The sequence below is a fragment of the Brevundimonas kwangchunensis genome, from assembly GCF_039523815.1.
In the GTDB taxonomy this organism is placed as follows: domain Bacteria; phylum Pseudomonadota; class Alphaproteobacteria; order Caulobacterales; family Caulobacteraceae; genus Brevundimonas; species Brevundimonas kwangchunensis.
Genome location: NZ_BAAAGA010000002.1, coordinates 373,962 through 428,783, shown reverse-complemented (window position 1 = coordinate 428,783; position 54,822 = coordinate 373,962). Strand labels below are relative to the sequence as shown.

Annotated in this window: 57 protein-coding genes (1 of these 57 cut by a window edge); 30 read left to right on the top strand and 27 right to left on the bottom strand. The window is 68.1% G+C overall.

Annotated features, from left to right (window positions below):
• The 3 genes from ABDZ95_RS07085 to ABDZ95_RS07075 all read left to right on the top strand — a co-directional run.
• Window positions 1–113: the 3' end of a response regulator gene (locus ABDZ95_RS07085; protein ID WP_343792109.1), read on the top strand. It extends 619 nt beyond the left edge of the window; 113 of the gene's 732 nt are visible here — the last part of the coding sequence; its start codon lies off the left edge, out of view; the stop codon is at window positions 111–113.
• 130 nt (window positions 114–243) lie between these two features.
• The gene (locus ABDZ95_RS07080) at window positions 244–1,587 is read left to right on the top strand and encodes an ATP-binding protein (protein ID WP_343792107.1); all 1,344 of its coding nucleotides are present in this window, start codon (window positions 244–246) and stop codon (window positions 1,585–1,587) included.
• Between the two features lie 84 nt (window positions 1,588–1,671).
• Window positions 1,672–2,163, top strand: a complete 492-nt coding sequence (locus ABDZ95_RS07075; RefSeq protein ID WP_343792106.1) for a hypothetical protein — start codon at window positions 1,672–1,674, stop codon at window positions 2,161–2,163.
• Here ABDZ95_RS07075 and ABDZ95_RS07070 read toward each other — a convergent pair.
• The 3 genes from ABDZ95_RS07070 to ABDZ95_RS07060 form a co-directional block, all read right to left on the bottom strand.
• Window positions 2,160–2,960, bottom strand: a complete 801-nt coding sequence (locus tag ABDZ95_RS07070; protein ID WP_343792104.1) for a pyrroline-5-carboxylate reductase family protein — start codon at window positions 2,958–2,960, stop codon at window positions 2,160–2,162. The two genes, ABDZ95_RS07075 and ABDZ95_RS07070, sit on opposite strands and share 4 nt — an antisense overlap.
• 4 nt (window positions 2,961–2,964) lie before the next feature.
• The gene (locus tag ABDZ95_RS07065) at window positions 2,965–3,468 is read right to left on the bottom strand and encodes a type III secretion system chaperone family protein (protein ID WP_343792102.1); all 504 of its coding nucleotides are present in this window, start codon (window positions 3,466–3,468) and stop codon (window positions 2,965–2,967) included.
• Window positions 3,469–3,532: 64 nt separating this feature from the next.
• The gene (locus ABDZ95_RS07060; RefSeq protein ID WP_343792100.1) at window positions 3,533–3,811 is read right to left on the bottom strand and encodes an accessory factor UbiK family protein; all 279 of its coding nucleotides are present in this window, start codon (window positions 3,809–3,811) and stop codon (window positions 3,533–3,535) included.
• Window positions 3,812–3,981: 170 nt separating this feature from the next.
• Here ABDZ95_RS07060 and lgt point away from each other — a divergent pair, with 170 nt between their 5' ends.
• Genes lgt through pgeF form a run of 3 tightly spaced genes read left to right on the top strand, consistent with a single transcriptional unit; the run spans window position 3,982 to window position 6,705 of the window.
• Entirely contained in the window at window positions 3,982–4,854 is an 873-nt protein-coding gene (lgt, locus tag ABDZ95_RS07055) for a prolipoprotein diacylglyceryl transferase (RefSeq protein ID WP_343792098.1), read from the top strand.
• Between the two features lie 4 nt (window positions 4,855–4,858).
• Entirely contained in the window at window positions 4,859–5,938 is a 1,080-nt protein-coding gene (locus ABDZ95_RS07050; RefSeq protein ID WP_343792096.1) for a class I SAM-dependent methyltransferase, read from the top strand.
• Entirely contained in the window at window positions 5,935–6,705 is a 771-nt protein-coding gene (gene pgeF / locus ABDZ95_RS07045; RefSeq protein WP_343792094.1) for a peptidoglycan editing factor PgeF, read from the top strand. Before ABDZ95_RS07050 ends, pgeF begins: the two co-directional genes overlap by 4 nt.
• A 13-nt stretch (window positions 6,706–6,718) precedes the next feature.
• On the opposite strand, the gene lpxC is transcribed toward pgeF, so the two are convergent.
• From lpxC to ABDZ95_RS06980, 13 genes are all read right to left on the bottom strand, one after another.
• Entirely contained in the window at window positions 6,719–7,618 is a 900-nt protein-coding gene (gene lpxC / locus ABDZ95_RS07040) for a UDP-3-O-acyl-N-acetylglucosamine deacetylase (protein WP_343792092.1), read from the bottom strand.
• Between the two features lie 250 nt (window positions 7,619–7,868).
• Entirely contained in the window at window positions 7,869–9,443 is a 1,575-nt protein-coding gene (gene ftsZ, locus ABDZ95_RS07035) for a cell division protein FtsZ (protein ID WP_343792090.1), read from the bottom strand.
• A gap of 248 nt (window positions 9,444–9,691) precedes the next feature.
• Entirely contained in the window at window positions 9,692–12,715 is a 3,024-nt protein-coding gene (locus ABDZ95_RS07030) for a TonB-dependent receptor plug domain-containing protein (RefSeq protein WP_343792088.1), read from the bottom strand.
• A gap of 236 nt (window positions 12,716–12,951) precedes the next feature.
• The gene (gene ftsA, locus ABDZ95_RS07025) at window positions 12,952–14,277 is read right to left on the bottom strand and encodes a cell division protein FtsA (RefSeq protein WP_343792086.1); all 1,326 of its coding nucleotides are present in this window, start codon (window positions 14,275–14,277) and stop codon (window positions 12,952–12,954) included.
• A 19-nt stretch (window positions 14,278–14,296) separates the two neighbouring features.
• A complete protein-coding gene (locus ABDZ95_RS07020) occupies window positions 14,297–15,184 on the bottom strand; it encodes a cell division protein FtsQ/DivIB (protein WP_343792084.1) in 888 nt (295 codons plus the stop codon).
• Entirely contained in the window at window positions 15,172–16,110 is a 939-nt protein-coding gene (locus ABDZ95_RS07015) for a D-alanine--D-alanine ligase (RefSeq protein ID WP_343792082.1), read from the bottom strand. Before ABDZ95_RS07015 ends, ABDZ95_RS07020 begins: the two co-directional genes overlap by 13 nt.
• Window positions 16,111–16,377: 267 nt before the next feature.
• Window positions 16,378–17,283, bottom strand: coding sequence for a UDP-N-acetylmuramate dehydrogenase (gene murB / locus ABDZ95_RS07010; RefSeq protein ID WP_343792080.1), 906 nt, complete (start codon window positions 17,281–17,283; stop codon window positions 16,378–16,380).
• Entirely contained in the window at window positions 17,280–18,710 is a 1,431-nt protein-coding gene (murC, locus tag ABDZ95_RS07005) for a UDP-N-acetylmuramate--L-alanine ligase (RefSeq protein WP_343792078.1), read from the bottom strand. The genes murB and murC overlap by 4 nt, the downstream gene beginning before the upstream one ends.
• 177 nt (window positions 18,711–18,887) lie before the next feature.
• On the bottom strand, window positions 18,888–19,547 hold the full coding sequence (scpB, locus tag ABDZ95_RS07000) for an SMC-Scp complex subunit ScpB (protein ID WP_343792076.1): 660 nt from the start codon (window positions 19,545–19,547) through the stop codon (window positions 18,888–18,890).
• A 168-nt stretch (window positions 19,548–19,715) separates the two neighbouring features.
• Entirely contained in the window at window positions 19,716–20,549 is an 834-nt protein-coding gene (locus tag ABDZ95_RS06995) for a segregation and condensation protein A (RefSeq protein ID WP_343792074.1), read from the bottom strand.
• Between the two features lie 2 nt (window positions 20,550–20,551).
• Window positions 20,552–21,595, bottom strand: a complete 1,044-nt coding sequence (gene nagZ, locus ABDZ95_RS06990) for a beta-N-acetylhexosaminidase (RefSeq protein ID WP_343792072.1) — start codon at window positions 21,593–21,595, stop codon at window positions 20,552–20,554.
• Window positions 21,592–22,353, bottom strand: a complete 762-nt coding sequence (locus ABDZ95_RS06985) for an SPOR domain-containing protein (RefSeq protein WP_343792070.1) — start codon at window positions 22,351–22,353, stop codon at window positions 21,592–21,594. The genes nagZ and ABDZ95_RS06985 overlap by 4 nt, the downstream gene beginning before the upstream one ends.
• A 77-nt stretch (window positions 22,354–22,430) precedes the next feature.
• A complete protein-coding gene (locus ABDZ95_RS06980; RefSeq protein ID WP_343792298.1) occupies window positions 22,431–23,606 on the bottom strand; it encodes a deoxyguanosinetriphosphate triphosphohydrolase in 1,176 nt (391 codons plus the stop codon).
• Between the two features lie 65 nt (window positions 23,607–23,671).
• Here ABDZ95_RS06980 and erpA point away from each other — a divergent pair, with 65 nt between their 5' ends.
• The gene (gene erpA, locus ABDZ95_RS06975; RefSeq protein ID WP_343792068.1) at window positions 23,672–24,049 is read left to right on the top strand and encodes an iron-sulfur cluster insertion protein ErpA; all 378 of its coding nucleotides are present in this window, start codon (window positions 23,672–23,674) and stop codon (window positions 24,047–24,049) included.
• Window positions 24,050–24,054: 5 nt separating this feature from the next.
• On the opposite strand, the gene ABDZ95_RS06970 is transcribed toward erpA, so the two are convergent.
• The 3 genes from ABDZ95_RS06970 to ABDZ95_RS06960 form a co-directional block, all read right to left on the bottom strand.
• Complete coding sequence (locus ABDZ95_RS06970; RefSeq protein ID WP_343792066.1) at window positions 24,055–24,435, bottom strand: response regulator; 381 nt, start codon at window positions 24,433–24,435, stop codon at window positions 24,055–24,057.
• On the bottom strand, window positions 24,432–25,757 hold the full coding sequence (locus ABDZ95_RS06965; protein WP_343792064.1) for a dihydroorotase: 1,326 nt from the start codon (window positions 25,755–25,757) through the stop codon (window positions 24,432–24,434). The genes ABDZ95_RS06970 and ABDZ95_RS06965 overlap by 4 nt, the downstream gene beginning before the upstream one ends.
• A gap of 803 nt (window positions 25,758–26,560) precedes the next feature.
• On the bottom strand, window positions 26,561–27,514 hold the full coding sequence (locus ABDZ95_RS06960) for a glycosyltransferase family 9 protein (RefSeq protein WP_343792062.1): 954 nt from the start codon (window positions 27,512–27,514) through the stop codon (window positions 26,561–26,563).
• A 137-nt stretch (window positions 27,515–27,651) separates the two neighbouring features.
• Between ABDZ95_RS06960 and ABDZ95_RS06955 the strand changes: the two genes are divergently transcribed.
• Window positions 27,652–28,200 carry a hypothetical protein gene (locus tag ABDZ95_RS06955; RefSeq protein WP_343792060.1) on the top strand — a complete coding sequence of 183 codons (549 nt, stop codon included), beginning with the start codon at window positions 27,652–27,654 and terminating at the stop codon, window positions 28,198–28,200.
• On the opposite strand, the gene ABDZ95_RS06950 is transcribed toward ABDZ95_RS06955, so the two are convergent.
• A complete protein-coding gene (locus tag ABDZ95_RS06950; protein ID WP_343792058.1) occupies window positions 28,190–28,312 on the bottom strand; it encodes a hypothetical protein in 123 nt (40 codons plus the stop codon). The two genes, ABDZ95_RS06955 and ABDZ95_RS06950, sit on opposite strands and share 11 nt — an antisense overlap.
• A gap of 127 nt (window positions 28,313–28,439) precedes the next feature.
• On the opposite strand from ABDZ95_RS06950, the gene ABDZ95_RS06945 reads away from it, so the two are divergent.
• The 3 genes from ABDZ95_RS06945 (at window position 28,440) to ABDZ95_RS06935 (ending at window position 30,848) form a co-directional block, all read left to right on the top strand.
• Window positions 28,440–28,739 carry a hypothetical protein gene (locus ABDZ95_RS06945; RefSeq protein WP_343792056.1) on the top strand — a complete coding sequence of 100 codons (300 nt, stop codon included), beginning with the start codon at window positions 28,440–28,442 and terminating at the stop codon, window positions 28,737–28,739.
• Between the two features lie 41 nt (window positions 28,740–28,780).
• Entirely contained in the window at window positions 28,781–29,584 is an 804-nt protein-coding gene (ygfZ, locus tag ABDZ95_RS06940; RefSeq protein WP_343792054.1) for a CAF17-like 4Fe-4S cluster assembly/insertion protein YgfZ, read from the top strand.
• A gap of 82 nt (window positions 29,585–29,666) precedes the next feature.
• Window positions 29,667–30,848, top strand: coding sequence for an acetyl-CoA C-acyltransferase (locus tag ABDZ95_RS06935; RefSeq protein WP_343792052.1), 1,182 nt, complete (start codon window positions 29,667–29,669; stop codon window positions 30,846–30,848).
• A 21-nt stretch (window positions 30,849–30,869) separates the two neighbouring features.
• Here ABDZ95_RS06935 and ABDZ95_RS06930 read toward each other — a convergent pair whose 3' ends face one another.
• Window positions 30,870–31,796 (bottom strand): serine hydrolase domain-containing protein, encoded by a 927-nt coding sequence (locus ABDZ95_RS06930; protein ID WP_343792050.1) that lies wholly within the window; start codon window positions 31,794–31,796, stop codon window positions 30,870–30,872.
• A 496-nt stretch (window positions 31,797–32,292) separates the two neighbouring features.
• Here ABDZ95_RS06930 and ABDZ95_RS06925 point away from each other — a divergent pair, with 496 nt between their 5' ends.
• Together ABDZ95_RS06925 and ABDZ95_RS06920 are read left to right on the top strand one after the other, a co-directional pair.
• Window positions 32,293–32,631, top strand: a complete 339-nt coding sequence (locus tag ABDZ95_RS06925; RefSeq protein WP_343792048.1) for a VOC family protein — start codon at window positions 32,293–32,295, stop codon at window positions 32,629–32,631.
• 5 nt (window positions 32,632–32,636) lie between these two features.
• Complete coding sequence (locus ABDZ95_RS06920) at window positions 32,637–33,041, top strand: CxxCxxCC domain-containing protein (RefSeq protein ID WP_343792046.1); 405 nt, start codon at window positions 32,637–32,639, stop codon at window positions 33,039–33,041.
• Here ABDZ95_RS06920 and ABDZ95_RS06915 read toward each other — a convergent pair.
• The 3 genes from ABDZ95_RS06915 to thiE form a co-directional block, all read right to left on the bottom strand.
• A complete protein-coding gene (locus ABDZ95_RS06915) occupies window positions 33,013–33,399 on the bottom strand; it encodes a hypothetical protein (protein WP_343792044.1) in 387 nt (128 codons plus the stop codon). The genes ABDZ95_RS06920 and ABDZ95_RS06915 overlap by 29 nt on opposite strands.
• Before the next feature lie 515 nt (window positions 33,400–33,914).
• Entirely contained in the window at window positions 33,915–35,597 is a 1,683-nt protein-coding gene (locus tag ABDZ95_RS06910; protein ID WP_343792042.1) for a sensor histidine kinase, read from the bottom strand.
• A gap of 68 nt (window positions 35,598–35,665) precedes the next feature.
• Complete coding sequence (gene thiE / locus ABDZ95_RS06905) at window positions 35,666–36,325, bottom strand: thiamine phosphate synthase (RefSeq protein WP_343792040.1); 660 nt, start codon at window positions 36,323–36,325, stop codon at window positions 35,666–35,668.
• 118 nt (window positions 36,326–36,443) lie between these two features.
• Between thiE and ABDZ95_RS06900 the strand changes: the two genes are divergently transcribed.
• The 6 genes from ABDZ95_RS06900 (at window position 36,444) to ABDZ95_RS06875 (ending at window position 40,525) form a co-directional block, all read left to right on the top strand.
• Window positions 36,444–36,629, top strand: coding sequence for a (2Fe-2S)-binding protein (locus ABDZ95_RS06900; protein WP_343792038.1), 186 nt, complete (start codon window positions 36,444–36,446; stop codon window positions 36,627–36,629).
• Between the two features lie 153 nt (window positions 36,630–36,782).
• Window positions 36,783–37,283, top strand: a complete 501-nt coding sequence (bfr, locus tag ABDZ95_RS06895; RefSeq protein WP_343792036.1) for a bacterioferritin — start codon at window positions 36,783–36,785, stop codon at window positions 37,281–37,283.
• Window positions 37,284–37,327: 44 nt separating this feature from the next.
• Window positions 37,328–37,882, top strand: coding sequence for a tryptophan-rich sensory protein (locus tag ABDZ95_RS06890; RefSeq protein ID WP_343792034.1), 555 nt, complete (start codon window positions 37,328–37,330; stop codon window positions 37,880–37,882).
• Between the two features lie 94 nt (window positions 37,883–37,976).
• Window positions 37,977–38,546, top strand: coding sequence for an elongation factor P (gene efp, locus ABDZ95_RS06885; protein WP_343792032.1), 570 nt, complete (start codon window positions 37,977–37,979; stop codon window positions 38,544–38,546).
• Window positions 38,547–38,644: 98 nt separating this feature from the next.
• Window positions 38,645–39,451 (top strand): inositol monophosphatase family protein, encoded by an 807-nt coding sequence (locus tag ABDZ95_RS06880; protein ID WP_343792030.1) that lies wholly within the window; start codon window positions 38,645–38,647, stop codon window positions 39,449–39,451.
• A 45-nt stretch (window positions 39,452–39,496) separates the two neighbouring features.
• Window positions 39,497–40,525, top strand: a complete 1,029-nt coding sequence (locus ABDZ95_RS06875) for a glycerophosphodiester phosphodiesterase (RefSeq protein ID WP_343792028.1) — start codon at window positions 39,497–39,499, stop codon at window positions 40,523–40,525.
• On the opposite strand, the gene recN is transcribed toward ABDZ95_RS06875, so the two are convergent.
• Both recN and ABDZ95_RS06865 read right to left on the bottom strand, forming a co-directional pair.
• Window positions 40,512–42,215, bottom strand: coding sequence for a DNA repair protein RecN (gene recN / locus ABDZ95_RS06870; RefSeq protein ID WP_343792026.1), 1,704 nt, complete (start codon window positions 42,213–42,215; stop codon window positions 40,512–40,514). The two genes, ABDZ95_RS06875 and recN, sit on opposite strands and share 14 nt — an antisense overlap.
• An 88-nt stretch (window positions 42,216–42,303) precedes the next feature.
• Complete coding sequence (locus tag ABDZ95_RS06865) at window positions 42,304–43,152, bottom strand: outer membrane protein assembly factor BamD (RefSeq protein WP_343792024.1); 849 nt, start codon at window positions 43,150–43,152, stop codon at window positions 42,304–42,306.
• Between the two features lie 257 nt (window positions 43,153–43,409).
• Between ABDZ95_RS06865 and ABDZ95_RS06860 the strand changes: the two genes are divergently transcribed.
• From ABDZ95_RS06860 to ychF, 10 genes are all read left to right on the top strand, one after another.
• Window positions 43,410–44,345, top strand: a complete 936-nt coding sequence (locus tag ABDZ95_RS06860) for a ribose-phosphate pyrophosphokinase (protein ID WP_343792022.1) — start codon at window positions 43,410–43,412, stop codon at window positions 44,343–44,345.
• A gap of 86 nt (window positions 44,346–44,431) precedes the next feature.
• Entirely contained in the window at window positions 44,432–45,622 is a 1,191-nt protein-coding gene (locus tag ABDZ95_RS06855; RefSeq protein WP_343792020.1) for a hypothetical protein, read from the top strand.
• A 130-nt stretch (window positions 45,623–45,752) separates the two neighbouring features.
• Window positions 45,753–46,841, top strand: a complete 1,089-nt coding sequence (locus ABDZ95_RS06850) for a hypothetical protein (RefSeq protein WP_343792018.1) — start codon at window positions 45,753–45,755, stop codon at window positions 46,839–46,841.
• 143 nt (window positions 46,842–46,984) lie between these two features.
• Entirely contained in the window at window positions 46,985–47,689 is a 705-nt protein-coding gene (locus ABDZ95_RS06845) for a 50S ribosomal protein L25/general stress protein Ctc (protein ID WP_343792016.1), read from the top strand.
• A gap of 74 nt (window positions 47,690–47,763) precedes the next feature.
• Window positions 47,764–48,387, top strand: coding sequence for an aminoacyl-tRNA hydrolase (pth, locus tag ABDZ95_RS06840; protein ID WP_343792014.1), 624 nt, complete (start codon window positions 47,764–47,766; stop codon window positions 48,385–48,387).
• Window positions 48,388–48,448: 61 nt separating this feature from the next.
• On the top strand, window positions 48,449–48,838 hold the full coding sequence (locus tag ABDZ95_RS06835) for a DUF2946 family protein (protein WP_343792012.1): 390 nt from the start codon (window positions 48,449–48,451) through the stop codon (window positions 48,836–48,838).
• Window positions 48,839–48,915: 77 nt separating this feature from the next.
• A complete protein-coding gene (locus tag ABDZ95_RS06830; RefSeq protein WP_343792010.1) occupies window positions 48,916–50,955 on the top strand; it encodes a TonB-dependent receptor family protein in 2,040 nt (679 codons plus the stop codon).
• Entirely contained in the window at window positions 50,955–52,250 is a 1,296-nt protein-coding gene (locus ABDZ95_RS06825) for a PepSY-associated TM helix domain-containing protein (RefSeq protein ID WP_343792008.1), read from the top strand. The genes ABDZ95_RS06830 and ABDZ95_RS06825 overlap by 1 nt, the downstream gene beginning before the upstream one ends.
• A gap of 12 nt (window positions 52,251–52,262) precedes the next feature.
• Entirely contained in the window at window positions 52,263–52,718 is a 456-nt protein-coding gene (locus ABDZ95_RS06820) for a copper chaperone PCu(A)C (protein WP_343792006.1), read from the top strand.
• Between the two features lie 79 nt (window positions 52,719–52,797).
• On the top strand, window positions 52,798–53,892 hold the full coding sequence (gene ychF / locus ABDZ95_RS06815) for a redox-regulated ATPase YchF (RefSeq protein WP_343792004.1): 1,095 nt from the start codon (window positions 52,798–52,800) through the stop codon (window positions 53,890–53,892).
• Here the strand turns inward: ychF and ABDZ95_RS06810 are convergent.
• Window positions 53,885–54,397, bottom strand: a complete 513-nt coding sequence (locus ABDZ95_RS06810; RefSeq protein ID WP_343792002.1) for a hypothetical protein — start codon at window positions 54,395–54,397, stop codon at window positions 53,885–53,887. The two genes, ychF and ABDZ95_RS06810, sit on opposite strands and share 8 nt — an antisense overlap.
• A 128-nt stretch (window positions 54,398–54,525) precedes the next feature.
• Between ABDZ95_RS06810 and ABDZ95_RS06805 the strand changes: the two genes are divergently transcribed.
• Complete coding sequence (locus ABDZ95_RS06805; protein WP_343792000.1) at window positions 54,526–54,789, top strand: hypothetical protein; 264 nt, start codon at window positions 54,526–54,528, stop codon at window positions 54,787–54,789.
• The last annotated feature ends 33 nt before the right edge of the window (window positions 54,790–54,822 follow it).

Genomic DNA, 54,822 nt, shown 5'->3' with positions numbered 1-54,822 from the left:
GCGCCGTGGACGTCCAGGTCACCCGCCTGCGCCGCAAACTGGAAGCCGATCCGAAGAACCCGCGCTACCTGCAGACGGTGCGCGGCATCGGCTACATGCTGGCGCCGGATTGATGAGACCCGTTCCTCCCCCCTCGGGGGAGGGGGACCGCGAAGCGGTGGAGGGGCGGATGCTCCGCGCACGTTTCGACACCCCTCCACCATCCTTCGGATGGTCCCCCTCTCCCAAGGGGGAGGAACTGCTGTGAGACTTCTGCCCGCCAGCCTCTGGCCGCGATTTCTGAAGCGACGGCTGCCGTCCTCGCTCTGGGGCCGGTCGCTGCTGATCATCGTCCTGCCGGTGCTGGTGATGCAGGTGGCGGTGACCTGGGCCTTCTTCGACGCCCACTGGCAGACGGTGACCGCGCGCCTGTCCGACGGCCTGGCCGGCGACATCGCCTGGGCGGTCGAGAGCTATGCCGACGATCCCTCACCGCAGAACATGGCGGTGATCACCGAACGCGCCGAGCGGTCGATGTCCCTGTCCGTTCAGTTGCGCGAAGGCGAGACGCTGCCGGACGAGACGCGGCGCGGCGCCCTGGGCGTCGTCGATCGCGCTCTGGAGCGCGCCCTGACAACGCGACTGGACCAGCCCTTCTGGTTCGACACCACCCGCTACCCCGCCTACGTCGACATCCGCGTGCAGCAGCCGCAGGGCGTGCTGCGCATCATCGCGCCGCGCGAGCGGGCGGTGGCGACGCAGGCCCACATCTTCGTGCTGTGGCTGCTGGTGGCGACGGTGCTGCTGATGGGCGTGGCCATCCTGTTCATTCGCAATCAGGTGCGCGCGATCGAGCGACTGGCCGAGGCGGCGGAAGCCTTCGGGCGTGGCGAGGCGCAGGAGCGGTTCAAGCCGCATGGCGCGAAGGAGGTGCGGGCCGCGGCCCAGGCGTTCATGAACATGCGCGACCGGATCCAGCGGCACATCGACCAGCGCACGGCCTTGCTGGCCTCGGTCAGCCATGACCTGCGCACGCCCCTGACCCGGCTGCGGCTCGAGCTCGCTCTCGCCCCGCCGTTCAAGCGCGCCGACGCGATGCGTGGCGACATGGACGAGATGGAGCACATGATCGACGAATACCTCGCCTTCGCGCGGGGCGAGGCCGGCGAGGCGGCCCAGCCGATCTCCATCTCCGATCTGCTGAATACGGCGGCCGAGGACGCGAAGCGCGCCGGGGCCGAGGTCGAGGTCCAGGTCGAGGACGGTCTGATCGCGACGTTGCGCCCCCTCGCCTTCAAGCGGGCGGTGACCAATCTGGCGGGCAATGCGGCGTCGCATGGCGAGCATGTCCGCCTGAGCGCGCGCGCCCTGCCCTCCGGCGGGCTGGAGATGACGGTCGAGGACGACGGGCCGGGAATCCCGGAGGACATGCATGAGGAGGCGTTCCGGCCGTTCTCGCGTCTGGACGAGTCCCGCAACCAGAACCGTAAGGGCGTGGGACTGGGCCTGGCCATCGCCAGGGACGTCGCGCGCGGGCATGGCGGCGACATCACCCTGGGTCGCAGCGCCATGGGCGGGCTGAAGGCGTTGATCCGCCTGCCCGGCTGATCACTTTCGTCGCATCCCACTGGCGAAGCGGAGCCGTAGGGCGCATCTTTCGCTGCATGACCGGGGGGTCATGGAGGAATTCGTATGCGTAAACTCGCCTTCTTCGCTCCTTTCGCCGCCACGATCGCCTTCGCCGGCATCGCCGCCGCCGAGCCGGCCACCGTCAACGTCACGATCGGTCACGAGCTTCAGCGCGATGCGGAGAACCTGGGCGCCCGTGAGGTGCAGGAACAGGTCGACCGTCTGACCTGGGTTCTGCAGTCGCGCCTGGCCGACAGCGCCGAACTGGAAGGCGCCCGTATCGATCTGGTGCTGACCGACCTGAAGCCGAACCGGCCGACCATGGAGCAACTGGTGAAGCGCCCGGGTCTCGATCCGCTTCGCAGCCGTTCCATCGGCGGCGCCGCGGTGGAAGGCACGGTCGTTCTGGCGGACGGAAGCACCCGACCGGTGCGCTACGACTGGTTCTCGCCCAGCCTCGCCGATGTGCAGGGCTCGACCACCTGGACCGACGCCGACCGCGCCTATGAGCGTCTGGCCCGCAACCTGGCCAACGGACGCTATACGGTTCGCTAAAGGCTTCTGGCCCGTTCCACGGCGGCGTTGACCGCGGCCTCGGCCGCGCGCGTCAGCCCGCCGTCTTCGGCCATCGCATCCAGACCGGCCCGCGTCGTCCCGCCCGGCGAGGCGATGCGGGCGATCAGGATGTCGAGCGCCTCGCCCGTTCCCGCGCCTGAACCCGCGGACTTGAGCGCGCCACGGGCCAGCCGCGTCGCGGCCTCCTCCGACAGTCCCTGCCCTGTTCCCGCCTGCGCCAGCGCAGCCACGAAGGCGTAGATGAAGGCGGGCGCGGAGCCGGCGACGGCGGTGGCGGCGTCCATCTGATCCTCGGCTTCCAGATCGACGACGTCGGCCAGAGGCGCGAAGAGCGTTCGCGCCGCGTCCGCTGCGATCGCATCAGAGGACCAGAGCGCGGCGACGCCGCTGGCCTGCGCCACGGCGGTCGTCGGCATGACGCGGGCGACGGTGCGGGCGGACAGGCTGGCGATATCGGCTGATTTCACCCCGGCCATGACCGAAACAATCAGGGCGTCCGGCGCCAGATGCGGGAGCAGAGGCTCCAGCGCAGCGCGCCACATGGCCGGCTTCACAGCCAGAACCACGACGCGCGATCGGGCGAGCTCGGAAAGGTCGGGATTAATGCTCGCACCCTGCCGCTGCGCCTGATCGGCGGCGGGCTTGGACGACGGCGTCAGGATGATCAGGTCGGCCGGCGCAACCGTCGAGGTCGTCAGCCAGCCTTCCAGAATGGCCGAGCCCAGACGGCCGCAGCCCACAAGGACCACGGCGCCGGTTGCGGTGTCAGATGTCATGGCCTCAGGCCGTGCCGACGGTCTCGAACAGGCAGGCGTCGATCGCCTCCTGCGGCTTCTTCGCGCCACGGACCATGAAGTCGAAGGCGGGGTAGTAGCGATCGGCCGCCTCGACGGCCGCGTCGATCATCGAGGCCGCCTGGGCCAGCGTCGGACGCTCGCCCATCGGCAGGGCCAGCGAGTGGCGGAAGACGATCTCGCCGTCCTCGGCCCAGACCTCGAAATGGCCCATCCAGGTGCGCTGGTTGATCAGGCCGACCAGCTCATAGGCAGCGGCGCGGCGCGACTTGCTGGCCTGAAGATCCAGGGCGCAGCACAGCTGCAGGCAATCGCCCTCGGGACGCCAGGCGAACCACAGCTCGTAGTCTTTCCAGTCGCCGGCCAGGGAGAAGGCCAGATCGCCCTCGTCCGTCCGGTCGAACGGAAGATTTTCCGCGACCAGAACATGCTCGACCACGTCCAGCGGATCGTGTGGCGTGTCGATTTCTTCGGGCCGTGCGGCGTCCATCAAGTCATCCCTGGGCGCGACTCACGCCCTGTTAAGGAACCGTAGGCGGGTTCGCAGATTCGGCTCAACCGGCTGCGTCCTTGGGGGGAACCCCTGCTGTGGACGTTCCCTTTCGAGGCGTCTTGGCGGCTGATTTCAGGGCTTCGACCTCGGCGCGCAGGGCGGCGATCTCGGCTTTCAGGACATCGAACTCGTCGCGACGGACCAGATCCATGTCGGCGGCGAAGCGGTCGGCCTGGGCACGGAAGGCGGTCTTGGCCTCTTCTCCTGCGGCCTGGGCCAGGCCCATGGCGCCGGTCGTCAGCTTGGCGAACTCGTCCAGGATGGGATTGCGGGTCTGCATGGAATGACGCTCCGACTCAAAGGGTTCGTCTGGTTAACAAGGGTTGCCCGATATGGTGAACGAAACCTTTCCGGTCACCCTGCCCTGCTTCAATCGGTTGCGGAAATTTCAGGGACGGGCGCCGCGACGCTTGCTAGAAGCGAGGCGAAGTCACCTCGGCAGGAGCGCCCGTGCAATTTCCTGAGTTCGACCCGGTCCTGGTCAGCATCGGCCCGCTGGATATCCGCTGGTATGCGCTGGCCTATGTCGCGGGCATCCTGCTGGGCTGGTGGTATGCCGCCAGGCTGATCAAGACCATGCGCCTGTGGTCGCCCGGCCAGCCGCCGATGAACACCCAGCAGCTGGACGATCTGATCCTGTGGGTGACGCTGGGCATCATCCTGGGCGGCCGCCTCGGCTTCGCCCTGTTCTACGAGCCCGCCCTGTACGGTCAGCTGTTCAGCGGCGCGGACTGGGGCGAGCGTCTGGCCCTGTTCCGCCTGTGGGACGGCGGCATGTCCTTCCACGGCGGCCTGCTGGGCTGCACCATCGCGGTGCTGGCTTTCGCCAACCGTCTGAAGCTGAACGTGCTGAGCGTCGGCGACGTGGCTCTGGCCGCTGCGCCGATGGGCCTGATGTTCGGCCGGATCGCCAACTTCATCAACGGCGAGCTGTGGGGCCGTCCGACCGACGTGCCGTGGGCCGTGCGCTTCTGCAACGAGCGGATCCAGAGCCTGTACGGCTTCTGCCCCGCCGGCGACGTGCCGCGCCACCCCAGCCAGCTTTACGAGGCGGGTCTGGAGGGCGTCTTCCTGTTCGGCGTTCTGGCGCTGGCGATCTGGAAGTTCGGCCTGCTGCGCAAGCCGGGCTACGTCACCGGCCTGTTCCTGGTCGGCTACGGTCTGAACCGCATCCTTCTGGAGAACGTGCGCCAGCCGGACGCCGGTCTGGAGAACCTGCCGCTGGGCCTGACCATGGGCATGTTCCTGTCGATCCCGATGATGCTGATCGGCGCCTGGCTGATCTGGCGCGCATGGAACCGTCCGCCCGCCGCCGCGTCCTGACGTCATGAGCCTGAAGGACCGGCTGGCGCGGGAGATCGCTCTCACCGGGCCGATGACGATCGCCGACTACGTCACCCGCTGCCTGCACGACCCGCAGGACGGCTACTACGCCACGCGTCCGGCGATCGGGGCGACGGGTGACTTCATCACCGCCCCGATGGTCAGCCAGATGTTCGGCGAGCTGATCGGCCTGTGGGTGGTCGAGGTCTGGCAGCGGCTGGGCGCACCGGAGCGGGTGCGGCTGGTCGAGGTCGGCCCGGGCGACGGCACACTGATGGCCGACGCCCTGCGCGCCGCCCGGCTGGCTCCGGACTTTCTGCAAGCCGTCGACCTGATCCTGATCGAGCCCAGCGCGCCCCTGCGCGAGGCGCAGGCCCGCATGCTGGCCGACAGCGACATCCATCCTCGCTGGGTCTCGGCGCTGGACCGGATCGAGACCGACGTCCCGGTCATCCTGATCGCCAACGAGGTGCTGGACTGCCTGCCCGCGCGCCAGTTCGTGAAGACGGAGGACGGCTGGGCCGAGCGCCGAGTCGGTGTGTCGGATGATGGCGACCTGCTGTTCGGACTGACCAAGATCACCGGCGGCTTCAAGCGGCCGGACTACGCGGTCGAGCCCGGCCAGACGATCGAGATTTCGGACCAGCAGGCCGGCTTCGGTCGCGATCTGGCGCAACTGGTCAAGGCGGCTTCGGGCGCGGCCCTGCTGATCGACTACGGTCGCTCGAAGGCCGGCGCCGGCGACACCCTGCAGGGCCTGCGCCGCCATCAGAAAGTCGATCCCCTGACCGATCCCGGCGAGGTGGACCTGACCCAGTGGGCCGATTTCCCCGCCGTGCTGGAAGCCGCCATCCATGCCGGGGCTGAGATCACCGGATGCATGGGTCAGGGCGAGTTCCTGCGCCTGCTGGGCATCGAGCATCGCGCGGAACGGCTGAAGACCGGCCGCCCGGACGCCGCGTCGGTGATCGATCGCCAGCTGGAGCGCCTGACCGGCGACGAGCAGATGGGAACCCTGTTCAAGGCCTGCGCGATCTTCTCTCCGAGGGCATTGGTCGTCCCCGGCTTCGAGGACCCGTCATGACGCTGACGCCGATCACCCATCCGCTGCTGGAGCGCGCAGGCGTCCGCCACGGGTTCTTCACGCGCGAGGGCGGCGTCTCCACCGGCCTCTACGAAGGCCTGAACACCGGCGTCGGCTCGAAGGACGATCCGGCCGCCGTGCTGGAGAACCGCGGCCGCATCGCCGGCTGGTTCGGCGGGACGCATGACGACATCGCCGCCTGCTACCAGATCCATTCCGCCGTCTGCCGCGTCGCCGAGGCCGGCTGGAAGGGCGAGCGGCCCGAGGGCGACGCCGTCGTCACCGCCACGCCCGGCGTGGTCTGCGGCGTGCTGACGGCCGACTGCGCCCCGGTCCTGTTCGCGGATGCGGAGGCCGGCATCGTCGGCGCCGCGCACGCCGGCTGGAAGGGCGCGCTGGGCGGGATCATCCACTCGACCGTCGCCGGCATGCAGGCGCTGGGCGCCGAGCCCTCACGCATCGTCGCCGTCGTCGGCCCCTGCATCGCGCAGGACAGCTACGAGGTCGGCGCCGACTTCGAGGAGCGCTTCGCCCACCACGATCCGGGCAGCGAACGGTTCTTCGTCGCCGGACCAACCGCAGACAAGCGCCTGTTCGACCTGCCGGGCTTCGTCCTGTGGCGTCTGGAACAGGCCGGCGTCGGCGAGGCCGCCTGGACCGGCGACGACACGCGCGTGGATGCGGCCCGTTTCTACTCGAACCGTCGTGCATATCTGAACGGAGAGCCGGACTTCGGCCGGCTGATGAGCGCGATCAGCCTGGGCTGAGCGCCGGGGCCTCTCAGCCCGCCATCGCCATTTCAGGCACGCGGACGACCTCGCGCCAGGCGTGCGGGTTGGCCAGCAGTTCGCGGACCAGCAGGTTGTTGATCGCGTGGCCGGCCTTCACGCCCTCGTAGCGGCCCAGCAGGGGCGCGCCCAGGACATACAGGTCGCCGATGGCGTCCAGCGCCTTGTGCTTCACGAACTCGCGCTCCATGCGCAGCCCGCCGGGGTTCAGGATCTCGTCGCCGTCGATGACCACGGCGTTCTCCAGCGAACCGCCGCGGGCCAGGCCGGCCTTACGCAGGGCCTCGACCTCGTGCGCGAAGCCAAAGGTGCGGGCCGACATGATCTCGCGACGGAAGGTGTCCTCGTCGACGACGAAGTCCACGACCTGATTGCCGATGACCTTGCTGTCGAAGTCGATCTCGAAGCGCATTTCGTAGCGGTCGCACGGCAGCAGGGCCGCGCTCTTGTCGCCGTCCTGAACGCGGATCGGCTCCAGGATCTCGATGTAGCGGACCGGGGCTTCCTGCTTGCGGAAGCCGGCGCGGTCCAGCAGCTGGACGAACGGCAGGGCCGAGCCATCCATGATCGGCACCTCGTGCCCGTCGATCTCGACGATGGCGTTCGACACGCCCAGGGCCGCGAAGGCCGCCATCAGGTGCTCGATGGTCGAGACCTCGACGCCGTCGGCGTTGGCGATGCGGGTGTTCAGGCGGGCGTCGATGACCATGTCGCCGCGCACCGGCACGACATTGTCGCGGTCCTTGATGTCGGTGCGCACGAAGACGATGCCCGTGCCGACCGGCGCAGGACGCACCGCCAGACGCACACGGTCGCCCGTGTGGACGCCCACGCCCGCGATGATCGCGGGGGCGATGGTCGTCTTCTGGAGATGGTCGTTGCGAACCGACAAACTGAACTCACTTTCGATACCGCGCCCCCGCCTCTGCGTGCGGAGTTCGCCTGACCGTCCGTGTACCGGCGCGTTCGCAAGCGCGAAATGAAAGTCGGGTTTCGGATTGTTTCGTTACGAAACAAGGGAGGGACCAGGGGTTAGGGATCAGGGACTAGGCACGCCAACGCCTTGGGCTTCCGACATGAAAAAAGAGGCGGCCCGTTCGAGCCGCCCCTGATTCTAATCCCTGGTCCCTGGTGCCCAGGACCTAGTTCGCCAGCCTGCGGAGAAACGACGGGATTTCCAGATCGTCCTCGGCCTCGCCCAGTTGCGGCTCCTGGACCGGCTGTTGCTGTGTCGTGGCGCGCATCTCGGTCTGACGCGAGCCCGGAGCCGGATAGGTCGGCTGCGGCTGCTGGCGCTTCTTGCCGAACAGGCTCCAGCCGCTCTTGCGGTGGTCGCGGTCGTCGTAGTCTTCATAGGCTGGCTCGGGACGAACCTCGGCTTGCGGCTCCTCCCGGTCGAGGTGCAACTCGCCTTGCGGCGACTGGGCGCGGGCGGCCGGACGCGGAGCGGACTCATACTCCTCGACCCACGGATCGACGATCGGCTCGAGATTGCGGTCTTCGGCGACGTGGATCACCGGCTCGGGCCTGGGCTCCGGAGCGCGGGCTACCGCACCGTACGACGGTTGAGCGGATTGAAAGGTCGGGACGACCGGGGCCTCTTCCACGCGCGCGCGCGGGGCTTCGGCGCGGACCGGCTCGGCGCGGGTCTCGACCGAACGGGTCGGCTCGGCCGGACGCGGGGCGGGAGCGGCCGGGCGACGGTTCTCGAAGATCGAGGTCGAGGCCGACGGCGGCGCCTTGGCGGCGGCCAGGTCTTCCATGCCGGTCGCGACGACCGACACGCGGATCTTGCCTTCCAGCGCCGGATCGAAGGCGGCGCCAAAGATGATGTTGGCGTCGCCGTCCACCTCGGCCGCGATGGCGTTGGCGGCTTCGTCGACTTCCAGCAGGGTCATGTCCATGCCGCCGGTGATGTTCACCAGCACGGCCTTGGCGCCCTTCAGCGAGGTCTCGTCCAGCAGCGGGTTGGCGATGGCGTTCTGGGCCGCCATCAGGGCGCGGTCGTCGCCGGAAGCCTCGCCCGTGCCCATCATCGCCTTGCCCATCTCGGACATGACGGCGCGGACGTCGGCGAAGTCGAGGTTGATCAGGCCCGGCAGGATCATCAGGTCGGTGATCGAGCGAACGCCCGAGTGCAGGACCTGGTCGGCCATGTTGAACGCGTCCGCGAAGGTCGTACGCTCGTTGGCGACGCGGAACAGGTTCTGGTTCGGAATGACGATCAGGGTGTCGACGTAGCGCTGAAGCTCGGCGATGCCCGCATCGGCCAGACGCATGCGGTGACGGCCTTCGAAGGTGAACGGCTTGGTCACGACGCCGACGGTCAGGATGCCGCGGTCGCGGGCGCATTTGGCGATGACCGGCGCGGCGCCTGTGCCGGTGCCGCCGCCCATGCCGGCGGTGATGAACACCATGTGGGCGCCGTCCAGGTGTCCGTAGATTTCTTCGGCCGACTCCTCGGCGGCGTTCATGCCGACCTCGGGATGCGCGCCGGCGCCCAGGCCCTGGGTGATGGTTTCGCCCAGCTGGATGCGGCGGTCGGTCTTGGCGAACGACAGGTGTTGCGCATCGGTGTTGGCGACGACGAACTCGACCCCTTCAAGGCCGGCGTCGATCATGTTGTTGACGGCGTTGCCGCCGGCTCCGCCGACGCCGAAGACGACGATACGGGGCTTCAATTCAGTGTTTTGCGGACGCACCAGCGAGAGAGACATGCGATTTCGACCTTCCGACCCTGCCCGTAGCCCCAGAAGCAAACCCCCGCCGATTCGCCTATGGTTATGAGCGCGTTAAGGATCGCGCTCCGGGCTTAATAGAAGGTTACCGGATACGGTGAGTCGGAGGGCGAACCACGAAAAAGGTTAACCTTTGCGGGAGAAATCCGGGCACGGACCCCGCAAGCGCCCAAAAGAAAAAGGGCGGCTCTTTCGAGCCGCCCCCGTTCTTTCGCTGAACCGTCGACTTAGAAGCGACGGCCGATGCGGAGCGACAGGCGACGACCGCGCATGTCGTAGGCGTTCAAAGCAGCGTTACCGATGCGGAACAGGCCGGCGCCGGCGAGCGGCGGAGCTTCATCCCACAGGTTCTGGATGCCGACCGAGGCGCTCCAGGTGTCGCTGTTGTAACGGACCGAGGCCGAGTGGGTGGCCCACACCGGAGTCTCGAGGTTGTAACGGACGCAGTAGGTGTTCGTGGCCTGACAGCTGGCCGAAGTGATACCGGCGGCATTGTCCTGATACTTCGTCAGAGCAAAGAGTTCGCCGCCGTTCTCGTCGATGTCCGAACCGCGACCGATGACGTCGATCCCGTAGAAGTACGAGAAGGCGCCACGGCTCAGGGTCACATACAGGTTACCCGAGTAGGCCGGGCCACCCAGGTTGTAGGTGTCGCCGAGATAGTTGGTCAGGCTGCCCTGGAAGATCTGGGTGTCTTCCAGCTTGAAGTTGTGAGCCGACTCGATGGTCAGGCGACCGAACGAGTACTCTTCCGACCAACGAACCTGGACGTCCAGGCCGCGGTTGTTCTGCTCGGCGACGTTGACGTACGAGTTGTCAACGGTGCCCAGACGACCGGCGTCCGGCCCCGACGGGATACGGGTGAACAGCGAGCAGAAGGCGGTCTGGCCCTGGTAGCAACGCGTAACGATCGCGTTGGCGCCCAGCTGGCTGACGGCGTCCTTAACGGTGAACTCGTAGTAGTCGACCGCGACGCTGACCGGGATGTCCCGCGGCGTCAGGACGAAACCGACGGTCCAGTTGTCGGCCGTTTCGGCCGTCAGCAGGTCGCGACCGCCGACCGACGAGATGGCGACGCTGGCGCCGCCCGTGGTGATCGGAACGCCGGCAGCGACGCAGGCCGCGCGGACTTGCGGGTCGATGTTCGGGTTGTTGGTGTAGTCATAGCAGGGATCCGACGACTGAGCGCCGTAACCGACCTGCGCACCCAGGAACTGTTCGTACAGCGCCGGAGCGCGGAACGAGGTGCCGTAGCTGGTGCGGAAGCGGACTTCCGGCGTCATGGCCCAGTTCAGACCGGCCTTGTAGGTCTCGCTGGTGCCGTAGGACTCGTAGTCCGACAGACGGCCCGAAACGTTCAGGCGCAGGTCATCGAAGAACGGCATGTCGGTGATCAGCGGGATATCCAGCTCGCCGAACGCTTCCATGATGGTGTCCGAACCCGCGGTGCGGCCGGCCGTGGTGAACAGCGCGGTGTTGCGCAGGATGGCTTGCGGCCCCGGCGTGTCGTCGATCTCTTCCTTGCGGTACTGGAAGCCAAACGCCGCGCCGACGTCGCCAGCCGGCAGGCTGAACAGGCTCGGGGTGCTGGCGCTACCTTCGACGAACATGTGCTCGTACGTCGTGGTGGCGTCTTCGTTGAAGAACAGGAAGCTGCGCTCGGCGTCCGTGTAGTTGCCGCGCAGGACGCGTTCCGTGGTCCACGGAATACCACCCGGCAGGGCCGAACAGTTGAAGTTCGAGACGTTGCCGCCCAGCGGAGTGTTGGTACAGGCGGTGCCCGGGCTGTTCAGGGCCAGGAAGCGGTCCAGATAGATGCGCGGGCCGTTGTTGTAGGTCGCGTCCGACAGCGCGTACTGGCCGTAGACATCCCAGTCCCAGTCGCCCGCTTGACCACGGAGACCGGCGACGATGCGGTAGTAGTCGATCTGCTGGAACGAGCTCGAGGCATACGAACCGACGGTCTGCACCGCCTGGCCGAACGGGTTGTTCGGGTTGTCGGCCGGCAAGTTGTTCGGCGCGCCGTTGACGATGTTGCGCTGGGCGAAGCTCTGGAAGACCTGGGCCGCGCCGACCTGGCTCGACTCACGACGGTTGTAGAGCAGCTCGGTGTAGATCTCGACGTTGTCCGTCAGATCGTAGCCGCCGGTCGCGTAGACCGAGTAGCGCTCGGCCGGGCTGATGACCGACGAGTTCTGCCACAGCTCGTTGTCGCTCGGCGTGTAGAGGTAGGTAGCCGGGAAGCCCGCGCGGTTGAAGCGTGCCCAGCCGTTATATGCGGCTGCACTCCCGGGGAACGCAGCTTGAGCAGCCGCGATGTTGTTGCCCGGGGTCGTATAGTCATAACCAGGCACCTGACGGACGATGTTCATCCCGGAGGTGAGCAGCGAGACATAGTTGGTGTTCTGGTTATAGCACTTCAGCTGGCCGGTCACCGGATCGGTGTAGTCCAGCAGGGCACCGGTGTTGATGTTGCGGACGATGTCGTTCGTGCAGCGCGTGTAGTCGCGATCGCGACGGCGCTGGATGAACGTCTTGCTGTATTCAGCAGCGACGTTGAAGTAGCCGCGGTCGAAGGTGCGGCCGAAGGCGCCGTCGATACGCAGCTGCTCGCCGCCCTCTTCGAAGGGCTGGCTGTAGAAGGCGTTCATCGAACCGCCGTCCCAGTCGCGACGGGTGATGATGTTGATCACGCCGGCGACGGCGTCAGAGCCGTAGATCGACGAAGCGCCGTCCTTCAGGATTTCGGTGCGCTCCAGGATGCTGCCCGGAATAACGCCGAGGTCGAAGGCCTGGACCTGACCGCGGGTACCGGCCGGACCGGCGCGACGGCCGTTCAGCAGGGTCAGGGTGCGCTGCGGGCCGGCGCCGCGCAGGGCGACCGACTGGGTGCCGCCGCCGCCGGCGGTGACGTAGCCGGTCAGCTGGTCGTTCAGCTGGAACGAGCTGACGGCCAGCGTCGAGTTCAGCAGGGCCTGGGCGACATCCGGGATACCGCGCAGGTCGCTGTTCTCGGACGTGATCGTCTGCACCGGCGAAGAGGCCGAGAAGTCGGCGTTGCGGATGCGCGTGCCGGTGACGACAACGGCGCCCAGGTCCGTGGCCTGGTCATCGCGCGGCGCTTCCTGACGGTTCGGGTTGGCCGGTTGCGGCTGAGCCGTCGGCGCGGTCTGGGCGAAGGCCGGAGCCGACACAGCCAGAACGCTCGCGAGGATCGTCGTGCCGAATAGATACTTGCGCTTGGTGAGCATGTGATTGGGGCCCCAACTGAATAGTGATGCAAACCACAGCGCCCGCCTTCCGACGGGACACTGGTTCGAATTTCACGCTAGCAGCAAAGATGTCGCCGACAAGGGATTGTGGCCTCTTGGAGACCAATCCGAACGCCGGTTGTTACAATCTGGACACACTGTCGCCATCCGGGCGAAATGTAAGCGCAAGGCGCAATACGGGCGTCGCTGGCCTCGCGCGGCCTCAATTCAGAGGGTTACAGGTTCTCGCGCAGCCAGCCCGCGGCGCGGGCGACCAGACCGCCGGTGTGCGCGCGGGGCGCATCTGCGGCCGTAATCTGGCGAGACATGAGTTTCCGCGCCGAAACAGCTTCGCGTGGACCATAAGCCGCGCGCAGCAGCACGCCGGCGGCCGAACAGAAGGCCGGGCCGGAGGCGGCGTCTGCAAGGTGAGGCGCGCGTTGCGGCTTGCCGAGTCGCACCGGGCGGTCGAACACGCGGACCGCGAGTTCGCGGACGCCGTTCAGCTGGCTGGCGCCGCCAGTCAGGACCAGCCCCGCCCCCGGCTCCAGGCCCACGCCGGCGTTGCGCAGGCGGTCGCGAAGCAGCTCCAGCGTCTCCTCGACGCGCGGAGCAATTACAGTCTTGAGCATGGCGCGCGGCACCACGACCGGGCCGGCGGACGGGTCCTCGCCGCGCGGCGGGGCCTCCAGCATCTCGCGGTCCTCGTTGGCGCTGGCCATGGCCGAGCCGTGCAGGGTCTTGAGTCGCTCCGCGCCCGCGCGCGAGGTCGACAGGCCGCGGGCGATGTCCGCCGTAACATGGTCCCCGCCGACGTTGATCGATTCGATGTGCAGCAGGGAGCGTCCGCCCCAGACCGCCGCCGAGGTCGCGCCGCCGCCCATGTCGATGCAGACGCAGCCGAGATCCATCTCGTCGTCTTCCAGCGCCGCCAGCGACGAGGCCACCGGCGCCGCCACCACGCCCTGCAGGTCCAGATGGGCCAGCTCGAGACAGTGGCTCAGGGCGTTGAACGCGCCCTCGGCCATGGAGACGACCAGCAGGTCGAGGCCCAGCGAATGGCCGCGCATCGAGCGCGGATCGTGCACGCCACGCGCGCCGTCCACCGACCAGGCGATCGGCAAGACGTGGATCGGGCGACGATTCGGCAGCTTGATCTGGGCCAGCGCCATGGCGATGGCGCGGGCCAGGTCGGCGTCGCCGACCGGATGCTGGCTCAGGGAGACCCGTGCCTGCACGCGGTGGCTGGCCATCTGGCCGATGGCCGTGGTGACGACGACACCCGAGACGGCTGTGCCGGCCGCGCGCTCCGCGCGCTCGACCGCGTGGCCGATGGCCTGGGCCGCCTCGTCCATATTGACGATGCCGCCGCCGCGGATGCCGCGCGACTGCACATGCCCGGCCCCGGCGACCCGGATGGTCCGGTCGGCATGGCGCACGCCCTCGGGCTTCATGATGAAGCAGCCGACCTTCGACGCGCCGAGGTCCAGCGCAGCCACGATCGGGGCGCGTCCCGATGCGCCCTTCGCCTCAACCGCGCCCTTGCCAGCCCGTCCAGCCATTCCGTGGTTCCTCAGTCTCTCAAGCGTCGCGGGCGGAGGGCCGGACGGCGACCTCCTCGGGGGTTCTCAGATCGATCCGGGCGAAGCCCAGCTCCAGCAGGCGTTCGCGCTGGTCCAGCGCATCCAGCTGGATCAGGGCGGCTTCCTGATTGGTCGCCGGCAGCTGGATCAGGCTGCCGTCCTTCAGGCGCAGGTCCCAGCGGCGCTCGTCCACACGCACCAGCGCATCCAGACGGCTGGCCAGACGCGGACGCTGGGCGACCAGCGGCAGCACCTCGGCGGCGGCCTGCTCGGCGCCCTTGCCCACGACCAGCGGCAGGTTCGGATAGCGGCCGGGATCGGCGCCCTGGATCACCTGACCGTGGCCATCGATGACCCAGGCCTTGCCCGCGGTCTGCCAGACGGCGAGACGATCATGCTCGGTGACGTGGACGATCAGGGTGTTGGGCAGCAGGCGCACGACGCGGGCCGACTTGACCCAGCCCACCTGCTCGACCCGCTGCCGGACCTCGTCGAGATTGACCGACAGCAGCGGCTGGTCGGCGTTCAGCTGCACGGCGCGCTGGATCGAGGCGGTCGCCTCGGCGCTCTCGCCCTCGATGTAGACGCGCTCGAGCTTCAGCCCCATGCCGGCGGTCATCCCGCCGAAACCGTCGCTGATCGAGGCGCCGATGCGCTCGGCGCGCGCGCCGGTCGCCAGAACGGCGCCCAGAAGCACGACGCCCGCCGCGATCGACAGCACGACCGCACGGGGCGAGAGGTCGAGACGGCCGATAGCCGCCATCTTTCCGGGAGTGGCCGGAGCGTTACGGGGCGCGCGGCCGCGTCCCTTGGGTCCGGGCGCGCCGCCGCGTTTTGCGGGCGGGTTCGTATTCTGTCGCCGACCGCCGCGAACTACCGCGGGCATGAGGCGTCCTCCACCATCCACCGGACCAGGTCTTTGTACGCCATCCCGCAGTACGCGGCCTGCTCTGGGACGAGCGAGGTTGGCGTCATGCCGGGCTGGGTGTTGACCTCCAAGAGGACCAGAACGTCCTTAACATCGTCATAACGGAAGTCGGATCGGCTAACGCCCCGGCAACCAAGCGCCCGGTGCGCCAGCTCCGACTCGCGCATCGCCCGCTCGAAGACGGCCGGCGGCAGGTCGGCCGGCAGCTTGTGGACCGACCCGCCCGGCGCGTATTTGGCCTCGTAGTCGTAGAAGCCCTTCACCGGGGTGATGTCGGTTACAGTCAGCGCCCGCGGGCCGGTCGCCTCACCCAGTACGGTGACGCACAGCTCCTTGCCCGGGACATAGGGCTCGACCATCACCTCCTCGCCGTAGGTCCAGTCGGGCGCCCCGACCTCGGCCTGCGGACCGTTGGCGCCCTCGGGCACCAGATAGACCCCGACGGACGAACCCTCGGCGTTCGGCTTGATCACATAGGGCGGCGGGATGACATGGCGGCTCGCCACCTCGTGCCGGTCGAACAGGCCGCCGCCGGGCACCTCGACGCCCGCGGCCCGCAGCACCGCCTTGGTCTTGTCCTTGTCCATCGTCAGGGCCGAGGCCAGCAGACCGGAATGGCTGTACGGGATCTGCAGGGTCTCGAGGATGCCCTGTACGCAGCCGTCCTCGCCCCATTCGCCATGCAGGGCGTTCAGCACCACGTCAGGCTTCAGCTCGGCCAGCACCTGGGCCAGATCGCGGCCGGCGTCGACGCGGCTGACCTTCGCGACCTGTCCTTCAAGGGCGTCGGCGCAGCCCTTGCCCGAGCTCAGCGACACCTCGCGCTCGGACGACAGCCCGCCCATCAGGACGGCGACGTGAAGCTCTGCAAGAGGACGGGTCATGATCGGCTCCGGGCATCCTTCAGCGCCCCTCAACCGATTGCCGTGGGGACGGTTAAGAAGCCTTAACCAGAACCCCGCCCGCGCGAGATAAATTGGGGGTGAAGCCCAGCGCCCGAAATCGCTCATCCCCGCGAAGGCGGGGATCCAGTGCGGAAAGCAGACCACGCACGGGCTATCCGGCGCGCGCTGCAATGCGCCCGTGCTGACCCGCTGCATGTACTGGGTCCCCGCCTTCGCGGGGATGAGCGGAAAGTCCGGGATCGGAAATCAGCCCTTGCGGCCGATCCGCTTGATCTCCCAGTCCAGCTGGACCCCGGTCTTGGCCTTCACGTCGGCGCGGACGGCCTCGCCCAGCCCCTCGATGTCGGCGGCGGTCGCCTCGCCGGGGTTGATCATGAAGTTGGAGTGCAGCTCGCTGAACTTTGCCCCGCCGCCGTTCACGACATGCAGCTTGCCGCGCCAGCCGGCCTCGTCGACCAGCTTCCAGGAGGAGTGACCTTCGGGGTTCTTGAAGGTCGAGCCGCCGGTCTTGTCGCGGATCGGCTGGGTCTGCTCGCGGCGGCTGGTGATCTCGTCGATGCGGGCCTGCACGGCCTCCGGCGCGTCCGGGGCGCCGCGATAGGTCGCCTCGACCCAGATGATCTCGTTCTCGGGCACGACGCTGTGGCGATAGGTGTAGCCGAAGTCGGCCAGGACGTACTCGACCCGCTCCCCTGCCCGCGTCACGCCGCGCGCCGAGACCAGCACGTCCTTCGTCTCCGAGCCGTAGCAGCCGGCATTCATGGTCAGGGCGCCGCCGATGGTGCCCGGAATGCCGGCGTAGAACTCCAGCCCGGCCAGCCCGGCTTTCGCCGAGGCCTTCGCCACCATCGAGTCCAGAGCGCCTGCGCCGGCGGTGATGGTTTCGCCGTCGGCCGTGATCTGGGCCCACGGCCGTCCGGCCAGACGGATCACCACGCCCTCGACCCCGCCGTCGCGCACGATGACGTTCGAACCGACGCCCAGCACGGTCACGGGTACTGCCGGGTCCAGCACCTTGAGGAAGTCGGCCAGATCATCCGCGTCGGCTGGAATGAACAGGGCGTCTGCCGCACCGCCCACCCGGAACCAGGTGTAGGGCCCCAGCGGCTCGTTCAGCAGCAGCTTGCCGCGGACTTCGGGATACGAGCTCAAGACAGCGCCTCCAGCTGCGCCGGCAGGGCGTAGGCCCAGCTGGTGATGTCGCCGGCGCCCAGCAGGACGACCAGATCCCCGGGCTGGGCCACGTCGCGGATCGCGCGCGGCAGGACGGCGGCGTTCTCCAGCGGCTGGACCTGACGGTGGCCGAAGCGGCGGATGCCGTCGACCAGGGCATGCTTGTCGACGCCCTCGAGCGGGGCCTCGCCGGCCGGATAGACGTCGGCGACGAAGACCGCGTCGGCGTCCGAGAAGCAGGTCGAGAACTCCTCCATCAGGTCGCGCAGGCGGGTGTAGCGGTGCGGCTGGACCACGGCGATGACGCGGCCCTCGGCCACCTGACGGGCGGCCTTCAGCACGGCGGCGATCTCGACCGGATGGTGACCGTAGTCGTCGACCACGCGCACGCCATTGACCACGCCCGTGGTCGTGAAGCGACGCTTGACCCCGCCGAACCCGGCCAGACCGGTCTTGATCGCCTCGTCCGAGACGTCCAGCTCGCGCGCCACGGCGATGGCGGCCAGGGCGTTGGAGACATTGTGCCAGCCGGCCATCGGCAGGTGCAGACCGGCGATGCGGATCGGCTCATCCAGCGCGGCGAGACCCTGCTGCTGGATCACCACGTCGAAGCGGCAGCCGTCGGGGCCCATGTCGCAGTTCTCGGCGCGGACCATGGCCTGCGGGTTCAGGCCATAGGTGACCAGACGGCGGTTATCGATCGAGGCGACCAGGCGCTGGACTTCGGGGTGATCCAGACAGACCGCCGCGAAGCCGTAGAAGGGGATGTTCTCGACGAAATCCACGAACGCCTTCCGGACGCCGTCGAAGTCGCCGTAGTGGTCCAGATGCTCGGGGTCGATGTTGGTGACGATGGCGACCGTCGACTTCAGGCGCAGGAAGCTGCCGTCGCTCTCGTCGGCCTCGACCACGATCCAGTCGCCGTCGCCGACCTTGGCGTTGGTGCCGTAGGCGTTGATGATCCCGCCGTTGACCACCGTCGGGTCGAGGCCCGCGGCGTCCAGCAAGGCCGCGACCATCGAGGTCGTCGTCGTCTTGCCGTGGGTGCCGCCGACAGCGATCGAGAACTGCAGCCGCATCAGCTCGGCCAGCATCTCGGCGCGGCGAACCAGCGGAATGCGGCGCTCGCGGGCGGCCATCATCTCTGGGTTCGAGGCCTTGACCGCGGTCGAATAGACGACGGCCGAGACGCCTTCGCTGACGTTGGCGCTGTCGTGGCCAATGAAAATCTTCGCGCCCAGCTTCTCCAGCCGTTCGGTGTTGGCCGAGGCCTTGGCGTCCGAGCCCTGCACCGAATAGCCGATCTTCAGCATGATCTCGGCGATGCCGCTCATGCCGATGCCGCCGATGCCGACGAAGTGGACGGGACCGAGGTCGAACGGAACGGGGCGAAGGCGAGCGATCATCGAAGCGGGTTAGCAGGGGTGATGGGGCAAGGGTAGAGGCTGGACGCGATCTGACCCCTCCACCACCGGCTTCGCCGGCGGTCCCCCTCCCCACTGCGTGGAGAGGTGAGCGGACACTTTCACCTCTCCACGCAGTAGGGAGGTGGCTCGACGCGCTCGCGCGGCGAGACGGAGGGGTCAGTCCTCGCTGACAAAATCCTGTGCGAACTCCGGCGAGTCCTCCTCGCCCGGCAGCAACGGCGTCTCGTCTTCGTCGGACGCGCGCGTGGGGTCTGGCACCTCGAAGCCGACCGGGATGGACAGGTCCAGCAGGCCGGCGGCCTTCATCTCCTGCACGCCGGGCAGGTCGTAGAGGCTGGCCAGGCTGAAGTGTTCGAGGAACTTGTCCGTCGTGCCGTAGGTGACGGGCCGACCGGGCGTGCGACGACGACCCTTCAGCTTCACGAAGCCCATCTCCAGCAGCAGGTCCAGTGTCCCCTTGGACAGGGACACGCCACGCACGCTCTCGATCTCGGCGCGGGTGCAGGGCTGGTGATAGGCGATGATCGACAGGGTCTCGAGAGCGGCCTTCGACAGCCGGCGCGGCTCCTCCCGTTCCTCGGTCATCATGAAGCTGAGATCCGGCGCCGTGCGGAAACGCCAGCGATCGGCCACGCACTCCAGCTCGACGCCGCGGCCCTGATAGCGCTCGCGCAGGGCCGAGATGGCCCCGCCAACATCGGCTCCCTCGGGCAGGCGCCGCGCGATCTCGGCGGCCGACAGCGGCCCGGCTGCGGCGAACAACAGCGCCTCGACCCGGCGCTCGATCTCCATGTGGTCGGGAGCGAATTGAACCATGTCAGCCCTCCCCCACCGCCGTCATCCTCGGGCTTGCCCCGAGGATCGGATGTGGCCGCACACTGTGCGCCCGACGGGATGAGGGCCGGCGCCCGACGTTCCATGCAGAGCGCGCCGGAACGTCCGATCCTCGGGTCAAGCCCGAGGATGACGAGGAGAACGGAGCAGTCACGGCGTCAACTCCAGCGGCTGGGCCTGCCCCGGACCCTGGCCGCGACGCTTCAGGAAGATATCGGCGAACGCCTCGGCCTGTTTCACGTCCATCGCCCCCTCCTTCACCAGCTCCAGACTGGCCGACAGGGTCGAGGCGGTAAAGCTGGCCTGTGAAGGGCCCTCTTCCCCGTGCTTCTCGGGCGCGATGCGATCCAGCGGCGTCCATTGCTCAAGACGCGGCAGCACCTCGCGAAGCCAGTCGCGGGCGGCCTCAAGCTGGAAGGCCTCGACCCGCTGGCCGGGATTGTAGCGCCGCTGTTCCTCGCGACGACGCTGGGTGACATAGGCGGCCATCAGTTCGTACAGGCTGGCGTCGATCCGGTCGGACGGCACGATGACCAGCGCCTCCGGGTCGCCGCGCGTGAAGACGTCGCGCTTCAGTTGCGGCCGGGACTGGATCGCCTCCACCGCCTTGCGCATGGCCTCCAGCTTCTGCAGCCGGAAGGCCAGCGCCATGGCCATTTCCTCGGCCGGCAGTTCATCGCCCTTGGCCTTCTCGTTGCGCGGCAACAGCAGGCGGGACTTCAGATAGGCCAGCCAAGAGGCCATCACGAGATAGTCGGCCGCCAGCGCGAAATTGCGCCGCCGGGCCTCGTGCACGAAAGCCAGATACTGTTCCGCCAGCCGCGTGATGGACAGCTTCAGCAGGTCCACCTTCTGCGTCCGCGCCAGCGCCAGCAGCACGTGCAACGGGCCTTCATAGCCTTCCAGATCCACGACGAAGGCGTCGCGCTCGTCCGCCTGATCGACGGCCTGGAAATCCAGATTGGGCTGGAAGGCTTCGGTCACCCTCAGGCCTCCGCCACGTCAGGCCCCTTGGCCGCGTCGATCCGACCGGCCATCGCCGCGTCGAAGCGCAGGCGAGCCTCGCGGACGTCCAGCGGTTCGGGCGTGTGGACGATGCGGGCCAGGGCGGCCTCGGCGCGACGCGCGGCCCCGCCCTTCAGCTTGCCGACGCCGGCAGCCACCTGCTTCATCTCGTCCATGATCCCGTTCCAGTGGATCACCAGATCGCAGCCGGCCTTCAGCGACTTCTCCGCGCGCTCGGTCAGGGTGCCGGAGAGGGCGTTCATCACCAGATCGTCCGACAGCAGCAGGCCGCCGAAGCCCAGCCGTTCGCGGATCAGTCTGATCGCCTTCCTCGACTGGGTCGCGGGCCGCTTCTTGTCGATGGCGGTGAATACGATGTGCGCCGTCATGCCGATGGGCATGTCCGACAGCGCCCTGAACGGCGCGAAGTCCCAGGCGTCCAGCGTCTCCAGGTCCGCGTGGACCGTCGGCAGCTCCTTGTGGGTGTCGGCGAAGGCGCGGCCGTGGCCGGGCATGTGCTTGATCACCGGCAGGACGCCGCCGGCCAGCAGCCCCTCGGCCGCCGCCCGGCCCAGTTGCGCCACCGTCGCCGGATCGCGGGCATAGGCGCGGTCGCCGATGATGTCGTGGGCTCCGGCCACCGGGACATCCAGAACAGGCACGCAGTCGACGTTGATGCCGACCTCTTTCAGGTCATGCGCCATCAGCCGTGCCCCAAGGCGGGCCAGCTCGCGCGCGGCCAGCGGGTCGTTCGTCGCCTTCAGATAGGCGTCGCCCGGCGGATATTTGGGCCAGTGCGGCGGGCCCATGCGCTGCACCCGGCCGCCTTCCTGATCGATCAGGATGGGCGCGTCGGGGTTGTCGATGCAGGCGCGCAGTTCTGCGGTCAGGGCGCGCAGCTGCTCCGGGCTTTCGACATTGCGCCGGAACAGGATGAAACCCCACGGCCGGACCTCGGCGAAGAAGGCCTTCTCCGCCTCGGTCAGCCGATGGCCCTCGCAGCCGTAGATCGCGGCCGTCGTCACCGAACGATGCAGTCGCCGCCGGACGCCTTGATGGCGCTGCACAGGCCGGTCGCCTGCTCGCGGCTCAGGCCGGTCACCGTGGTGCGGTAGACGGTGTTGCCGTTCGAGGCCGTGACCTCCTGCACCCGGCGGCTGGCGCCCGCGGTGAACTGCGAATAGCGACCCACGACCGAGGCGTACTCGCGCTCGGCGATGGCCGGGGTCGAGAAGGCGCCGATCTGAACGCCCGAGGTTCCGCCGGCGGCGGGCGCGGCCGGGCGCGGGTCGGCCTTCTCGGCCGGCGGCGTGGCGGGACGGGTCGCCGGCGCGGTCGCCGACGGCAGCGGGGCGGCGACGATGGGATCCGGCTGCGGCGCGGGGCGCGGCTGCGGCGTCTCCGGCGGCGGGGTGAAGGTCGGGGCGTCGGTCGGCGTCTGGGCGTTCGAATAGACGTCGATGCCCGCTTCCGGATCGATCGGCTGGGCGTCGACCGGCGCATCGGCCTTCATGGCGCCGACCTCGCGGCCCACGGCCGGCGGGGCGTCGCCCGAGGCGCGCGGGCCGGCGCGGTAGTAGACCACCACGGCGACGATCAGCAGCAGGAGCACGACGGCCGAGATGATCAGCGTCATCGGCGGGGCCTTGCCGCCGCCTCCGCCGCCACCGCCCCGGCGCGGGTCGTAGCCCTGCCGGTTGAAGGGCAGATCGTCCTCGGTCGGCGGCGTATAGGCGCCGCGGTCGCGACCCGGGTTCGGACGATAGGGATCTTCGTGGGACATGACCGCGCCTTTCAGGAGCGGCCGCGCGAATCGGCGCGGCCGGACAGCATCCTAACCCGCCCCGGCGACCTTACGAATCACAGATCCAGGGCGAGGTCGAGGCTGAACAGCTTGCGATGCTCTTCAATGGCGTAGCGGTCGGTCATGCCGGCGATGTAGTCGCACACGGCGCGGGCCTGCTTGGTCTCGTCCCCGCTGAGCGCCTTGCCCGACCATTCCGGCGGCATGGTCTCGGGCTCGGCCATGAACAGCTGGAACATCTCGGCCAGGATCCGCCGGGCCTGGCTTCGCGTCCGGTTGACCCGGTAGTGGCGGTACATCCTCTCGAACAGGAATTTCCGCAGCACGCCCAGGTCCGCAAGCATGGCCGGCGAGAACGACACCAGCGTCCGCTTCGCCATCCGCACGTCCTCGGTCGAGCGAATTTCGTCGGCCTCGATCCGGGCCTCCGTCTCGGCCAGCACGTCCTCGACCATCACGCCGATCATCCGGCGCACGGCCTCGATCCGCGTCATCCGCTCGCCGACATCCGGCCAGTCCTTGCGCACGCCGTGCAGCACCGGGCCGATCAGCGGCACATCGGCCAGGTCCTCGAGGGTGAACAGACCCGCCTGCACCCCGTCGTCCACATCGTGATTGTTGTAGGCGATGTCGTCGGCGATGGCCGCCGCCTGCGCCTCCAGCGAGGCGAAGGTCCCCAGCCGCAGGTCCCAGTCCTTCGCATAGTCGGCGATGGCCTGCCACGCGGGCTCGTCCAGCCGGTGGCTGACCGGACCGTTGTGCTTGACCACGCCCTCGACCGTCTCCCAGCTGAGGTTCAGTCCCTCGAACTGCGGATAGCGCTCCTCCAGCTTCGTCACGACCCGGAAGGTCTGGACGTTGTGGTCGAAGCCGCCCCACCGCTGCATCTGCGCCTGCAGCTCGTCCTCGCCGGCGTGGCCGAACGGCGGATGCCCCAGGTCGTGGGCCAGGGCGACCGTCTCGGCGAGGTCGGTATCGAGCCGCAGCGCATGCGCCAGCGACCGCGCGATCTGCGCCACCTCCAGCGAATGGGTCAGGCGCGTGCGGTAGTGGTCGCCCTCGTGCGCCACGAAGACCTGGGTCTTCTCCTTCAGCCGGCGGAAGGCGGTCGCATGGATGATGCGGTCGCGGTCGCGGGCGAAGGCGTTGCGGGTGCGACTGATCGGCTCGGGGGACAGCCGACCGCGGCTGTGTTCGGGGTATTCGGCCCAGGGTGCGCGTTCGGGGAACAACGTCGGCGGCTCGTCTGTGATCACGGGTCTTTGCGAACGCCCGTCCGCGCCTCATATAGAGCCGCGTGAGCACCGTCCAATCCGCACCCGCCTTCGAACTGTCGCCGTCCACCGGCGGCCACGGCCTGACCCTGGCCGACAGCGCCGCGCGCCGGCTGGCGAAGCTGGGCGAGGCCGAAGGCCATACCGTCATGCTGCGGGTCGCCGTCGATGGCGGCGGCTGCTCGGGCTTCCAGTACCGGCTCGAACTGGTCGAGGCCGCGGACGCGGAGGACATCGTCATCCGCGCCGACGGTCAGGCCGCGGTGGTCGATCCGGTCTCCCTGCCCTTTCTGAAGGGCTCCGAGATCGCCTTCGTCGACGATCTGTCGGGCGCCCAGTTCGTGGTCCGCAACCCGAACGCCGCCTCCAGCTGCGGCTGCGGCGTCAGCTTCTCGATCTAGCAGGCCTAGCGCGGAGCGATCTTCGCGGCGTCCAGCGCCCTGCGGACGCGGGCGATGACGTCCTCCGGCTCGAAGGGCTTCATCAGATAGCCGTTGCCGCCGGTGGCCAGCACGTCGCGCACGACCTCGGGCCGGCCGTCGGCGGTCATCATCACCACCGGCACATCGTTCCCCGACTTGCGGATGCGGCGCAGGGTCTCGACCCCGTCCATCCCCTGCATGCGGATGTCCATCAGCACCAGATCGACCGGCGCGTCAGCCAGGTGGACCAGCGCCGCCGCGCCATTGCCGACCGACCGGGCCTCATAACCCGCCTGCGTCAGGAACAGGACGGCCGCGGCCGCCAGCTGGGCATCATCGTCGACGACGAGGACGCTCTCGCTCACGCCAGCGTCTCCTGGAAGCGGACCGCCTGTCCGTGGGCCCGGCCCTGCAGTTCGCCGTCCCGCATCACGACCCGGCCGCGCACGATGGTGGCCATCGCCTTGCCGGTGCACTCCATGCCGTCGAACGGCGTCCAGGCCGAGCGGGTGGCCATGTCCTCGTGCTTCAGGACGTGCTTCGCCTTCAGATCGACGATGGTCAGATCGGCGTCATAGCCCTCGGCCATCCGCCCCTTGCCGGCGATGCCGAACACCCGGTTCGCGCCGTGGCTGGTCAGGTCGATGAAGCGGTCCAGCGACAGGCGGCCATTGGCGACATGGGTCAGCATGACCGGCACCAGCGTCTGCACGCCCGGCATGCCCGAGGGCGAAGCCGGATACGGACGGGCCTTCTCTTCCAGCGTATGCGGCGCGTGGTCCGAGCCCAGCACGTCGGCGACGCCATGCTCGATGCCGCGCCACAGGCCGGCGATGTGATAGGCATCGCGGATCGGCGGGTTCATCTGGGCCAGACCCTTCAGCCGCTCATAGGCCTCGTCGCCATCCAGCGTCAGGTGCTGGGGCGTGACCTCGACGGTCGCGACGTCCTTGTTGTGGGCCAGAAAGTCGATCTCTTCGGCCGTCGTGACGTGCAGGACGTGGATCCGGGCGCCGGTCTCGCGGGCCAGCCGCACGAGGCGACGGGTCGACATGATGGCGCTCTCGGGGTCGCGGACCTCCGGATGGCTGGTCCAGTCGCCGGTGCGCGCCAACGGGCGGCGCTCGACCAGACGGTATTCGTCTTCGGAGTGGAAGGTGGCGCGGCGCTTCACATGGCTCAGCACCTCACGCACGCCGTCGTCGTCGGCCACCAGCAGGGTGCCGGTCGAGGCGCCCATGAAGACCTTCACGCCGCAGCACCCCGGCAGGCGCTCCAGCTCACCGAGGTACTTCGCGTTCTCGTGCGTGCCGCCGATGTAGAAGGCGTGGTCGGTCCACATGCGGTCGCGGGCGCGATCCAGCTTGTCTTCCAGCGTCGCCGGATCGGTGGTGTTCGGCTCGGTGTTCGGCATTTCGAACACGGCGGTGACCCCGCCCAAGGCGGCGGCGCGCGAGCCGGTCTCAAGGTCTTCCTTCCACTCGAGCCCCGGCTCGCGAAAGTGGACCTGGGTGTCGATCACGCCCGGCAGAACCGTCAGGCCGGCAGCGTCGAACACCTCCCCGGCCGAGGCCTGCGACAGGTCGCCGACGAAGACGATGCGGCCGTCACGGACGCCGACATCCGCCAGCCCCCGTCCCGCATGATTTGCGACTTCGCCGCCACGAACGATCAGGTCATAGGTCATGGCCTGCCTGAATAGTCGGAAACGCCGCCGATGGCAGGGGGCGCGCGGAAAAAATGAGGGCTGTCTGTCACATCTCCCCACCCCCACGCCGTCACCCTCGGGCTTGACCCGAGGGTCGGAGGTGGACGCGGGCAGTGCGTTGGACGGTCGAACGCGAACCATCGGACAGACAGAGCTCGCCACAGCGTCCGATCCTCGGGTCAAGCCCGAGGATGACGGGTACTTCTTGCTTTATCGCAGGGAAAAACCCGGAGCGTTCAAAGACCCCACCAGTCCCACATCGTCACCCTCGGGCTTGACCCGAGGGCCGGAGGTGGACGCGGGCTGTGCGTTGGACGGTCGAACGCGAACCATCGGACAGACAGAGCTCGCCACAGCGTCCGATCCTCGGGTCAAGCCCGAGGATGACGGGTACTTCTTGCTTTATCGCAGGGAAAAACCCGGAGCGTTCAAAGACCCCACCAGTCCCACGCCGTCACCCTCGGGCTTGACCCGAGGGCCGGAGGTTGGAGCAGGCTGTGCGTGGACTCTCAAAACGCAAGCCTCTGGACAGGCACAGGTCGCACAGCGTCCGATCCTCGGGTCAAGCCCGAGGATGACGGGTACTTCTTGCTGTCGGAGATCGCAGGGAAAAATCCAGAACAATCCCCCCCACATCGTCACCCTCGGGCTTGACCCGAGGGCCGGAGGTGGACGCGGGCTGTGCGTGGACGCTCGAAACGCAAACCGTCGAACAGGCAGAGATCGCCACAACGTCTGGCCCTCGGGTCAAGCCCGAGGGTGACGGAGCATGTGATCGGGTCTCACCCCGCCCGCTCCGCCAGCAGCTTCTTCGCCGCCCTCAGCATCCGGTCGGCCGGGACCTCGTTCATGTGCTGGATAGCCTGGTTGAGGCCGGGATCGATCTTGCGGAACTCGTCCACCGAGCGCGGACCGCGAACGGCGATGCCGCCCCAAGGGCCGCGCACCGTGTCGTCGGACGGGCCGAAAGCGGCCACCACGGGCGCGCCGGCGGCCGTGGCCAGATGGGTCCAGATCGAGTCCCCGCCCAGATACAGGTTGGCGCGCTCCAGCACGGCCAGAGCCTCCTGCTTCGTCAGCTTGCCCTGCAACTCGACTGTGCGGTTTCGCGGCATCGCCAGGCGGATGGTGTGGGCCGCGTCACGATCCTTGTCGTCGCCCAGCACCACGACGCGACCACCGGCCAGAGGGCCGTCGTTGGTCAGGTTCGCGGCCAGCGTCGCAAAGCGTTCGGCCGGCCACTGCCTGCCCATCCAGTCCGCGCCCGGCGCGATGACCAGCAGGGGCGCGCCATCGGCAGGCAGGCGGTTCTCGACCCTGGTGCGGGTGATGTCGGAGGCGAACAGTCTCGGCGGCGGGACCTCGTCCAGCTGCAGCACGCGGGCGGCCAGTTCGACCTTGTGCACGCCCGGCTCGTCCTTCGTGCGCACAGCGCGCTTCTGACGGCTCAGCTTGCCCGAGAAGGTGGTGCCGCGCATGTCGACGACCAGCCCCCATTTGACCGGCCGCACCTGGTTCCAGAGGCCGAGCCATTCGAGGCGCCCCTCCTTCTCCAGCACGATCAGGCGATCGAGGCGCGGGGTGTCGGCGAACAGCGGGGCGCTGACGGGCGAGCCGACGATCGTGAAGGTCGCCTGCGGCATGGCCTCGACGAGATAGGCCAGAACACCGGACGACAGGACTGCGTCTTCGGCGTCGGCCTCTGCGAGGTAGAGGATGGGGAAACGGCCCGCCATGCGTCGGTTGTACAGAGATTCTCGTCGCGGAAGCGGGACATGACGCATCCCTGTAATCAAGCTGTGGACGGCCTGATGTTGACCCGGACGCGGGTTTCCGGTCTGGCATCGTCGATGATCGCGCGCGCCCTCCTCTCATGAGCCTGCCCCTGCTTCCGGATCGGCAGTGTGGCGGCTGCGTCGAGTGCTGCCGGGTGATCCCGTTGAGCCTTCCGGAGCTGTCCAAGCCGACCGGCCAGCTGTGCGCCTATTGCGTCGACGGCGCGGGCTGTTCGGTCCATGCCATCCGCCCGCAGACCTGCCGGACCTGGTTCTGTCTGTGGCGCGTGATCGAGCTGTCGGACGACTGGCGGCCGGACCGCAGCGGCGTCGTGGTGCGCCCGGACGGCATCGAGGACGGGGTCATCACCCTGTTCGTCGTGCGCCGCTCGGAGTTTCTGGCCTCGGAAGAGCTGTTCGCGGTCGTCGCCGGCTGGCTGGCCGAGGGCGTCGAGGTGGCGCTGAGCGTGCCCGGCCCGGTCGGGACCTACCCGGCGCGGGCAGTGGTCAGCGACTGGCTGCGCCCGGCAGTCGAGGCCGGCGATCCGGACGACTTCACCCGCCGGGTCCTGCTGTCGCTGGACAAGCTTGAGCAACACGACTGGCAGCCGGATGGGATCGAGCCGCGCTACGCCGTCACGGGTTGAAGACGCTCGGAAGCAGGAAGATCAGCAACGGCGCAAGGATCGTCGCAATGGCCGAGGCGATCGCCATCGCCGCGCCGATGCCGAGGATGACCCAGAGCGCCTTGTCCTTCATCCGTCCGAACTGCCCTCTTCACTCCGTGCGCAGGCCTGCATGGCTTCTGCACGACGGAACCTCAGGAACTCCACGTGACCCATGGAGGGGCCGGGTGCAATGTCCCGGTGTCCGGAGGAGGCACGAGATGACCCTGACCAACGAACCGACCGCACCGAAATCCGGGCTGGGCCGCTGGCACATCGCCGGCTGGGGCGCCGTCGCCGCCATCCTGCTGGCTCCGGCCGTCGCCATGCAGTTCAGCAGCGAAGTGGCGTGGACGGCCAGCGACTTCCTGTTCGCCGGCGTGCTGCTGATCGGCGCCGGCGCCCTGATCGAATTGGCCGTCTGGAAGGCGAAGTCGAAGGCGCTGCGGATCGCGCTGATCCTGGGCGTTCTGGCCGCCGTGATCCTGATCTGGGCTGACGGAGCGGTCGGCATCTTCTGACCGACCTTGGCCGATGCGGGGGCAGCGCCTATCTGCCCCCCATGACCGCTCGCATCGCCCGCCTTGAAAGCCGCGCCCTGATCCGGGTGTCCGGCCCCGATGCGCGCTCGTTCCTGCACAATCTGCTGACGCAGGACGTCGAAACCATGGGCGACGGCGAGCTGCGCTTCGGCGCCCTGCTGTCCCCGCCCGGCCGTCTGCTGTTCGACCTTTTCATCCAATGCATCAATTGCATCGATGGCATCGTGCTGCTTGACGTCGCCGCCGACCGCCACGACGCCCTGATCCAGCGCCTGTCGATGTACAAACTGCGGGCCCAGGTCGCAGTTGAGGCCGACGACCAGCCGGTCTTCGTCTGCTGGGACGGCGAGGTCGAAGGTTTCGCGCCCGATCCCCGCACACCGGCCCTTGGCGGTCGCCGCTATGGCGGGGACGTCGAAACCAATGCCACCGAGGACGACTGGCAGGCGCACCGGCTGGCGGTCGGCGCACCGGACCCGACCGGCGATGCGCCGGACGACAAGACCTATCCGATCGAGGCCAATTTCGACCTCCTGAACGGCATCGACTTCAGGAAGGGCTGTTTCATTGGTCAGGAAACCACCTCGCGCATGAAGCGCCGTGGTTCGATCCGCAACCGGATGCTGCCTATCACCTTCGACGGCCCCGCCCCCGCAGTCGGCGCCGAGATCCTGAATGGTGAACTGCGCGCCGGAGAGGTCCTGACGGGCCGCGATGGAAACGCGATGGCGCTGGTGCGTCTGGACCGGCTGGAAGGCGATCTGACCGTGGACGGACGACCCGTTCAGGTGCGCCGTCCGGAGTGGTTGCTCATAGAGGCCTGATTGTGCACTGCGGCAAAGCCTCTTGCACCACAATGTGAAACGGACGATCTAGCCGCGTGAGTTCAATTCAGGATGTGGTGAAATGTCTGATCCCGTCGTCATCTGTTCCTTCGCCCGCACGCCGATGGGCGGCTTCCAGGGCGCCCTGACCGGGGTGAAAGCCACCGATCTGGGCGCCGCCGCGGTCAAGGCCGCCGTCGAGCGCGCCGGCGTCGCCCCCGAGAAGGTCGACCAGATCTACATGGGCTGCGTCCTGCCCGCCGGCCTCGGCCAAGCCCCGGCCCGTCAGGCCGCCATCGCCGCCGGTCTCGGCCAGCACGTCGAGGCCACCACCGTGAACAAGATGTGCGGCTCGGGTCTCCAGTCGGTCATGATGGCCTCGGACGCCCTGCTGGCCGGCTCGGCCCAGGTCATCGTCGCTGGCGGCATGGAGTCCATGACCGGCGCCCCCTACGTCATGAACAAGCACCGCGGCGGCGCCCGCATCGGCCATGACGTCATCGTCGACTCGATGATGATGGACGGCCTCGAGGACGCCTATCAGCCCGGCAAGCCGATGGGCTCCTTCGCCCAGGACACCGCCAACGACTACCAGTTCACTCGCGAGGCACAGGACGCCTACGCCATCGAAAGCCTGACCCGCGCGGTCGAGGCCGTGAATTCCGGCGCCTTCGCCGCGGAGGTCGTTCCGGTCGAGGTCCAGACCCGCAAGGGCCCGGTCACCGTCTCGAACGACGAGCAGCCCGGCAACGCCATGCCGGACAAGATCCCGAACCTGAAGCCCGCCTTCGCGAAGGACGGCACCATCACCGCCGCCTCCTCGGCCTCGATCTCGGACGGCGCCGCCGCCGTGGTTGTGGCCCGCGAGAGCACCGCAAAGGCTCTGGGCCTGAAGATCGAGGCGCGCATTGTCGCCCACTCGGCCCACGCCCACGAGCCGGCGAAGTTCACCACCGCCCCGGTCCCGGCCATGCAGAAGACGCTGCAGAAGGCTGGCTGGTCGGTCGATGACGTCGATCTGTGGGAGATCAACGAGGCCTTCGCCATCGTCCCCATGATCGCCATGCACGAGCTGGGCATCGACCGCGCGAAGCTGAACGTCAACGGCGGCGCGACCGCCCTGGGCCACCCGATCGGCGCCTCGGGCGCGCGCGTTCTGGCCACCCTGCTGGCGGCGCTGAAGGCGCGCGGCGGCACGAAGGGCGTCGCCTCGCTGTGCATCGGAGGCGGCGAGGCCGTGGCCATGGCCGTCGAACTGGCCTGACGACCGTTCCGGGCCCTGCCGTCAGGCGGCGGGGCCCGAACCCGTTTCGGCCGCCGGGATGAAGCCGTCGGCCAGCAGGGCGTGCAGCGCCTGCACATGCCCGTCCCGCTGATCCACCGGCGAAGGGTCCGAGGTCATCACGACCGTAAGCTTCAGTTTCGGAACAACAAAAACCATCTGCCCGCCATAGCCCCAAGCATAGCGGACGTCATGTCCGCCGGCCCGGCGCATCCACCAGCCGTAGCCATAGGCGTCCCCGGTCCAGCGCGAACGCCCCCGCTCGTTCCACGACTGCTCCACCCAGCCTTCCGGCAGCACGCGGACGCCGGCGTGGACACCGTCATTCCGGTACAGCTCCCCGAACTTCAATAGCCCGCGCGGCGACATCCGCATGTCGTTCCCTCCGAAGAAGACACCCTGCGGATCAGCAGGCCAGGACGGGATCTCGACCTCCAGCGGCTCGCCCAGCCACTCGCGAGCACAGGCCAGAGTTGACTGACCGCTGGCGCGGGTCAGGGCGGCGGACAGCAGGTGCGAGGTTCCGGTGGAGTAGATCATCCCCTGCCCCGGATCGGTCTCGAACGGCTGGGCGAGGGCATAGCGGACCCAGTCGCGGCTGGAGACCCAGGCGCCGTAGTTGGCGCCGGACGTTGAGCCCAGCCCGGCCTGCATCGCCAGCAGATCGCCGATGGTGACCTGCTGAAGCCTCGGATCCGGATTCGAGGGGAAGCGGTCCGAAAGAAAGGCCGAGATCGGCTGGTCCACGCCCGCGAAGACGCCCCGCCCAATCGCGATCCCACCCAGCGCCGCCAGCACCGACTTCGAAGCCGACTTGACGTTCACCGGCGTATCCAGCCCCGGCCCGTGGAACACCCGCTCGGCCAGCGTCTGCCCATCCCGGGCGACGATCACGCTGTGCAGTCGGGGCAGGCTCTCCGCCCTCTCCATGGCCTGAGCGAGCCTCCCGGCGTCCAGCCCGACAGTGTCCCTCCGCGGCAGAACGGCGGCTGCCTGTCCGCAACCTGCGACGGCGGTAAGGGCGAGGGAGGAGGTCAGGAGCGCGCGACGGTGCATGCTTCTGATATGGGCGGCGCGCGCCATTGGTTGCCGCGACCGGGCGTCGCGGACCCTAGAGTGATCTCAGGGGGCGGCTTGCTGCGAGCACACGATCACTCGTCGGCGCATGGTCCCTCGCCTTCCCCGGCGCGCGGTGCTGTGAGGGTTCGTCCCGCCTCATGAGGCGGGCCAGCGACGCCGGGCCTGCGGTCAGCACGATCATGGCCGACTCCCGCGATTGCGAACGATTTGCAGCGTTACGCAGGAATCTCCCGCTGGCAAGCGGGGCTGTCGAAAAGTCGCGGTCTCGTGAGATCGCCCCTTCCCGTCCCTCTCCCGCTCAGGCCAGATGGGCGGGGTCGGTTGGCGTTCGAGACGGGAGCATCCCATGCCTGAAGATGGAAAACTGAACTACATCGAACTGCCCGGAGGCCGCCTGGACGAGGTGAAGACCTTCTACGGCGCCGCTTTCGGCTGGACGTTCCAGGACTACGGCCCGGAGTACGCCGCCTTCAACGAGGGGATGGACGGCGGGTTCGACGCCCAGTCGGATGCAATCCGGACACCGCTGCCGGTCCTCTATGCCCACGATCTGAAAGCCATGCTGGCGAAGGTCGAGGCAGCCGGCGGTACGATCGTGAAGCCGATCTTCGAGTTTCCCGGCGGGCGCCGTTTCCACTTCAGGGATCCGGCCGGAAACGAACTGGCGGTCTGGTCAGAGACCTGAGGCGGATGAAGAACTGCGGCGATTGCGGGCTGTGCTGCAAGCTGATGGGCGTGTCCGCGCTGGACAAGCCCGCCGGCAAGTGGTGCCGCCAGTTCAGCAAGACGTCGGGCTGCGCCATCTATGAAACGCGGCCCGGCGACTGCCGCATCTTCAACTGCCTGTGGCTGCTGACAGAGGCGCTGGACGACAGCTGGAAGCCCAGCGTCGCCGGCTTCGTCCTGCACAGCGAACAGGGCGGCGCGCGGCTGGTGGTCGAATGCGACGCCGCGCGTCCGCATGACTGGCGACGCGAGCCCTATGAGGCGACCCTGCGCCGCTGGGCCGCCGCGCCCGGACAGGAGGTGCTGGTCTTCGCCGGCCAGCGCGGCGTGCGGCTGGGCCCTAAGGACGCGCCGGTGCGGCGGGTGTAGCCGGACGAACGTCCACCGACTGGGCGATCCGCTCGGCGATCACGCGATCCTCGCCGTCCAGGGTCATCGTCCAGACATGGACGTCCGGCGAGCCATCGCGACGGAACAGATGCTCCTTGGCGTGGCGTTCGCCGTCCTCGGTCGAGACCAGGGACAGACGGCCTGCGGCCTCTATCGTCTCGCCGCTGTATATCGGGAAACGCGCGCCGGAGCCCACGTAGACCATGGCGAACGACTGCTCGCCCCGGCGGATCGTGTAGACCCGGAAAGTCGGTCCGGGGCGACCGGTCTCGATCTGGAAGCCGCGCGGCAGATCGACTGTGAACGGCAGGGCGGCGCGGGCCGCGGCGTCGAGCACAGTGGCTGTTGAGACATTCGGCGCGGGCGGCGGGGCGGCGGCTGGAGCTGGCGCGGGGACCGGAGCAGGTGTCGCAGCGGGCGCAGGAGCCGGAGCCGGCGTCGCCGTTGGCCGCGGGGTCGGAGCCGGCGCTGCCGAAGCTGGAGCGGGCGTCGGGGTCGGCGCAACCGTCGGGCGGGGCGCAGGAGCGGCGTCGGCAGTGGGACGCGGCGCGGGTGTCGGGCTCGCAGGAGGTGCGGGCGAGTTGGTGGCCGTTGGCGATGCCGGAGCGGCTGCCGCGGGCGCGGGGGTCGGGACAGGCGCCGGCTCCGGCGCAAGATAGACCGCGGGGCGTGGCGGGCCGCTGTTCAGATCGCGCGTAAGGCTGGAGCCCGGATCGGGTTGCACAGGCGCCGGCGTCGGTGCGGTCTGTGCGGCTGCAGAGCCGGCGGCGAGGAGGAAGGCGGTACCGAGGATCGCGACTTTCATGGCCGGGACCTTCGCCTCTCGGCCCGGAGACGGCAAGACCTGACTGGTCAGGCGGCCGGCAGTTCGACCCAGAAGGTCGCGCCCTCGCCCGGAGCCGAGCTGACGCCGATCGCGCCATGCTGAAGTTCGACCAAACGACGGGCGATGGCGAGGCCGATGCCATGCCCCTCGACCGCCGAGCGCTCCAGGCCCAGCCGGTTGAACGGTTCGAACAGTTGTGCCTGCTTCTCCGGCGTCAGGCCGGGGCCGCGGTCGATGACCTCGATGCGGACACCATCGTGGATGCGGAAGGCGCGCAGGGTCACTGACCCGCCCTCGGCGCCGTACTTCACGGCGTTGGAGGCGAGGTTGGCCACGACCTGCGACAGACGCTGGGAGTCGGCAATCGCGATCAGGCCGTCGCCTTCGCTCACGACGTCGAGACGGATGCCGGCGGCCTCGGGGCGCAGGGCGGTCGAGCGGCGAACATCCTCCAGAACGCCCGGCACATCGGTGGGGCGCAATTCTACCTTCACGGCGCCGGATTCCGCACGGGCGACGTCCAGCAGGTCGTGCGACAGGGCCTCGATCTGGCGGGCGGTCTTGACCAGCATGTCCGCCATCTCAGTCTGGGTCGTTGTGGTCGCGCCCAGCTGACCCGACTTCCACAGTTCCCCAATACCGATGATGCCGCCGACCGGGCTCTTGATCTCGTGGGCGACGTTGGCCAACAGGCGAGACTTGGTCTCCGAGGCGCGCTCGGCGCGGACCTGGCCCAGACGGGCGCGGTCGGACAGGCGATCACGTTCCTCCAGAAGGGCTGCGACCAGCATGATCGGCAGGTAGCCGAACAGCACCAGAAGCTGGGCCATCATGGCCCTGTCCGCCCCCTCGAACGAGTGGGCGTAGGGACCGTGACCTGCCATGGCGCCGCCGACGGACAGGACGGTCATGATCACCAGCGCCGCGGTCACACCCAGCATGCGCAGGCGCACCGCGACCAGCAGCAGCAGCGGCAGGGTGGCGAAGCTGATCGGCAGGGACTGGTTGACGAAGATCGCGGCCGAGGAGGCGGTCAGCAGACCCAGCAGGACGACAGCCTCGGCAGCGCGCGCGGGAGCGCGGAACTTGACCAGTTCCCGCTTCGTCAGCGCCAGTCCGAAGCTGCCGATGACCGCGATGCTCAGCGCGTGACCGAACCACCAAGTCTGGGCCGTCTCGAGGAAGTCCGCGCCGTTCATGTACCAGAGCGAAGCGCCGACGAGGGCCGCGGCAGGCAACGGCGCGATAACGGCCGCGCTGATCAGGAAGCGGCACGCGCCTTCGACCGTGGCGAGATTCAGGGTCGGCGCGAAGCGGCGCGCCAGCAGCACTGCCAGATAGATGTCCAGCAGATTGGCGACGGTGAACATCGCCGTCATTGGGGTGGAGTTGCCGGCGAGGAGATTGCCCGCGGCGATGCCCAAGGCGACCAGGGCCCCGAAGCTCAGATCATAGAGCGGCCCACGCGAGGTGCGCAGCCAAACGGCGACGGCCACGCCGCCAGCGCCCCAAAGCGCCGCCACGGCGTCCGCCGAGCGCGCGAAGGTCAGCGACAGGACGACCATGATCATCACCGCCATGGCGGTGAACACCGGTGCGAACGGCTGGCCGAAAACGGATTGGGGGGACGCAGCCGCACGCGCCGTCGCCGCACGGGCGTCGGGAGTCTGGGCGGTCGTCCTGGGGTCGAGCGCGCGGCTCATCGTCATGATCGGGTCCGGAAACGCGGAAAGTCTCACGGTTTCCTACGGCCCGGCTTCCTAACATCCCCTGAAGGTCAGAAAGCTGCTGCAAGCACCTGATCGAACTCGCGAACCGCGGCGGCAGGACCGTCCGGGTGATTCCAGACCGCGCCGGACACCGCGACGAAGTCGGCGCCGGCGCGAGCCAGCTCGGCCGCATTCTGCACGGTGATCCCACCGATGGCGACACAGGGCGTCTCCACCGTCTCCTGCCAGATGGTCAGGATGTCGATCTCCGGGCGGTGCGTCGTCTCCTTCGTCGAGGTCGGGAAGAAGGCGCCGAAGGCGACGTAGTCGGCCCCCGCCTCGGCGGCATCCATCGCCAGCTCGCGGCTGTCGTGGCAGGTCACGCCGATCATGGCATTCGGACCCATGGTGCGGCGCGCCTCGGCATAGGAGGCGTCAGACTGGCCGACGTGCACGCCGTCACAACCGAAACGGCTGGCGAGGTCCGGGCGATCGTTCAGTATGACCGCGACGCCTCGCGCCTGGGCCACGGGCTTCAGCGCTTCGACCGCGGCGAGGACCGCCTCGTCGGAGACATCCTTCAGCCGGATCTGCAACGCCGCCACCGATCCGGCGTCCAGCGCCTCGCCCAATGTCTTCGCGAAGGCGGACAGATCGGGGATCGCCGGCGGCGTGATCAGATATAGCGCACAGGGCGGACGCGGCGGGACGAGGGGTTCTCTGGCCATGTGCCGGAGGTGCGACGAACCGGCGGCCACGTCAACATGTCACAGGGCTGCGAACGACTTGCATTTGCCACGATCCGACTGCTATAGCGAACCATTCTCAGTCGGTGGGTTCGCGTCATTGTACGTCTGCAACTGCAACGGTCTTCGCAAGCGTGACGTCGCCTCGGCCATCGAGGAGGGCGCGACGCGTCCGCGCGAGGTCTTCGCGCGCCATCAGTGCCAGGCCCAGTGCGCCAAATGCGTCTGCGAGATGCGTGAGATGATCCAGCAATCGCAGCAAGCCTTCGCCTTGGCGGCTGAGTAGCATTCGCAGCCTGCGCTGCAGGCGATTTTTACTCGCAAAATCAATGTCGTGATAAGTGTTCGCAAGTGAACATAAGGCGTTTTCGCGTGTTATGAACGGCGTCGAACAGGGCGGCTCCGGTCGGGGGTCGTCGGCGCTGCAAGGAATACGGCCATGAAGGGCGACCCCGCGATCATTCGGACGCTGAACGCGATCCTGACCAACGAACTGACGGCGGTGAACCAGTACTTCCTACACGCTCGCATGTTCGAAAGCTGGGGCCTGAAGCACCTCGGCCAGATCATCTATGACGAATCGATCGGCGAGATGCGTCACGCCGACATGCTGATCAAACGCATCCTGTTCCTGGATGGCCTGCCGAATCTGCAGGACCTGCACAAGCTCAAGATCGGCGAGAACGTCTTCGAGTGCCTCGGCGCCGACCTGCAGCTGGAACTCGGCTCGCGCGATACCGTGGTCGCCGCCGTCGCCCAGTTCGAGGCCGCCAAGGACTTCGTCAGCCGCGATCTGGTGATGCGCATCCTGTCGGACACCGAGGAGCACATCGACTTCCTCGAGGCGCAGCACAAGCTGGTCGAACAACTCGGCGAGCAGAACTACCTGCAGTCCGCCATGACCGAGATCGCTCCGGACAAGAGCGCCACGGGGAACTGACCCCTCCCCGGCTCATTCCCCTCCGGCAAGCTGGAGGAGCCGGAATGACTGACATCGATGACGTTTTCGACGACGCGCGGGATGCCGCGCTGGATTTCGTCAATGGCGAGGATCGGAGTCTCGGTCACGTCCTGCTCGGTGTGGCGGTGACCGCCGGATTTGCTCTGGCTGCGACATTCCTCGCGCAGACAGCCATGCGTCCCAGACTATCGGCCGCCGACATCGAGAGCGGCGCGCGGCCGGTGACGGAGCGCCCGCGCGGCGCGATGAGCATGATCGTGCCGGCTGTCTTTTCCGCGACCAGTCTGTCGGCGGTGCGGGTCTGGAACGCGCCGTCCCAGCCGAGGCGGAATGCGGCGCTCGGACTTTGGGCGGCGACCCAAGCGGTCAACGCGCTCTGGCTCGCGGCGCGTCCGGCCGGTCGGGCGCTGCAGATCGGCGCTGCGATGGCCTCCGCCGGGCTTGCCGCCGCCTTCGCTCACGAGGCGCGAAGGCTGGATCCGGAAGCCGGCAAGATGGCGGCGCCGATCGGCGGCGGCACGCGGGTCATGAACGCCATTAATCGCAAGGTGGACGAGGTCCGGCCGACGGTGCACTGACGCGCCGCAGCTTGCCGTAAGCCCCGGCTTCCTTTAGGGACTGCGGCCGCTCGCGCGCGCCGCAAGGGCTGCGCCTCAACACTTCCGAGACATCATGGCCAAGATCAACGGCAACACCATCAAGCCCGGTATGGTTCTGCAGCACAACGGCGGCCTGTGGGTCGTCACCAAGGCCAGCCACGTCAAGCCGGGCAAGGGCGGCGCCTTCGCCAACGTCGAGGCCAAGAACCTCGAGACGGGCAACAAGCTGAACGAGCGATTCCGGTCGGAAGACAAGGTCGAGCGCGTCACGCTGGAGCAGAAGGACTATTCGTACCTGTACGACGGCGGCGAGACCCTCGTCTTCATGAACGACGAGAACTACGAGCAGATCGAACTGCAGAAGGAATGGGTCGGCGAAGAGCGCATCCCGTACCTGCAGGAAGGCATGAAGGTTGTGATCGAGTCCCATGAGGACCGCCCGATCGGCCTGTCGCTGCCGGATCACGTCACGCTAGAGGTCGCCGAGACCGAGCCGACCGTGAAGGGCCAGACCGCGTCATCGTCGTACAAGCCCGCCATCGCCAACAATGGCGTCCGCATCATGATCCCGCCGTACATGTCGGCCGGCGAGAAGATCGTCGTCGATACCGCCACCGGCGAATACGTCCGCCGCGCGGACTGAGTTTTCATCGGCTCCATCCGGGGCCGAGCAGCGTTTGAACTTCTCCGCATGTCCGGGCCCCCGCGCCTTTTCAGGACATGCGGACCAGGAGATTCCCCATGGCCCTCGCCTCCGCCCTTCTCACCGTCATGATGGACGCGGTTCGCAAGACCGCCCGCCCGATGCTGCGCGACTTCGGCGAAGTCAGCCAGTTGCAGACCTCGCGCAAGGGGCCCGGCGACTTCGTTACGGCCGCCGACATCAAGGCCGAGGAGACGCTGTTCGAGCTGTTGATGAAGGCCCGTCCCGGCTACGGCTTCCTCGGCGAGGAACGCGGCATGATCGAGGGCACCGACAAGTCGCACCGCTGGATCGTCGATCCGATCGACGGCACGACCAACTTCATCCACGCGATGCCGCACTTCGCCATCACTATTGCCCTGGAGCGTTTCGCGCCGGATGGTTCGTCCGAGATCGTCGCCGGCGTGACCTACAACCCGGTCATGAACGAGATGTTCTGGGCCGAGAAGGGCAAGGGCTGCTACCTGAACGATGGTCGCATCCGCGTGGCCGCCCGTCGTGATCTGGCCGACAGCCTGATCGCCACCGGCCTGCCCTTCATCGGCAAGACCGGCCATGCCCAAGCCATCAAGGACATCCACGCCGTCGGCCAGCGCGTGGCGGGCATCCGTCGCCTCGGTTCGGCCGCCCTGGACTTCGCCTGGGTCGCCGCCGGTCGGTATGACGCCTACTACGAGCGTAACCTGCAAGCCTGGGACGTGGCGGCGGGCATCCTGTTCGTCACCGAGGCGGGCGGTCTGGTCACCAGCATCGACGTCGACGGCGACCCGAAGAACGGCAAGCAGATCATCGCTGCGAACCCGGAAATCCACACCGCTCTGCGCAAGGTGTTGCAGGCGGCGTAAGGCCTTCTTGATAAGCCTGTCATGCGCCGCGGCTAGCTTCGGCGCATGCTCGGGAAACTGCTGACCGCCCTCGCCCTGATGACCGCCTCGCCCGTCGTCGCCGAACCCCTGATCATCGCCCACCGCGGCGCTTCCGGCGAGCGCCCGGAACACACCCGCATGGCCTACGACCTGGCCATCGACCAAGGCGCCGATGTGATCGAGCCCGATCTGGTGATGAGCCGGGACGGCGTGCTGGTCGTCCGCCATGAGAACGAGATCGGCGAGACCACCGACGTGGGCGATCGGCCCGAGTTCGCCGACCGTCACACCACGCGGACGATCGACGGGCGCGAGGTGACAGGCTGGTTCACCGAGGACTTCACCCTCGCCGAACTAAAGACCCTGCGAGCCCGGGAGCGGCTGCCGCAGTTGCGTCCGGCCAACACAGCTTACGACGGACAGGAGCCAATCCTGACCTTCGAAGAGGTCATCGCCATCGCCCGCGCGGGGTCGGAGCGCGCCGGCCGGACCATCGGCATCGCGCCCGAACTGAAGCACCCGACCTATTTCGCCAGCCGTGGCCTGCCGATGGAGACGGCTCTGGTCGTGGTCCTGCAAGCCCACGGCCTGACGGGAGCGGATGCGGGTGTCTTCGTCCAGTGCTTCGAGGTCGGGACGCTACAGGTTCTGAACGGCATGATCGAAACGCCGCTGATGCAACTGATCGACGCCTCGGGCGGCCCCGCGGACCTGCCGGACCAGACCTATGCGGCGATGATCACGCCCGATGGCCTGCTGGCGATCCGCGAATATGCCGACTGGGTTGGCGTGAACACCCGGCTGATCGAGCCGCGCCCCGGCGCACCGACGATGCTGATCAACGACGCCCACGCCGCGAGGCTGAAGGTGGCCGCCTGGACCTTCAGAGCCGAAAACGCCTTCCTCGAGGAAACCGAGCGGGTCGGTGAGGACCCCGCCAGCCATGGCAGGATGGACGAGATGGTCGAACGCTTCCTGTGGCTGGGCGTCGATGGGGTCTTCGCCGATCAGCCGGCGACCGCGGTCGAGGCCGCGAGGGTCATGCGCCAATAAGCGCCCGGGCGGCCGCGCGCGCCTCGTCCGTGACAGTGGCGCCCGACAGCATGCGAGCGATCTCCTCGCGGCGCTGATCGTCGTCCAGCGCATCGACCGTCGTAGTGGTCATGCCGCCGACGTCGGCCTTCCGGACCTTCCAGTGGGCATGGCCGCGCGCGGCGACCTGCGGGCTGTGGGTCACGACCAGAACCTGGGCGCCGCGCGACAGGCGCTCCAGTCGCGTGCCGACGGCCTCCGCCACGGCTCCGCCGACGCCCTGATCCACCTCGTCGAAGATCATCACGGGCTGACGCTGGTCCTCGCGCCCCGCCAGCGCGGCCTTCATGGCCAGGGCGAAGCGCGCCAGTTCGCCGCCGGAGGCGATGGCGTCCAGCGGGCCGAAGGGCGTGCCGGCGTTTGTGGCGATCTCGAAGCGCACCGTCTCGACGCCCAGCGGACCGCGGCGGCCGTCGGCGACGGGCTCGAAGGCCACGCGGAAACGCGCGCGCTCCAGCTTCAGCGGGCCGAGTTCCTCCATGACCGAAGTCGTCAGGCGCTCGGCGGCGGCCTCACGGGCCGAGGTCAGCAGGGTCGCGGCCAGATCGTAGCCCTCGCGCGCCTCGGCGGCCCGTTGCTGAGCCTCGGCGATAGCGTCGGCGCCGCTCTCGATCATACGCAACTGCTCTCGGAAGCGCTCGCGCAGGATGGGGAGCAGTTCGACGGAGGTGTTCAGCTTGCGGGCGGCGGCGCGCAGGGCGAACAACCGCTCCTCGGTCTTGTCCAGCCGGCCCGGCTCAAAGTCGAAGGCCCCGGCGGCGGCGTCGACACACGCGAGTGCCTCTTCGGCCTCGACGAGGGTCCGGTCGATGGCCTCAGCGGCAGCGCCGAGTTTCTGCATCAGCGGGTGATCGGCCTCGACGCCCGACTGGCCGGCGCGGGTGCGGGCATGCTCGACGGCGCGCAGGGCGGCGGCGAGATTGCGGGACAGCTTGTCTCCACCCAGCGAAGCGCGAGCGTCGGTCAGATCACCCATGGCCTTCTCGGCCGCGCCCAGCACCGCGCGCTCTCCGGCCAGTTCGGTTTCCTCGTCGGGACGGGGGTCCAGTTCGTCGAGGTCGGCGAGATTGTTAGTCAGTTCCTCGGCATGGGCAGCGGCGTCCGCGGCAGCGGCGATCAGGTCCGCGACCTCGCGCTCGGCGGTCTTCAGCCGCTCCGCCGCCTGGGCCACACCCACCAGCTGAGGCTGCAGGCCGCCGTAGTTGTCCAGCAGGGCGCGGTGGGTTTTCCAGTCCAGCAGGCCGACGGTCTCGTGCTGGCCATGCACCTCGACGAGGGCCTGACCAATCTCGCGCAGGGCGGTGACGCCAGCGGGCTGGTCGTTGACGAACGCCCGGCTGCGGCCGTCGCTGGCGACCACACGGCGCAGGATCAGATCCTCGCCAGGCGCGACATCGAAACCCTTCTCGGAGATCAGCTCCAGCAGGGCGGAATCTTCAGGTGCAGTAAAGACGGCGGTGGCGCTGGCCTGTTTCGCGCCGGCTCGCACAAGGCCGGCGTCGCCGCGCGCGCCGAGCGCCAGACCGAGGGCGTCGAGAATGATCGACTTCCCTGCCCCGGTCTCGCCGGTCAGCACGGTCAGGCCGTCGCGGACATCGAGATCCAGCACATCGACCAGAACGATGTCGCGGATGGAAAGCGCGGTCAGCAAGACGAATCGATCTCCGGGAACGAGACCCGAGATTGCGGTGCGCCGCCGCCTCGGGGAAGCCCGAAGCTAGCGGAACATATCGAAAACGTCAGCCCGGGATGATGCGGCGCAGCCAGCTCTCGCGCTGGCCGGTCGGCTGGACCGTCGGCGTCTCGCCCTCGCGGGTCAGCAGCGCGTAGGCTTCCGCATACCAGGGGCTGCCCGGATAGTTGTAGCCGAGGACCGAGCCGTTGCGGTTCGCTTCGTCCTTCAGACCCAGCAGGGTGTAGACCTCAACCAGACGGAACAGGGCCTCGGGGGTGTGCGAGGTGCGCTGGAACGACTGGTTGTCGATGACGGCCTTGTAGCGGTTGATGGCCGCCAACGGCTGGTTGGCGCGCTGGTAGTAGCGGCCGATGGCCATTTCCTTGCCGGCGAGCTGGTCGTTGACCATGTCGATCTTGACCGTGGCGTCGATGGCGTAGGCGGTGCCCGGGTAACGACGGGCCACATCGCGCAGGCCTTCCAGCGACGCCTGGGCATAGCCCTGATCGCGGCCCACGTCGGTGATCTGCTCGAAGTTGCAGATGGCCTTCATGTAGAAGGCGTAGGGCGCGCTCGGATTGCCCGGGAACAGGGCGATGAAGCGGTCGGCCGCCTGGATGGCCTCAAGATAGTTGTTGTTCTGATAGTAGGCGTAGATCTGCATCAGGATCGCGCGACGCGACCACTCCGAATACGGATGCTGACGCTCCACTTCCTGGAAATAATCGATCGCATCGGCCCACCGACGCGATTCGAGGCGCGCATAGCCCGTGTTGTAGAGTTGCTCGACCGGACGCTCCTCATAGGCCAGACGCGGGCGGTTGCCGCGGTTGCCCGAGCAGGCAGCGAGAGACAGGGCCGAAACGGCGACGAGCGCCAGGGCCAGGCCGGAGCGATACTTCGAAGCGGACAAGAACGACCTCTGTGCTTGGCCCTGCGGCCTTCAGGCCTTCTTTCAGGCCCCTGAACATGACTTGCCGTGGGCATCGACCCGCGGCGCCCCCGAACGTGACGCGATCTCTACACCAGCGAACAACCCTGCGCCAATGCATGAAGAGACGCCGAAAAAGACGTCCTCATGCCTTGTGGCCCGGCGATCCGCTGATATGAAGCCCGCCAACGCGCGGCGGCATTGTCAGCCGGGCGATTGCGCCGAAAGGATGACCGGACATGAAGCTGCTGGCTGGCAACTCGAACCGGACGCTGTCCCAGGCCATCGCCACCCACCTGGATATGCCCCTGACCAAGGCCCAGGTGAAGCGTTTCGCAGACAACGAAGTCTTCGCCGTCATTGAGGAAAACGTTCGTGGCGAGGACGTCTTTATCCTGCAGTCGACCAGCTATCCGGCGAACGACAACCTGATGGAGCTGCTGATCATGACCGACGCGCTGGTGCGCGCCTCGGCCAAGCGGATCACGGCCGTTATGCCCTACTTCGGCTACGCCCGGCAGGACCGGAAGACCGGCGGCCGCACGCCAATCTCGGCCAAGCTGGTCGCCAATCTGATTACTCGCGCGGGCGCCGACCGCGTCCTGACGATGGATCTGCACGCGGGTCAGATCCAGGGCTTCTTCGATATCCCGACCGACAACCTGGTGGCCACGCCCGTGCTGGCGCAGGACATCAAGGAGAACTACCCGCGCGGCGACGACCTGATGATCGTCTCGCCCGACGTCGGCGGCGTGGTGCGCGCCCGTTCGCTGGCCAGCCGTCTGGATGCGGATCTGGCTATCGTCGACAAGCGCCGTCCGAAGGCCGGCGAGAGCGAAGTCATGAACATCATCGGCGACGTCGAGGGACGCCGCTGCATTCTGTTCGACGACATCGTCGATTCGGGCGGCACGCTGGTGAACGCCGCCAAGGCCCTGATCGATCAGGGCGCCACCGAAGTGTCGGCCTATATCAGTCACGGCGTCCTGTCGGGCCCGGCTGTCCAGCGTGTTCAGGACGGTCCGTTGAAGGAGCTGGTGATCACCGACTCGATCGACCAGCCTCACGAAGTCCTCAACTGCGACAAGATCCGCACCGTGTCGGTCGCACCGCTGATCGGCGAGGCCATCCGTCGGATCGCCAACGAGGAATCGGTCTCGAAGCTTTTCGACTGATCGAGGGAACCGCATCGGCCTCGCCTCATTCACGCCAGAACCGTCGACATAGCATCGGCGGCCACGGGGCGGATCGAGGAGTATTCATGCCGAAGTTTCCGGTACGCGGCGTTTGCGCCGCAGCCGCCGCCCTGCTGCTGGCCAGTTGCGGCACCACCGCTGCGGAAAAAGCCGCCGAGGCCGAAGCCGCGCGAATCGCCGCCGAACTGGCCGCCCGCACACCGCCTCCGATCGCGCTGGCGGACAGCGTGGCCGAGTCCGCGGCCATCTATCTGAGCTTCACCCGCGACATGGCGACCATCCAGGGCGGTTTCGCCAGCGCCGCGGAGGTCCAGGCGGCACTTCGCCGTGGCGCCGCCTACGATCCGACGCAACTGTCGCGCGGAATGGTCGCCTATGGAGCCATCGTCGCCCTGCAATCGCCCGAGTTCGTCGCCGGCGTGCGTCAGTACGCCTCTCACGCCTCCGTCCGTCAGGAGCTCGCAAACAATATCGCCGCAGACCCGCGCTGGGTTCTCAACCTGCCGGGAGCGGATGCCGGAGCGGGCCTCGTCATGGCGGTGTTGCGCGATGACATTGATGCCTTGAGCCGCGCTGCGGACTCCATCGAGACCGACGCCTACACCATCCAGAACCGCGGCGACCCGCGCCGCGCATGGGCGGTCGCGCATGTCGCCGATCGTTCCCAGAGGCTGGACGCCGTGAAGGCCGGCGCGACGCGAACCATGCTCGCGCCTGAAGCGGAGGTCGCCCGGCTGCGTTCGGCTGCGCTCGCTGGTTCCGGCCTCGGCATCGCGACGGATCGACGCCGCGAAGCCCCCTACCCTCCGATCGTTGAACAAGCTCTGGCGCTGGCCGCGCTGGCGGCCCTTGGCGAAGGCGGAAACCCCGCCCAGAGCCGAACCGACGCGCTGCAGACCGAAACGGTCAGCCAGGGCTGCCTGACTGAGTCCAAACTGAACCTCTATCAGTGCCTTGCAGCCTCGCGTCCGAGCTACGAGGACATGTTCTGCTTGGGCCGCCACATCGTGCGTGATCTCGCGACGTGCGCTCGCGGCGCCTCACAGCCGGCTGCGATCGTGAGCGTGTCCGATGTGTCGGTCGCGCCCGAACCGCCACAGCCCCGGATCACGCCTTCCGCCCTTCAGCCATCGCCTGTGCCGGCCCCGGCTATTCAGACTCCAGCCGGCCAGCCCGTAACAATTTCACCGACGCCTTCGCCTCCCGGGCGGGTTCTCTCGCCGACGGAGCGACTAAATCGCGCGCCGGGCGGCTAGGTCGATCACGTGATTGCGAGGTGACCGCAACGCTTTGATTAACGCTCGGAGAACCTCTTTGCCCACGATATAAGCGCCTCATCAGTTGGGACGCTGCGCATGTGGGCGCGCGGTCGACGGGGGTTCTGTAATGTTTCACGCTCATATGCGCCGCGGCCTTGCATTGGCCGCCGTCGCCGCTGCCGCCATTCTCGCCAGCTGCGCTACCGACGAGCCCCCGCCGCCCCCGCCTCCGCCGCCCCCTCCGCCCCCGGCCGTGACCCTGAACGAGGGTGTGGCCCAGGCCGCCTCGATCTATGTCGCCTTCATGCGCGATGTCGGCACCATCCCGGCGGGCGGCTTCCAGGACGCGGAATCGATCCAGGCGGCGATCCGCAAGGGCGCCGCATATGAACCGGCGCAGTTGTCGCGCGGCATGATCGCCTACGGCTCTATCGTCGCCCTGCAGTCGCCGGAGTTCGTGGCCGGCGTTCGCACCTTCGCCGTCGATCCCGCCGTTCGTCAGGAACTGGTCGCTCGACTGATCGCCGATCCGGCCACCGCCGTGACCCTGCCGGGCGCAGAGGCGGCCGCGGGCCTGATCGTCGACATCCTCGGCCGCGACGTCGCCGCCATGCATCTTATTGCAGAGGGCGTCGAGGGCGACGCCTACACCATCCAGGAACGCCGTGATCCGCGCCGTCGATGGGCGACGACGCCGATCCCGAATCGTGAAGTCCGCCTGCAAGGCGCCAAGACGCTGTCGGCCGCCGCCATGCTGCCGTCGGCCGAAGAATCGGCCCGGCTGTTCACCGCCGCCCACGCTGGCACAGGGCTGGAACTGACGGGCGGTCGCTCGGGTCCGCCCTATACGCCTGCGGTGACCCGTTCGCTGGCCTTGGCCGCTCTCGCCGCGCTCGGCGCCGGCGGGGAGGAATCACGCGCCAGCACCGAAGCCATGACGGTCGATCAGAACAGCGAGTTCTGCCTGAACATGTCCAAGTTGATGCTGTTCCAGTGCCTCGCGGCCTCGCGGCCGAGCTATGAGGACATGTTCTGCATCGGCCGCCACATCGCCCGCGACCTGTCGACCTGCACGGCGCAGAACATCACGCCGGCCCCGGCCGAGGCCCCCGCGACCTCGATCGCGGACGCCCCGGCGCAGTCCTCGGTGGCCGCCAATGCTGCCGCCGCGGCAGCGTCGGTCTCGAGCACGACGGCCCCGACCGCCGGTAGCTGAATCCGTTAATGCGCGATTGGCGCCGGTGGGCGGTTGCGTCCACCGGCGCTTGCGTGTAATAGCCCGCGCTCTTGAATTCGAGGGTGCATACCCCGCCGCTCCGGCCCTGGTTGGCGCGGCGTTTCTGTTTCTGTTGAGGCGAGATGGCCGAGATCATTCTGAACGTGGACGTCCGCGATGGCGTCGGCACCGGTGGCGCCCGCGCCGCCCGTCGCGCTGGCATGGTGCCCGGCATCCTGTATGGCGGCGACAAGGCTCCCGTCGCCATCTCGGTCGACGAGAAGTCGTTCCGCAAGTCGCTGTACACCGGCAAGCTCCTGGGCCACCTGGTGACCCTGAAGTACGGTGACGAGACCCAGCCGGTCATCGCCCGCGACGTGCAGTTCGACCCGGTGTCGGACCGTCCGCTGCACTTCGACCTGATGCGCGTCGATGAAAAGCAGACCATCAAGATCGAAGTGCCGGTTCACTTCATCAACGAAGACCAGTGCAAGGCCTTCCGTCAGGGCGGTTCGCTGGAAATCGTCCGTCACTCGGTCGAGATCGCCGTCCGCGCCGATCACATCCCGGAAGACCTGATCGTCGATCTGGCCGGCCACAAGCTGGGCGACACCATCCGCTGGTCGGACATCAAGGTCCCGAAGGGCGTCGAGCCGACCATCACCGACCGCGACTTCGTGATCGCCTCGATCAAGACCTCTTCGGCCGCCAAGGCTGCTGACGAGATCGAAGAAGCAATCGCCGAGGAAACCGCTGCCGCCGAGGCCGCTGCCGCCGACGAAGTCCCGGCGACCGAGCAATCGGCCGAAGGCGACGAAGCCGCCGAGGGCGAAAAGACCGAAGGCTAAACCCTTCGATCGACTGTTTCTGGAGCGGCCCCTTCCGGTTACGGATGGGGCCGCTTCCTTGTCCGGAGCATGCCATGATCATCGTCGCCGGCCTCGGCAATCCGGGCCCGAAATACGAGAAGAACCGCCACAACATCGGCTTCATGGCGGCCGACGAGATCGCGCGTCGCTGGAACTTCGGACCCGAACGAGCCAAATTCCAGTCGGTCATCCGCGAAGGCGAGGTCCAGACGGCCAGCGGGCCGGTGAAGGTCCTGATGATGAAGCCGCAGACCTATATGAACGAGAGCGGCCGGGCCGTCGGCGAGGCGGCGCGCTTCTACAAGGTGAAGCCGGAAGAGGTCATCGTCTTCCATGACGAGATCGATCTGGCGCCCGGCCGCTTCCGCATGAAAAAGGGCGGTGGGGCCGCTGGCCAGAACGGCGTCCGTTCCATGATCAGCCATCTGGGCGCCGAGTTCCGGCGCGCCCGCATGGGCGTGGGGCATCCGGGCGATCCGCAGCTGGTGCATCATCATGTGCTGGGAGACTTCGCCAAGGCCGACCAGACCTGGCTTCAGGCCATGCTGGACGCCTGCGCCGACGCCCTGCCCTTCGCCCTCGCCGGTGACGACGAGCGGTACCAGGGCGAGGTCATGCGCCTGGCCCCCGCGCCGAAGTTCAGCCCGCGACAGGCCGCGCAGGGCAATCAGGGCTGAGGGCGACGGGCGCGACACGATCGCGCCTTGCATCGCTCGACGGCGCAGCTAGACGAGACGGGTGAACCGCAGCACCGCTGATCACTGGTCGCTATCGCGCTCGCTGGCCTTCCTGGCCGCGACGTTCGCGATCGTGCTCGGGACCCTGCTGCCGTTCGGCGCCATGGCCGCCGCCCGTCCGGGCGAGACCATTGTCTTCTGTTCGTCTCAGGGCCCGCAGACCGTGCAGGTCGGCGGCGACGTCGATGGTCCCGGAGGCAAGGCCGAGCCGGCGAAATGCGCCGCCTGCGTGATGCCGCTGCTGGCGGCTCTGCCTGTTCCGCCGTCGCCCGAGCCCATAGCCGCGCCGGTCGTCGCACCCGCTGCTGTCTGGGTTGCCGAAAGCGTTAGCCCTCCGCCGCCGGCCCGTGCGCCGCCACGTCCGCCGTCCACCGCCCCGCCCCTCGCCTGAAGCAGACCTGACGCCTCGCGCGTCGCCCCACGTCGCCGTCCGGCCGCGTGGCGATCTTCTCTGTTTCAGGATTTCCCATGTCTCTCATGACCCGTGCGGCGCCGTGCGCGCTGCTGCTCGCGGCTATGGCCGCTCCCGCCTTCGCCTCCGACATTCCCGAACTCCAGTCCCAGGCGAGGCTGGACACAGTCATCGTCGAAGGGCGACGCTCGGAGGCCGATCGGGCCATGCAGGCCTCTGCCGCCCGACTGGCTGAACGCGCCGGAGCCACCACCGTGATCGCCGCCGCTGATTTCGAGAACGGCCGCGCCACCACCCTTTCGGACCTGATGACCTATGCGCCCGGCGTCTACGCCCAGACGCGCCACGGCGAGGAGGTGCGTTTCTCGATCCGGGGTTCCGGCATCCAGCGCGGCTTCCTGATGCGCGGCGTCCAGCTCTATCAGGACGGCGTGCCGTTGAACCTCGCCGACGGCGGCGGCGACTACCAGTCGATCGACCCGCTGGCCTTGCAGCACATCGAGGTGTGGCGCGGAGCCAATGCGCTGGAATATGGCGCCAGCACGCTCGGCGGCGCGGTGAATTTCGTCACGCCGACCGGGCACACCGCCGATCGCTCCAGGCTCAGGGTCGATGCGGGTTCACATGGTCAGCAGCGTATCCACGCCATGCTGGCGGGCGCTGACGCCTCTCTCGACGGCGTTCTGAGCGCCACACGCAGCGAACAGGACGGCTGGCGCGAGAACTCGGCGACCGAGGCGACCCGCATCACGGGCAACCTCGGCTACCGGTTCAGCGACGCGCTGGAGGGGCGCCTGTACCTGACGCACATCGACAGCGAGTTGCAGCTTCCGGGTAGCCTCTCCAGGGCGGCCCTGGACGCCAACCCCCGACAGGCCGCGCCAAACAGCTCGCGCCTGAAGGCCGGCAACAACTACACGCTCAACCGTGCCGCGGGCCGGCTGACGTGGACGCCGGAAGCCGGGCGCGAGATCACCGCCTCGGCCTGGGTCTCGGAGCGTGACCGCTTCCACCCGATGACCATGGGCATTCTGGACCAGACCTCGGATGACATCGGAGTCGATCTGCGGGCTGCCTTCGATCTGGGCGGTTCGGATCTGGCCCGGCGACTGATCGTCGGCGTCTCGGTGGGCCGGTACGAGGGCACGGAGGATCGGTACACCAATCCCAACGGAAGCCCCGGCGTCCGGACGGGCCTGAACGAGGTGCAGGCGGACCTGCAGACGCTGTACGCAGAGTACTCCCATGGCCTCACGCCGGACCTGACGCTTCAGGTTGGGGCCCAGGCCACGCGGGCGACTCGGACGCTGGAGAACGTCACGAACCCCGCCGGCAGCTACGACAAGACCTTTGAGGCGTTCAGCCCGAAGCTGGGGCTGATCTGGGCTTCGTCTCCGACCGATCAGGTCTTCGCCAACGCCAGTCGCTCCTTCGAGCCCGCGCCCTTCGGCGAGGCGGCCGTTCGTCCTTTGCTGCCGATTCCGAACCCGCAGGAAGCCACCACGCTGGAACTCGGCTGGCGACGGCATGCGGGGCCGGCGAGGCTGGAGGCGGTCGCCTATCGGGCATGGATCGACAATGAGTTGCTCGCGCTGACCGATGCGACCGGAAACTCGATCGGCACGGCCAACGCCGACCGGACTATCCATCAGGGGCTTGAGCTCGGCGCCAGCCTGCCGCTGGGCGACGCCGTCAGTGTGCGGGCGACCTACCTGCTGAACGACTTCCACTTCGATGGCGATGCGAACTACGGCGACTATCGCATCGCCGGGATCGCCCAACACCTGCTTCATGCCGAACTGGAATGGCAGGCGGCGTCGTGGCTGTCAGTCGCGCCCTCGATCGAATGGCAGCCCTCCGGCGTCTGGATCGATCACGCCAATACGGTGAAGGCGGAGAACTACACGCTGGCCCACCTTCGTCTGTACGGCGAGGTGACGCAGAGCGTCCGCTGGTTCGCCGATGTCCGGAACCTGTTCGACCGGGAGTACATCGCCGGCACCGCCGTGCAGGCGAATGCGCGAGGGCTGGATGGCGCCTGGTACTTCCCCGGCGATCCACGCTCGGCCTACGTCGGCCTGCAGGTGCAGTACTGATGGACGGGGCCTATCGTGCGGTCTGGCGCTGGCATTTCTATGCCGGCCTGCTGGTCCTGCCCTTCCTGATGCTGCTGGCCCTGACCGGAGGCATCTATCTGTTCCAGGCCGAGATCGAGGATGCTCTCCAGCGCCCCGTGGCCGAGGTGACGCCGGCGGCGACGCAGGCGTCTCCGGACGCCTGGCTGGCTTCGGCGAGGGCAGCCCAGCCGGGCGTCGTGGTCAATCTTTTGAGGCCGGCCCGCGAGGATCGGGCGGTTCGGTTCACCGTCCGCGAGCCGGACGGCGACCAGCGGTTCGTCTTCGTCGATCCCTACACCGCTCGGGTGACCGGCACGACGCCGGCCGGCGGTGTGACCGAAACGGTCAAGCAGATCCACAGCCTCGCCATCGCCGGGCCGTGGGCGAACCTGCTGATCGAGATCGTGGCCGGTTGGGCGATCATCCTCGTCGCGACCGGGGCCTATCTGTGGTGGCCCCGCAAGCGGGAGGTGGGCGTCCTGACGATAAGGGCCAAGGCCGGACGACCCTTCTGGCGGGACCTGCACGCCGTTACGGGCCTGTATGCGGGCGGGATCATCGTCTTCCTCGCCGTGACTGGCATGCCCTGGTCCGCGGTCTGGGGCGAGCAGGTGATGGGGGCGGTGAAGAACACGCCCTGGGGCCGCCCGCCCGCGCCTGTCGCCGGGGCGTGGCAGACGGCTCATCACGACGATGCCCCCGTCGGCGCGGGCTGGACGATGGAGGGCATGATCCTGCATACGCCCGGCCATGCCCACGGCGATCTGGCGACCGTGCTGGAGGCCGTCGACAGGCAACAGCTGGCACGACCCTACATCCTGTCGATCCCGTCCGATCCGGCGGCGACCTGGACGGCGACTGCGCAGGTCGTGAAGGTCGAGGACAGCCGCGCCCTTTACGTCCGCCCGGACGGCGCGGTCGCAGCCGACATCGGCTACGCGCAGTTCGGCCCGGCGGCAAAGGCGATCGAGTGGGGCATCTACACCCACCAAGGCACCCAGTTCGGTCAGGCTAACCGCATCCTCATGCTTCTGGGCTGCATCGCGATCTGGGTCCTGTCGATCAGCGGCGCGATCATGTGGTGGCGCCGCCGGCCCAAGGGTCGATTTGGTGCGCCAGTCGCCCCGCCCGGCCGTCGTCTGCGTGCTGCGGTGCTTGGCATCGTCATTCCCTTCTGCATCCTCTATCCCCTGACGGGACTGAGCCTTCTCGTCGCCCTGCTGCTGGATCAGGCAGTCAGGGCGGTGCGGCGGCTCCGCCCCGTTGCGTCCTGAAAGGAGCTTCTCATGAAGCGTCTGCTTCTCGTGGGCCTGCTGGCCCCTGTCGCCCTCTCCGCCTGTAGCCAAGGGCCGTCCGGCGGCTCCGAACGGGTCTCCGTCGCCACCGCCTCGGAAGCCTTCTGCCGTCCAACCCCGAATGGCCGCCAGATGACCGGCTGCTACCTGACCCTGCGCACGACCGGACCGGACCGGCTCGTTTCGGTCAGCTCCCCGATCGCCGGGCGCGTGGAGATCCACGAGAGCAAGATCGAGAGCGGCATGATGATGATGACCGAGCTCAAGGCAGGGCTGCCGCTTCCGGCCGATCAGCCCGTCGAGCTGAAGCCCGGCGGCAACCACATCATGCTGCTGGGCGTCTCCGAGCCGCTGACCGCCGGCCAGACCGTACCTCTGACCCTGCGCTTCGAGGTCGCCAATCCGATCGAGGTCGTGGCCGAGGTGCGTCAGCCCACGGCCGAGTAGGCCTGCCGATCAAGCGCGAGCCTGACAAACGGGCCGCGACCCGCTAAAGGCTCGCGCTCACTTAGGAATACCCAGCCTCATGGCCCTGAAAGTCGCGATCGTCGGCCTGCCCAACGTCGGCAAGTCCACCCTGTTCAACGCCCTGACCAAGACAGCGGCGGCCCAGGCGGCCAACTACCCGTTCTGCACCATCGAGCCGAACACCGGCGACGTGGCCGTGCCGGAGCCGCGCCTGAACGTGCTGGCCGAGATCGCGGGCTCGAAGGAGATCATCCCGTCGCGCATCACCTTCGTCGACATTGCGGGCCTCGTCCGTGGCGCGTCGAAGGGCGAAGGTCTGGGCAACCAGTTCCTGGCCAACATCCGCGACTGCGACGCCGTGGCCTTCGTGGCCCGCTGCTTCGTCGATGACGACATCACCCACGTCGAGAACCGCATCGACCCGATCTCGGATCTGGAGATCATCGAAACCGAACTGATGCTGGCCGACCTCGAAAGCCTCGAAAAGCGCTACGCCAACGTCGAGAAGCGCGCCAAGACCGGCGACAAGGAGATGCAGGGCACCCTGCGTCTGATCAATCTCGCGCTGGAGCAATTGCGCGCCGGCAAGCCGGCCCGCGTCGCCGAGATCTCGAAGGAAGACCAGAAGGCGTGGCATATGCTGCAGCTTCTGACCTCCCTGCCCGCTCTCTACGTCGCCAACGTCGATGAAGGTTCGGCCGACAAGGGCAATGAGCTGTCGGAGCTGGTCGCCAAGCGCGCCGCCGCCGACAACGCCAAGTCGGTCGTCATCTCGGCCAAGATCGATTCCGAGCTGGCCGTTCTGGACGCCGAGGAGCAGGCGGAGTTCCTTGAGACCCTCGGCCTGGCCGAGCCGGGCCTGAACCGCCTGATCCGCGAAGCCTATGCCCTGCTGGGCCTGCAGTCCTACTTCACCGTGGGACCGAAGGAGGCGCGCGCCTGGACCATCCATATCGGCGACACGGCTCCGCAGGCCGCGGGCGTGATCCACACCGATTTCGAGAAAGGCTTCATCCGCGCCGAGACCATCGCCTACGATGACTACGTCGCGTTCAAGGGCGAGGCGAAGGCCCGGGAAGCCGGCAAGCTGCGGGCCGAAGGCAAGGCCTACGTCGTCAAGGACGGCGACGTGATGAACTTCCTGTTCAACTAGGCCTCTTTTCGTCCGCCCCGGCCGGCGCAGGCGTCGCGCTGGGGCAGCGGATCAGTTGTACCACCGCGTTGTCGCGGTTGAGCCACGTCAGGCTCAACGCCTCGCCGACGGCTGAAAGGCGCACCCGCTCGCGATTGGCAGCGCCTTCCGCCTCGCAGGCGAGGGTGGCCTCGTAGCCGTTGTTGACCTGGTCCAGCGAGGTGATGGCGCAACTGTTCTCGTAGCCTTCGAACCGCGTCGTGGAGATGCTGATCGGCTGTTCCGCGCCACTGGTGTTGGCGCACCACGAGGCTTGGGCCGCCCAGCGGCCGACGAAGGAGGCGGGGCCGGCGCCCGGCATCAGGCTGTCGAGGCCCGGCGGCGGAGCGGGCGGTGGCGCGTCGGAGCCCGCGGCGGTGATAGGGTCGGCCGGCTCGGTCGGCGGATTGACGTTGGAACGCTCGCAGGCCGCGAGAACCGTCAGCGGTGCGAGGGCGAGCACGGCGATGTGTAGAGCGCGAGTCATGCCCAAGTAACGCCGGTTTGGCCCACAGGCTCCCTGTTCTCCCTGATCACGAAATCGCGGTGACGCTTGCATCCCCTGCGAGATTTTGCGACCGGTTCTTCAGTGTCGAGAACAAGGGGGCGTCCCGCATGGCTCAGAACACCAATCCGTGGGGCAAGAAGCTCGATCCTCTGGCCGAGGATGTGGCCGCCGTGCTGATGCGCATGGGCGGGTCCGCTCACCAGAAGGATGTCGTCGAACGCGTCGCGGCGATGAAACGCCAGCGCGGCGAAACGGTCGCACAGGACCTCGCGGCGAAGATCGTCGAGGTCTTCGAGCACTATCGCGACCTGTTCTTCCGTCCGTTCGGCGAAGGCTCGCAGCGGTGGGCGCTGCAGCCCGGTCTGGCCTGATCCAATCCTCCTGACGAAAGAAAGGCCCGCAGC

What these genes read in the sequence shown, in the direction of transcription:
- ABDZ95_RS07075 (WP_343792106.1), top strand. Translation starts at nt 1,672, where the DNA reads ATGCGTAAACTCGCCTTCTTCGCTCCTTTCGCCGCCACGATCGCCTTC.
- ABDZ95_RS07070 (WP_343792104.1), bottom strand. Translation starts at nt 2,960, where the DNA reads ATGACATCTGACACCGCAACCGGCGCCGTGGTCCTTGTGGGCTGCGGC.
- ABDZ95_RS07065 (WP_343792102.1), bottom strand. Translation starts at nt 3,468, where the DNA reads ATGGACGCCGCACGGCCCGAAGAAATCGACACGCCACACGATCCGCTG.
- ABDZ95_RS07060 (WP_343792100.1), bottom strand. Translation starts at nt 3,811, where the DNA reads ATGCAGACCCGCAATCCCATCCTGGACGAGTTCGCCAAGCTGACGACC.
- ABDZ95_RS07050 (WP_343792096.1), top strand. Translation starts at nt 4,859, where the DNA reads ATGAGCCTGAAGGACCGGCTGGCGCGGGAGATCGCTCTCACCGGGCCG.
- pgeF (WP_343792094.1), top strand. Translation starts at nt 5,935, where the DNA reads ATGACGCTGACGCCGATCACCCATCCGCTGCTGGAGCGCGCAGGCGTC.
- ftsZ (WP_343792090.1), bottom strand. Translation starts at nt 9,443, where the DNA reads ATGTCTCTCTCGCTGGTGCGTCCGCAAAACACTGAATTGAAGCCCCGT.
- ABDZ95_RS07030 (WP_343792088.1), bottom strand. Translation starts at nt 12,715, where the DNA reads ATGCTCACCAAGCGCAAGTATCTATTCGGCACGACGATCCTCGCGAGC.
- ftsA (WP_343792086.1), bottom strand. Translation starts at nt 14,277, where the DNA reads ATGGCTGGACGGGCTGGCAAGGGCGCGGTTGAGGCGAAGGGCGCATCG.
- ABDZ95_RS07020 (WP_343792084.1), bottom strand. Translation starts at nt 15,184, where the DNA reads ATGCCCGCGGTAGTTCGCGGCGGTCGGCGACAGAATACGAACCCGCCC.
- ABDZ95_RS07015 (WP_343792082.1), bottom strand. Translation starts at nt 16,110, where the DNA reads ATGACCCGTCCTCTTGCAGAGCTTCACGTCGCCGTCCTGATGGGCGGG.
- murC (WP_343792078.1), bottom strand. Translation starts at nt 18,710, where the DNA reads ATGATCGCTCGCCTTCGCCCCGTTCCGTTCGACCTCGGTCCCGTCCAC.
- scpB (WP_343792076.1), bottom strand. Translation starts at nt 19,547, where the DNA reads ATGGTTCAATTCGCTCCCGACCACATGGAGATCGAGCGCCGGGTCGAG.
- ABDZ95_RS06985 (WP_343792070.1), bottom strand. Translation starts at nt 22,353, where the DNA reads ATGTCCCACGAAGATCCCTATCGTCCGAACCCGGGTCGCGACCGCGGC.
- ABDZ95_RS06965 (WP_343792064.1), bottom strand. Translation starts at nt 25,757, where the DNA reads ATGACCTATGACCTGATCGTTCGTGGCGGCGAAGTCGCAAATCATGCG.
- ABDZ95_RS06960 (WP_343792062.1), bottom strand. Translation starts at nt 27,514, where the DNA reads ATGGCGGGCCGTTTCCCCATCCTCTACCTCGCAGAGGCCGACGCCGAA.
- ABDZ95_RS06955 (WP_343792060.1), top strand. Translation starts at nt 27,652, where the DNA reads ATGAGCCTGCCCCTGCTTCCGGATCGGCAGTGTGGCGGCTGCGTCGAG.
- ABDZ95_RS06950 (WP_343792058.1), bottom strand. Translation starts at nt 28,312, where the DNA reads ATGAAGGACAAGGCGCTCTGGGTCATCCTCGGCATCGGCGCGGCGATG.
- ABDZ95_RS06945 (WP_343792056.1), top strand. Translation starts at nt 28,440, where the DNA reads ATGACCCTGACCAACGAACCGACCGCACCGAAATCCGGGCTGGGCCGC.
- ygfZ (WP_343792054.1), top strand. Translation starts at nt 28,781, where the DNA reads ATGACCGCTCGCATCGCCCGCCTTGAAAGCCGCGCCCTGATCCGGGTG.
- ABDZ95_RS06935 (WP_343792052.1), top strand. Translation starts at nt 29,667, where the DNA reads ATGTCTGATCCCGTCGTCATCTGTTCCTTCGCCCGCACGCCGATGGGC.
- ABDZ95_RS06930 (WP_343792050.1), bottom strand. Translation starts at nt 31,796, where the DNA reads ATGGAGAGGGCGGAGAGCCTGCCCCGACTGCACAGCGTGATCGTCGCC.
- ABDZ95_RS06925 (WP_343792048.1), top strand. Translation starts at nt 32,293, where the DNA reads ATGCCTGAAGATGGAAAACTGAACTACATCGAACTGCCCGGAGGCCGC.
- ABDZ95_RS06920 (WP_343792046.1), top strand. Translation starts at nt 32,637, where the DNA reads ATGAAGAACTGCGGCGATTGCGGGCTGTGCTGCAAGCTGATGGGCGTG.
- ABDZ95_RS06910 (WP_343792042.1), bottom strand. Translation starts at nt 35,597, where the DNA reads ATGACGATGAGCCGCGCGCTCGACCCCAGGACGACCGCCCAGACTCCC.
- thiE (WP_343792040.1), bottom strand. Translation starts at nt 36,325, where the DNA reads ATGGCCAGAGAACCCCTCGTCCCGCCGCGTCCGCCCTGTGCGCTATAT.
- bfr (WP_343792036.1), top strand. Translation starts at nt 36,783, where the DNA reads ATGAAGGGCGACCCCGCGATCATTCGGACGCTGAACGCGATCCTGACC.
- ABDZ95_RS06890 (WP_343792034.1), top strand. Translation starts at nt 37,328, where the DNA reads ATGACTGACATCGATGACGTTTTCGACGACGCGCGGGATGCCGCGCTG.
- efp (WP_343792032.1), top strand. Translation starts at nt 37,977, where the DNA reads ATGGCCAAGATCAACGGCAACACCATCAAGCCCGGTATGGTTCTGCAG.
- ABDZ95_RS06880 (WP_343792030.1), top strand. Translation starts at nt 38,645, where the DNA reads ATGGCCCTCGCCTCCGCCCTTCTCACCGTCATGATGGACGCGGTTCGC.
- ABDZ95_RS06875 (WP_343792028.1), top strand. Translation starts at nt 39,497, where the DNA reads ATGCTCGGGAAACTGCTGACCGCCCTCGCCCTGATGACCGCCTCGCCC.
- ABDZ95_RS06860 (WP_343792022.1), top strand. Translation starts at nt 43,410, where the DNA reads ATGAAGCTGCTGGCTGGCAACTCGAACCGGACGCTGTCCCAGGCCATC.
- ABDZ95_RS06855 (WP_343792020.1), top strand. Translation starts at nt 44,432, where the DNA reads ATGCCGAAGTTTCCGGTACGCGGCGTTTGCGCCGCAGCCGCCGCCCTG.
- ABDZ95_RS06850 (WP_343792018.1), top strand. Translation starts at nt 45,753, where the DNA reads ATGTTTCACGCTCATATGCGCCGCGGCCTTGCATTGGCCGCCGTCGCC.
- ABDZ95_RS06845 (WP_343792016.1), top strand. Translation starts at nt 46,985, where the DNA reads ATGGCCGAGATCATTCTGAACGTGGACGTCCGCGATGGCGTCGGCACC.
- pth (WP_343792014.1), top strand. Translation starts at nt 47,764, where the DNA reads ATGATCATCGTCGCCGGCCTCGGCAATCCGGGCCCGAAATACGAGAAG.
- ABDZ95_RS06830 (WP_343792010.1), top strand. Translation starts at nt 48,916, where the DNA reads ATGTCTCTCATGACCCGTGCGGCGCCGTGCGCGCTGCTGCTCGCGGCT.
- ABDZ95_RS06825 (WP_343792008.1), top strand. Translation starts at nt 50,955, where the DNA reads ATGGACGGGGCCTATCGTGCGGTCTGGCGCTGGCATTTCTATGCCGGC.
- ABDZ95_RS06820 (WP_343792006.1), top strand. Translation starts at nt 52,263, where the DNA reads ATGAAGCGTCTGCTTCTCGTGGGCCTGCTGGCCCCTGTCGCCCTCTCC.
- ychF (WP_343792004.1), top strand. Translation starts at nt 52,798, where the DNA reads ATGGCCCTGAAAGTCGCGATCGTCGGCCTGCCCAACGTCGGCAAGTCC.
- ABDZ95_RS06810 (WP_343792002.1), bottom strand. Translation starts at nt 54,397, where the DNA reads ATGACTCGCGCTCTACACATCGCCGTGCTCGCCCTCGCACCGCTGACG.
- ABDZ95_RS06805 (WP_343792000.1), top strand. Translation starts at nt 54,526, where the DNA reads ATGGCTCAGAACACCAATCCGTGGGGCAAGAAGCTCGATCCTCTGGCC.